This is a genomic window from Clostridium zhoujianii, assembly GCF_051590805.1.
In the GTDB taxonomy this organism is placed as follows: Bacteria; Bacillota; Clostridia; order Clostridiales; family Clostridiaceae; genus Clostridium.
The window spans coordinates 1,480,238-1,537,908 of sequence record NZ_JBPUTF010000001.1; the positions used below are offsets into that span (position 1 = coordinate 1,480,238).

53 protein-coding genes (2 of these 53 running past the window's edge) are annotated in these 57,671 nt (G+C 30.3%); 8 read left to right on the forward strand and 45 right to left on the reverse strand.

Annotation, left to right across the window (positions count from 1 at the left end):
* Positions 1-676, forward strand: partial view of a flavodoxin family protein gene (locus ACSYT2_RS06985; RefSeq protein WP_438384309.1) — the 3' end only. 710 nt of this gene lie to the left of the window's left edge; only the last 676 of its 1,386 coding nucleotides appear in the window; its start codon lies off the left edge, out of view; it ends in the stop codon at positions 674-676.
* A 108-nt stretch (positions 677-784) separates the two neighbouring features.
* Here ACSYT2_RS06985 and ACSYT2_RS06990 read toward each other — a convergent pair whose 3' ends face one another.
* The 4 genes from ACSYT2_RS06990 to ACSYT2_RS07005 all read right to left on the reverse strand — a co-directional run bounded on the left by ACSYT2_RS06990 (position 785) and on the right by ACSYT2_RS07005 (position 4,954).
* Positions 785-2,116 (reverse strand): metallophosphoesterase family protein, encoded by a 1,332-nt coding sequence (locus ACSYT2_RS06990; RefSeq protein ID WP_430856465.1) that lies wholly within the window; start codon positions 2,114-2,116, stop codon positions 785-787.
* Between the two features lie 205 nt (positions 2,117-2,321).
* A complete protein-coding gene (locus ACSYT2_RS06995; protein WP_430856466.1) occupies positions 2,322-2,981 on the reverse strand; it encodes a hypothetical protein in 660 nt (219 codons plus the stop codon).
* Between the two features lie 193 nt (positions 2,982-3,174).
* Positions 3,175-3,606, reverse strand: coding sequence for a hypothetical protein (locus ACSYT2_RS07000; RefSeq protein WP_438384310.1), 432 nt, complete (start codon positions 3,604-3,606; stop codon positions 3,175-3,177).
* A gap of 259 nt (positions 3,607-3,865) precedes the next feature.
* Positions 3,866-4,954, reverse strand: coding sequence for a ribose-phosphate pyrophosphokinase (locus ACSYT2_RS07005; RefSeq protein WP_430856469.1), 1,089 nt, complete (start codon positions 4,952-4,954; stop codon positions 3,866-3,868).
* Between the two features lie 434 nt (positions 4,955-5,388).
* Here ACSYT2_RS07005 and ACSYT2_RS07010 point away from each other — a divergent pair, with 434 nt between their 5' ends.
* Entirely contained in the window at positions 5,389-6,108 is a 720-nt protein-coding gene (locus ACSYT2_RS07010) for a DarT ssDNA thymidine ADP-ribosyltransferase family protein (RefSeq protein ID WP_438384311.1), read from the forward strand.
* A 131-nt stretch (positions 6,109-6,239) separates the two neighbouring features.
* On the opposite strand, the gene ACSYT2_RS07015 is transcribed toward ACSYT2_RS07010, so the two are convergent.
* From ACSYT2_RS07015 to ACSYT2_RS07110, 20 genes are all read right to left on the reverse strand, one after another.
* Entirely contained in the window at positions 6,240-6,926 is a 687-nt protein-coding gene (locus ACSYT2_RS07015) for a TVP38/TMEM64 family protein (RefSeq protein WP_430856471.1), read from the reverse strand.
* A gap of 220 nt (positions 6,927-7,146) precedes the next feature.
* The gene (gene gltS, locus ACSYT2_RS07020; RefSeq protein WP_430856472.1) at positions 7,147-8,343 is read right to left on the reverse strand and encodes a sodium/glutamate symporter; all 1,197 of its coding nucleotides are present in this window, start codon (positions 8,341-8,343) and stop codon (positions 7,147-7,149) included.
* Positions 8,344-8,603: 260 nt separating this feature from the next.
* Positions 8,604-10,385, reverse strand: coding sequence for an ABC transporter ATP-binding protein (locus tag ACSYT2_RS07025; RefSeq protein WP_430856473.1), 1,782 nt, complete (start codon positions 10,383-10,385; stop codon positions 8,604-8,606).
* Entirely contained in the window at positions 10,385-12,112 is a 1,728-nt protein-coding gene (locus ACSYT2_RS07030) for an ABC transporter ATP-binding protein (protein ID WP_430856474.1), read from the reverse strand. The genes ACSYT2_RS07025 and ACSYT2_RS07030 overlap by 1 nt, the downstream gene beginning before the upstream one ends.
* Positions 12,113-12,426: 314 nt before the next feature.
* Positions 12,427-14,709: a bifunctional glutamate--cysteine ligase GshA/glutathione synthetase GshB gene (gshAB, locus tag ACSYT2_RS07035; RefSeq protein ID WP_438384313.1), complete on the reverse strand. Its 2,283-nt coding sequence runs from the start codon at positions 14,707-14,709 to the stop codon at positions 12,427-12,429.
* Positions 14,699-16,021 (reverse strand): MATE family efflux transporter, encoded by a 1,323-nt coding sequence (locus tag ACSYT2_RS07040; RefSeq protein ID WP_430856476.1) that lies wholly within the window; start codon positions 16,019-16,021, stop codon positions 14,699-14,701. Before ACSYT2_RS07040 ends, gshAB begins: the two co-directional genes overlap by 11 nt.
* Positions 16,022-16,029: 8 nt before the next feature.
* Entirely contained in the window at positions 16,030-16,311 is a 282-nt protein-coding gene (locus tag ACSYT2_RS07045; protein WP_430856477.1) for an ArsR/SmtB family transcription factor, read from the reverse strand.
* A gap of 187 nt (positions 16,312-16,498) precedes the next feature.
* Positions 16,499-20,155, reverse strand: a complete 3,657-nt coding sequence (metH, locus tag ACSYT2_RS07050; protein WP_430856478.1) for a methionine synthase — start codon at positions 20,153-20,155, stop codon at positions 16,499-16,501.
* 150 nt (positions 20,156-20,305) lie between these two features.
* On the reverse strand, positions 20,306-22,000 hold the full coding sequence (locus ACSYT2_RS07055) for a sulfate adenylyltransferase subunit 1 (RefSeq protein WP_430856479.1): 1,695 nt from the start codon (positions 21,998-22,000) through the stop codon (positions 20,306-20,308).
* A gap of 18 nt (positions 22,001-22,018) precedes the next feature.
* Positions 22,019-22,819: a sulfate adenylyltransferase subunit CysD gene (gene cysD / locus ACSYT2_RS07060; protein ID WP_430856480.1), complete on the reverse strand. Its 801-nt coding sequence runs from the start codon at positions 22,817-22,819 to the stop codon at positions 22,019-22,021.
* A gap of 11 nt (positions 22,820-22,830) precedes the next feature.
* Positions 22,831-23,145 carry a 4Fe-4S dicluster domain-containing protein gene (locus ACSYT2_RS07065; protein WP_430856481.1) on the reverse strand — a complete coding sequence of 105 codons (315 nt, stop codon included), beginning with the start codon at positions 23,143-23,145 and terminating at the stop codon, positions 22,831-22,833.
* Positions 23,129-24,805 carry an adenylyl-sulfate reductase subunit alpha gene (locus tag ACSYT2_RS07070; RefSeq protein WP_438384316.1) on the reverse strand — a complete coding sequence of 559 codons (1,677 nt, stop codon included), beginning with the start codon at positions 24,803-24,805 and terminating at the stop codon, positions 23,129-23,131. The genes ACSYT2_RS07065 and ACSYT2_RS07070 overlap by 17 nt, the downstream gene beginning before the upstream one ends.
* 21 nt (positions 24,806-24,826) lie before the next feature.
* Positions 24,827-25,888 (reverse strand): sulfate/molybdate ABC transporter ATP-binding protein, encoded by a 1,062-nt coding sequence (locus tag ACSYT2_RS07075; RefSeq protein ID WP_430856483.1) that lies wholly within the window; start codon positions 25,886-25,888, stop codon positions 24,827-24,829.
* 1 nt (position 25,889) lies between these two features.
* The gene (gene cysW / locus ACSYT2_RS07080; RefSeq protein ID WP_430856484.1) at positions 25,890-26,729 is read right to left on the reverse strand and encodes a sulfate ABC transporter permease subunit CysW; all 840 of its coding nucleotides are present in this window, start codon (positions 26,727-26,729) and stop codon (positions 25,890-25,892) included.
* A 1-nt stretch (position 26,730) separates the two neighbouring features.
* Positions 26,731-27,555: a sulfate ABC transporter permease subunit CysT gene (gene cysT / locus ACSYT2_RS07085; RefSeq protein WP_430856700.1), complete on the reverse strand. Its 825-nt coding sequence runs from the start codon at positions 27,553-27,555 to the stop codon at positions 26,731-26,733.
* Positions 27,556-27,590: 35 nt separating this feature from the next.
* Positions 27,591-28,640: a sulfate ABC transporter substrate-binding protein gene (locus tag ACSYT2_RS07090; RefSeq protein ID WP_438384319.1), complete on the reverse strand. Its 1,050-nt coding sequence runs from the start codon at positions 28,638-28,640 to the stop codon at positions 27,591-27,593.
* Positions 28,641-28,956: 316 nt separating this feature from the next.
* Complete coding sequence (cysK, locus tag ACSYT2_RS07095) at positions 28,957-29,889, reverse strand: cysteine synthase A (RefSeq protein WP_430856486.1); 933 nt, start codon at positions 29,887-29,889, stop codon at positions 28,957-28,959.
* A gap of 167 nt (positions 29,890-30,056) precedes the next feature.
* Positions 30,057-30,215 carry a hypothetical protein gene (locus ACSYT2_RS07100; protein ID WP_438384321.1) on the reverse strand — a complete coding sequence of 53 codons (159 nt, stop codon included), beginning with the start codon at positions 30,213-30,215 and terminating at the stop codon, positions 30,057-30,059.
* 224 nt (positions 30,216-30,439) lie between these two features.
* The gene (locus tag ACSYT2_RS07105) at positions 30,440-30,592 is read right to left on the reverse strand and encodes a zinc-ribbon domain-containing protein (protein WP_430856488.1); all 153 of its coding nucleotides are present in this window, start codon (positions 30,590-30,592) and stop codon (positions 30,440-30,442) included.
* A gap of 149 nt (positions 30,593-30,741) precedes the next feature.
* Positions 30,742-31,233 (reverse strand): CarD family transcriptional regulator, encoded by a 492-nt coding sequence (locus tag ACSYT2_RS07110; protein WP_430856489.1) that lies wholly within the window; start codon positions 31,231-31,233, stop codon positions 30,742-30,744.
* A 219-nt stretch (positions 31,234-31,452) separates the two neighbouring features.
* On the opposite strand from ACSYT2_RS07110, the gene ACSYT2_RS07115 reads away from it, so the two are divergent.
* Positions 31,453-31,839 carry a hypothetical protein gene (locus ACSYT2_RS07115; RefSeq protein WP_430856490.1) on the forward strand — a complete coding sequence of 129 codons (387 nt, stop codon included), beginning with the start codon at positions 31,453-31,455 and terminating at the stop codon, positions 31,837-31,839.
* A 90-nt stretch (positions 31,840-31,929) separates the two neighbouring features.
* Here ACSYT2_RS07115 and ACSYT2_RS07120 read toward each other — a convergent pair whose 3' ends face one another.
* The 6 genes from ACSYT2_RS07120 to ACSYT2_RS07145 all read right to left on the reverse strand — a co-directional run bounded on the left by ACSYT2_RS07120 (position 31,930) and on the right by ACSYT2_RS07145 (position 36,352).
* Positions 31,930-32,322 carry a hypothetical protein gene (locus ACSYT2_RS07120; protein WP_438384325.1) on the reverse strand — a complete coding sequence of 131 codons (393 nt, stop codon included), beginning with the start codon at positions 32,320-32,322 and terminating at the stop codon, positions 31,930-31,932.
* Between the two features lie 243 nt (positions 32,323-32,565).
* Positions 32,566-33,642, reverse strand: a complete 1,077-nt coding sequence (gene mnmA / locus ACSYT2_RS07125) for a tRNA 2-thiouridine(34) synthase MnmA (protein ID WP_438384327.1) — start codon at positions 33,640-33,642, stop codon at positions 32,566-32,568.
* An 8-nt stretch (positions 33,643-33,650) separates the two neighbouring features.
* A complete protein-coding gene (gene nifU, locus ACSYT2_RS07130; RefSeq protein ID WP_430856493.1) occupies positions 33,651-34,088 on the reverse strand; it encodes a Fe-S cluster assembly scaffold protein NifU in 438 nt (145 codons plus the stop codon).
* 1 nt (position 34,089) lies between these two features.
* On the reverse strand, positions 34,090-35,271 hold the full coding sequence (nifS, locus tag ACSYT2_RS07135) for a cysteine desulfurase NifS (protein WP_430856494.1): 1,182 nt from the start codon (positions 35,269-35,271) through the stop codon (positions 34,090-34,092).
* Between the two features lie 12 nt (positions 35,272-35,283).
* Positions 35,284-35,727 (reverse strand): RrF2 family transcriptional regulator, encoded by a 444-nt coding sequence (locus ACSYT2_RS07140; RefSeq protein ID WP_430856495.1) that lies wholly within the window; start codon positions 35,725-35,727, stop codon positions 35,284-35,286.
* Positions 35,728-35,821: 94 nt separating this feature from the next.
* On the reverse strand, positions 35,822-36,352 hold the full coding sequence (locus tag ACSYT2_RS07145) for a GNAT family N-acetyltransferase (protein WP_430856496.1): 531 nt from the start codon (positions 36,350-36,352) through the stop codon (positions 35,822-35,824).
* A 142-nt stretch (positions 36,353-36,494) separates the two neighbouring features.
* On the opposite strand from ACSYT2_RS07145, the gene ACSYT2_RS07150 reads away from it, so the two are divergent.
* The gene (locus ACSYT2_RS07150) at positions 36,495-38,270 is read left to right on the forward strand and encodes a glycosyl hydrolase family 18 protein (RefSeq protein WP_438384329.1); all 1,776 of its coding nucleotides are present in this window, start codon (positions 36,495-36,497) and stop codon (positions 38,268-38,270) included.
* Between the two features lie 73 nt (positions 38,271-38,343).
* Here the strand turns inward: ACSYT2_RS07150 and ACSYT2_RS07155 are convergent, their stop codons facing one another.
* The 4 genes from ACSYT2_RS07155 to ACSYT2_RS07170 all read right to left on the reverse strand — a co-directional run bounded on the left by ACSYT2_RS07155 (position 38,344) and on the right by ACSYT2_RS07170 (position 42,363).
* Positions 38,344-39,609: a replication-associated recombination protein A gene (locus tag ACSYT2_RS07155; RefSeq protein WP_430856498.1), complete on the reverse strand. Its 1,266-nt coding sequence runs from the start codon at positions 39,607-39,609 to the stop codon at positions 38,344-38,346.
* An 84-nt stretch (positions 39,610-39,693) separates the two neighbouring features.
* Positions 39,694-40,488 (reverse strand): ABC transporter ATP-binding protein, encoded by a 795-nt coding sequence (locus tag ACSYT2_RS07160; RefSeq protein ID WP_430856499.1) that lies wholly within the window; start codon positions 40,486-40,488, stop codon positions 39,694-39,696.
* Positions 40,448-41,380 (reverse strand): ABC transporter permease, encoded by a 933-nt coding sequence (locus ACSYT2_RS07165; RefSeq protein WP_430856500.1) that lies wholly within the window; start codon positions 41,378-41,380, stop codon positions 40,448-40,450. The genes ACSYT2_RS07160 and ACSYT2_RS07165 overlap by 41 nt, the downstream gene beginning before the upstream one ends.
* Positions 41,380-42,363, reverse strand: a complete 984-nt coding sequence (locus tag ACSYT2_RS07170) for an ABC transporter substrate-binding protein (protein ID WP_430856501.1) — start codon at positions 42,361-42,363, stop codon at positions 41,380-41,382. Before ACSYT2_RS07170 ends, ACSYT2_RS07165 begins: the two co-directional genes overlap by 1 nt.
* Before the next feature lie 285 nt (positions 42,364-42,648).
* Here ACSYT2_RS07170 and ACSYT2_RS07175 point away from each other — a divergent pair, with 285 nt between their 5' ends.
* Positions 42,649-43,470 carry a mechanosensitive ion channel family protein gene (locus tag ACSYT2_RS07175; protein ID WP_430856701.1) on the forward strand — a complete coding sequence of 274 codons (822 nt, stop codon included), beginning with the start codon at positions 42,649-42,651 and terminating at the stop codon, positions 43,468-43,470.
* Between the two features lie 71 nt (positions 43,471-43,541).
* Here ACSYT2_RS07175 and ACSYT2_RS07180 read toward each other — a convergent pair whose 3' ends face one another.
* The 6 genes from ACSYT2_RS07180 to ACSYT2_RS07205 all read right to left on the reverse strand — a co-directional run bounded on the left by ACSYT2_RS07180 (position 43,542) and on the right by ACSYT2_RS07205 (position 49,244).
* Entirely contained in the window at positions 43,542-44,210 is a 669-nt protein-coding gene (locus tag ACSYT2_RS07180) for a M48 family metallopeptidase (RefSeq protein WP_438384332.1), read from the reverse strand.
* 37 nt (positions 44,211-44,247) lie between these two features.
* Positions 44,248-44,871 (reverse strand): superoxide dismutase, encoded by a 624-nt coding sequence (locus ACSYT2_RS07185; protein ID WP_430856503.1) that lies wholly within the window; start codon positions 44,869-44,871, stop codon positions 44,248-44,250.
* Positions 44,872-44,886: 15 nt separating this feature from the next.
* Positions 44,887-45,474, reverse strand: a complete 588-nt coding sequence (gene rbr / locus ACSYT2_RS07190) for a rubrerythrin (RefSeq protein ID WP_430856504.1) — start codon at positions 45,472-45,474, stop codon at positions 44,887-44,889.
* Positions 45,475-45,574: 100 nt separating this feature from the next.
* Positions 45,575-47,140: a MutS-related protein gene (locus ACSYT2_RS07195; protein ID WP_430856505.1), complete on the reverse strand. Its 1,566-nt coding sequence runs from the start codon at positions 47,138-47,140 to the stop codon at positions 45,575-45,577.
* 279 nt (positions 47,141-47,419) lie between these two features.
* The gene (locus ACSYT2_RS07200; RefSeq protein ID WP_430856506.1) at positions 47,420-48,094 is read right to left on the reverse strand and encodes a response regulator; all 675 of its coding nucleotides are present in this window, start codon (positions 48,092-48,094) and stop codon (positions 47,420-47,422) included.
* Entirely contained in the window at positions 48,087-49,244 is a 1,158-nt protein-coding gene (locus tag ACSYT2_RS07205) for a sensor histidine kinase (protein ID WP_438384335.1), read from the reverse strand. The genes ACSYT2_RS07200 and ACSYT2_RS07205 overlap by 8 nt, the downstream gene beginning before the upstream one ends.
* Before the next feature lie 325 nt (positions 49,245-49,569).
* Between ACSYT2_RS07205 and ACSYT2_RS07210 the strand changes: the two genes are divergently transcribed.
* Positions 49,570-51,768, forward strand: coding sequence for a vWA domain-containing protein (locus ACSYT2_RS07210; RefSeq protein WP_438384337.1), 2,199 nt, complete (start codon positions 49,570-49,572; stop codon positions 51,766-51,768).
* 139 nt (positions 51,769-51,907) lie between these two features.
* Here the strand turns inward: ACSYT2_RS07210 and ACSYT2_RS07215 are convergent, their stop codons facing one another.
* The 4 genes from ACSYT2_RS07215 to ACSYT2_RS07230 form a co-directional block, all read right to left on the reverse strand.
* Positions 51,908-52,960 carry a hypothetical protein gene (locus ACSYT2_RS07215; RefSeq protein ID WP_430856509.1) on the reverse strand — a complete coding sequence of 351 codons (1,053 nt, stop codon included), beginning with the start codon at positions 52,958-52,960 and terminating at the stop codon, positions 51,908-51,910.
* Positions 52,961-53,078: 118 nt separating this feature from the next.
* On the reverse strand, positions 53,079-53,276 hold the full coding sequence (locus tag ACSYT2_RS07220; protein WP_430856510.1) for a hypothetical protein: 198 nt from the start codon (positions 53,274-53,276) through the stop codon (positions 53,079-53,081).
* Positions 53,277-53,323: 47 nt separating this feature from the next.
* A complete protein-coding gene (locus ACSYT2_RS07225) occupies positions 53,324-54,580 on the reverse strand; it encodes a hypothetical protein (RefSeq protein WP_430856511.1) in 1,257 nt (418 codons plus the stop codon).
* 102 nt (positions 54,581-54,682) lie between these two features.
* Positions 54,683-55,324, reverse strand: coding sequence for a hypothetical protein (locus tag ACSYT2_RS07230; protein ID WP_438384339.1), 642 nt, complete (start codon positions 55,322-55,324; stop codon positions 54,683-54,685).
* A gap of 237 nt (positions 55,325-55,561) precedes the next feature.
* Between ACSYT2_RS07230 and ACSYT2_RS07235 the strand changes: the two genes are divergently transcribed.
* A complete protein-coding gene (locus ACSYT2_RS07235; RefSeq protein ID WP_438384340.1) occupies positions 55,562-56,113 on the forward strand; it encodes a hypothetical protein in 552 nt (183 codons plus the stop codon).
* A gap of 144 nt (positions 56,114-56,257) precedes the next feature.
* Entirely contained in the window at positions 56,258-56,560 is a 303-nt protein-coding gene (locus tag ACSYT2_RS07240; RefSeq protein WP_430856514.1) for a hypothetical protein, read from the forward strand.
* Between the two features lie 121 nt (positions 56,561-56,681).
* On the opposite strand, the gene tyrS is transcribed toward ACSYT2_RS07240, so the two are convergent.
* A protein-coding gene (gene tyrS / locus ACSYT2_RS07245; RefSeq protein ID WP_438385007.1) for a tyrosine--tRNA ligase crosses the window boundary here: on the reverse strand, positions 56,682-57,671 show its 3' portion. 219 nt of this gene lie beyond the right edge of the window; 990 of the gene's 1,209 nt are visible here — the last part of the coding sequence; the start codon falls outside the window, past its right edge; its stop codon occupies positions 56,682-56,684.

Genomic DNA, 57,671 nt, shown 5'->3' on the forward strand with positions numbered 1-57,671 from the left:
TTGCCTGGGTTGCATAAAGTGTGGGTATTCTTACAAGTGTGCCTACACAGATAAGGATAGTTATATTGACTTTGTTAATACTAAAGTTAGATCAGCTGACATTATTTTATTTGCTGGCGCTATTAATGATAGATATCTATCCTCTATGTGGAAAAAATTCTATGATAGACTTTTTTTCAATACACATACACCATCTATTTCAGGAAAACAAGTTGCTTGGATTATTTCAGGTCCCTTAAGTCAAATACCTAATATAAAAGAAATAATAGATGGATTAAATCAATGGCAAATTTCTAATCTTGTTGGCTTTCTAACTGATGAATATAATACTTGTGAAGAGATTGATGATAGAATTTATTGTTTGGCAAAATCTCTTGTTAACTTATCAAATAAAAATTATATTAAACCTATGACATATCTAGGTAAAGGGGGAATTAAAATTTTTAGAGATGATATTTATGCTGATTTAAGATTCCCTTTTGTTGCTGATCACAAAGCATTTAAGGATATGGGAATATATGACTTTCCCCATAAAAGATATCTATCAATAATACGTAATTCTATTCTAATATTCCTGAGCAAATTTCCAAAATTTAGAAACGAAATATATTCTAATCAAATTAAGGTTAGTATGATTAAACCCTTTAAGAAAATTCTAGAGAATCCAAAATTATGATTGCTAATAATGCTATTACTATTCATTATGGTTGCAAAATTTAGAATGGAATATTTATTTATATAATATAAAATTAAACTCCAATCTTAAGATGATTGGAGTTCTCATCTATTCACTAGTTTTTATAGTTGTAGAAATAGTATTCTTACTTGGCTTTCCATATGAATTATAAGCTGTAACTTCCACCCTATACTCAGTGTTGGACTCTAATCCATTAAATTCTTGTGTCAACTTTTTGGACATAGGTAAAAAATAAAATCCTGACCACACCTTATAACTTCTATAAATATTTCCAGTTGCTTTATTATAAAATTCATACTTATAAGAATGAACTATTTCATCCTGGTTATCCCCCTTAATATTCTTAACCTTAGCCTGATCTATTGTTAAAGAACAACTATTGTTATTGATACTATCAACTTTAATTCCTGAAGTTATTTTAAATAGTGGCTTAGGACTTGCTTCTACTCTATTATCTGTGTATTTGTAATCTTCTTTACCAAGTAAAGTATCTATTACCCAATCTTCACCGATATACTCTCCAGAAATAAGATCTAGCTTTCTAATCTTAACTTTTGTGCCATTAACATCTAATATCAACATCTGACTTGTATTTTCACCTTTAGGTGGGATTGTACCATAAATCATTCCTGGTTCTAGCTCAATATATGTATTAGATGATGTATTTATAGCAGTAAAGTCCTTCTGATAAATACTTCTAGGATCATTTAAAGGAAAATGTGAATGTCCTGAAAAGTGGATTACTTGGGGATAATTACTTAGTAAATCCTTTAAATCTGGCGTGTACCAATCTTTTGTTCCGTAAACAGTATCCTTTAATCCATGATGTGAAAATACAAATATTGGTCTTGTGGGATCTTCAGAGGTGGCTGAATCCAATTGTTCATTTAGCCACTTCTCATCTAAATTATATCTATCACCTCCGTAAACAGTTGTGGAAGAACGTGGACTTAATGTAATAAAATGATACCCATTAATAACTCTATTTGCTCTTGGACTATTTCCTGTTGCTTCTGTAAAACTTAAAGCTGTATTACCATCATGATTACCCATGGAAACTATTAAATTTGTCTCTTTCAATTTATTTTTCTGAACTATTGATTTAAAGATATTGTACTCACTTTGATCTCCATTGTCAGTAATATCACCTACTATTGAGATAGCATGGATTTTGGGATCAAGATCATAAATAGTCCTAAAAGCATTTTCTAATCTTCCATTTTCAGCAGCTCTTCCTGGCCCTACATGAGTATCACTTAAAACTGCAAACCTTAGATTAGGTACTTCCTTCAACTGTTCCCATTGGCTTCTATCTTTATTTATAAATCTTGATGTAATGCTTGAAACGGGCAATATTGGTAATACTATTGTTATTATAAATGCTATTGTTATTATTTTTACTAATACCTTCTCTTTCAATTTAATTCCCCTTTTCATCTTCTGCTTAAAATATTTCCCATTTAGTTTCTCCTAGAATTTTTTAACTATTCTAAATTTTAAAATATAAATTATTACTGTTTTAGAATTGCACTTATTATTAGTATATGGAACATATAATATTAATTTTAAAAAAATGCAGCCTTGTACTATTCACAAGACTGCATTTTTTTTAAATTAATAGAATTTATGGATGCAATATTTTATGCTTAATAAACCTAGCGTAATCTTTGGTGATGACCAAAAGATCAACTGCTCCACCGCATGTAGCAAGGCCTAAGCTAAATCGTTGACTCTTAATGGTTAAATCCACCATAAACTCTGCAAAATCTATACCATCCTTTAACTGCATAAAGTTCCAATCTATTTTCATGGGATTACTTGCTCCCATAAGACTTACCAAGGTGTCAGTTTCCCCATCCCATGCTGCTCCTGAAACAAGTTCACAGTTATTTATATTAGGCCTAATAATTTCATCATTTTTTGTATTATATACGTATTGTTCATCCTTATAGTAACCACAAACATGATATATTACACCATTACCATGCTTTTCTTTAGTATAGTTTACAAGCTTTACAACAATATCTCTTATGTTATCCTCTTCTTTAACCTCATCTATTTCAAAGCTCCTTATAAAGTCTCCTACTGATTTGCCAGCAATTTTTGCATCACCACAACAGGATATTCCAATTGTGTTATTTTTAATAAGAAATAACTTCTGGGAATTATCACTTAATGTAAGCCTATCCTTAGTTCCATCAGAACGATTAACTGTTCCTGTTAATCTGCTATCGGCTGCCATTGCAATACCCTCAGGTAAAAATACTGTTGATATGATTGACATTTTATCATCTCCTTTATGTCTATTTCTTCATTTCTTAATATTGTTCCTTATGTATCCTCTTTAGTTATTATACGATATCTATTTAAACTTTTACAAACCTTCTTCTTAATACTATGAATCATTATAATCCATGTATAGCACATATAAGTACTGAAAAAACCGGAAATACTATATAGTATTTCCGGCTTATATATTAAAGTCTACTCATTATTTCTCCAGATATTTCACTATCTACATCTTTTATAGCACTTAAATATAATAAACTACTTCCTTTATATTCTTGTATATCACCTAGTAAAAGAACCTCATAACAATTTCTCATAACGTTTATTAAACAATTATCAAAGTGGTCCTTATCACAATTTTTACATTGCTTTAATAAATCAGCAATGCCATCTATTAAATCATGGCTATCATATAACTTGCCATCAGCCATAGGAATATTTTTTTGCCCATCCATAACATATGTAACACTATCTTTAATACAAGATGTTACACAAGCTTTCGAATATCCTATTAAACAAGCTTTTCCTTTACAAGTTTTACATGAATCTGTTGTTAAGCAACATTTCCCTAAATTGTTTAGTAAACTATTATAGTTTACTTCAGTACTTAAAATCCCCATTTTAAATCTCCTCTTTGTTTAAGTATTAATCATAAAATTTACTATTGTTTAAATTAAAATGATTTTATAAAGTCAAAACATACTTAATTTCTCGTAAATATTATTATCTCATCCATTGGTTGTAATGTCAAATTATGAATTTTATTGTAATATATGCGTAGACAATTCATAGCACAATGTAAATATATTATATTGTATTTTAACAATAAAAAAGACCCTAAATAACTAGAACTAAATCTAATTATTTAGGGTCCCATTCTTATTTAAGTAAACTACGTATTACTTGTGTAGCGTCCATGTATTTAGCAATTGATTGTCCATGGTTTAATCTATTTACTATACTAGCTAAGAATTCTGACATATCAACAGCTTTAAACCATTTAGCTTCCTTTAACGCTTCAGGTACATATGTTAAGTTAGTTGAATAAACTTTTGAAATAACTCCATCTTCATGGAATTTATTGAACTTTTCTAACCCTTCTGTAAAGAATGCAAAGGTAGTTGCTACATAAACATTTCTTACGTTCCTCTTTTTAAGTTCTTGTGCAATATCAAGAACTGACTCACCAGAAGCGATCATATCATCAACAATAAGAACGTCTTTTCCAGCTACATCTCTTCCCATATACTCATGCTCTACAATAGGATTTTTTCCATTTACAATTAAAGAATGATCTCTTCTTTTATAGAATAGTCCAACATCTACCCCTAAAACACTTGAATAATAAATTGCTCTATCCATAGCACCAGTATCAGGGCTAATTACAAGTAATTTATCTTTATTTAATTCTAGGTTCTTTTCATTAGATATAAGAGATTTTACAATCTCATATGTAGGATAAATATTTTCAAATGAAAGTAAAGGAATTGCATTTTGAACATTAGGATCATGAACGTCAAAAGTAAGTATTTCATCTACTCCTAATCTTTCAAGTTCCTGTAATGCTAACGCACAATCTAAAGATTCTCTTCCCTTTCTTCTATGTTGTCTTGATTCATATAATAGTGGCATAATAACAGTTATTCTTGTTGCTTTACCTCTAATAGCTGAAACAGTTCTTTTTATATCTTGGAAGTGTTCATCTGGTCCTTTAACATTCTCAAAACCAAACATTTTATATTTACAACTATAGTTTCCAATATCACAAAGAATGTAGATATCCTTACCTCTCACAGTTTCAGGTATTTTAACTTTACCTTCACCGTTAGAGAATCTTACTTCATTCAGTGGTACTATATAAGATTCATTCGTACCTCTCTTATTTTGAATGTACTTGTCAACAGCATTACCTAATTCAATACTACTTTCTAATGCTATAATACCAAGATCATGATTTAATTCGCTCATTTATTTTACCCCTTCTTAACTATATATATTATCAATTAATGACTTAAACATATCTATTATATAACAAAAATCTCTACTTATAAATATATAATGACAATAAAAATTTTTATTGCCTATAAAATCTATCTCACTCTTAATTTTAAGTGAAATTTTTATTTTTATTTTATTTTTACCATTTTTAACTACATTAAAAGGATTGTTTTACATTTTATACAAACAAAACTTTTAAATAATCTTACTCTTTAATATTAAGTGTTTTTTGAAATATTTTTAACATCTACCATATTTCTGTTATAATATAACTATAAATTAAATAATTACCATTTAACATTAATTAATTTCTATTATTTCTAAAATCAAATTTTAATTAATATATATATATCAAGTAATTTAAATTGTTATAATTAAGAATTTTTATATAAGGATGTGATTTATTGAATTTAGATCAAATAAAACTAAACAAAATATCAGAAGATCTATCTAATTTAAGTGATCAACCTACTTTGCCATTAATATCAAAAGAGGAGTCTTTAGGAATTAAAGACTTTTGTAAATTTCATCATATTAATTCCCTTTTCCACTTTACTAGCATAAACAACTTGGAGTCAATTTTAACTTACGGACTACTTCCACTAAATTTACTAAAAGAAGGATCTATTAACTTTAGTTTAAATGATAGTAAACGATTTGATTCTATGTCTGATTCAGTATCTGCTTCGCTACAATTTCCATGCTATAAATCTTTAAATAGACTTAGAGAAGAAAACCCTAATAAAAAATGGGTTATACTACAGTTAAAATCTTCAATCCTCTGGGATTTAAATAGCTTCTTTTACCCAGATTCTGCTATTAACTTTTCAAATGATTCAAGGATCTTTAACAACTTAGATGCTCTTAAGAGATTATTTACGGATAATTTATTGATTGAACGTAAAAATTTAAATATTCCCCCAAATTATCCTACAAATCCAAGTTCAGAAATTCTAATCAAAAATAAAATTAGTATTAATTACATTGGGCGTGTCTGGTTTGATATAACTGATTATGATACTATGAACTTCTTTTATAATAAGTATAAGTCTAAGGTTGGGTTTGCCCTTTGTCATAAATATTTTAGTGATAGAAAAGACGGATTTTTCTGGAATGAACAGTAGTTTTATCAGCATTACTTAGTATCAATTTATGCTTGCTAAAAATAGAGAGGTTATAAACCTATTCTGTTCATACTTAAACTATTATGCACCTAAATAATAAAGAGCACCAATATAAAATAGGTGCTCTTTCATTATATTTTTGAAAGTGTTTTAAATATCTTTTCTTTAAAGATGACTCCAATAAGAATAATAATTAATGCAATAATGCTTATAATTATGGCTTTACCATGCTCACCACTAGCAATATTTGCTCCAAAGTATGAGGATATGGTTAACGCAGGAATTCGCCCAATCATAGAGTAAAATATAAACTCCCTAGCTGTTAAATTAGATAATCCACATATCATAACTAAAGAGTCCTTCGGTACTCCTGGAATTAGATATAACAATAATACTATTAGCTTATTTTTTTTATTATCTAATATTTTCTCGAGTCTATTATGTAGATCTTTAGAAACTAACTTTTCAACTAGATTTCTTCCATACATATGTGTGATTAAAAATAGAATATATGACCCTACTCCTATACCAAAAAATGATATTACCGTTCCAAAGAAAGTTCCAAATACATACCCGCCAGCAGCTTGTATAACCTCTCCTGGTATAAAAAAAACAACTACTTGAAGTATTTGAAGTATAAAGAATATTAACCAAGATAATACTCCGAATCCTTCTAAATAATTCTTTAATTTTTCACCATCAATCACTATTTTATAAAAGGTTACTAAACTATGCCTTGTAGAATATATTGTTAAAACTAAAATTAGAATTAAAATTAATCCAAGTACTATTCTATTCCTATTCTTAGACTTTATCATTTTCCCCTCCAATTATGCCTAATCTTTAAGTCTTTACATATTATATATTATATCATTTCATACTATTATATACGATTACATTTTTCAAATTTAAGATTATTTTCACTTATTTATATAATTCTATATAAATATCTAGGTACTGTTATTAACTAACTATAATAAGAATATAAAAAAGCTAACATTAAGTTAGCTTTTTTATAGGAAAATAATACTTATATTACTAGGTAAGTATATTGATAAATAACGTAATAACTGCTGAGTTAACAAAGTCAATAAATAAGCAACCAACAATTGGTACTACAAAATATGGTGTAGGCGCAAATCCAAACTTAGTTGTAAGTGCATCCATATTTGCTACTGCGTTAGGAGTAGCTCCCATACCAAATCCACAGTTTGCTGAAGCAAATACTGCTGCATCATAGTCCTTGCCCATTACTCTAAATGTTATAAAGTATGCAAATAATCCCATTAACAATGCTTGGGCTATCAACATCACAACCATAGGTAGAGCTAAATCAAATAGCTCCCATAACTTTAATCCCATAAGTGCCATTGATAGGAAGAAGGAAAGACTTATTCCACCGATTGTTTCAATTTCCTTATGTTCCATTTTAATTTTGCTAAAATCACATATGTTTCTAATAATTGCTGCTGCAATCATTGCACCTATATATGATGGAAATGTTAATCCTAGGTCTTGAATAACCCCTGAAATAATTGAACCAATCCCCATAGCAAGGAATATCCAAGATGCTGCATTCATAAGTTTTTTATGACATAATATTGCTTGATCATCCTCATAGAAATCACTTAATGGTAGTGAATGGTCTTTAGATTCTTTTGGTGTTTTAAGTTTGTGACGTTCTATTAAATTCTTAGCAACAAAACCACCTATAAAACTACCCATAACTAATCCAAAGGTTGCTGATGCAAAAGATACTGTTGTAGCACCAGCTACTCCTAATTCTTCAAGTAGTGGTCCAAAGGAACCAGCTGTTCCGTGACCACCAACCATAGGAATACTTCCAGTACTAAGTCCAAGTAAAGGATTAAGTCCAAATACAGTTGCAAGGGATGCTCCTAATATGTCCTGTAATACTACAAGAAGTGTAGCTAATATTAAGAATATAAACACCTTAACTCCACCCTTTTTAAGTACCTTTAAACTTGCTGTATACCCTACACTTGTAAAAAATGCTGTCATAAAAATATTTTGAAGAGTTATATCTAATGTAATTGTTACAAAGTTTGTCATTTTAAAAATCACCATTATTATTGCAAATAATAATCCTCCTATAACAGGAGCTGGAATGCAATACTTTGCTAATACTTTTATTTTTTTACGTAAAAATAGCCCTAAGTAAAATACTATAGTAGCTAATGCCATAGTTTGAAATATATCTAAATTAAATTCCATATATCATTAGTTCCTCCATCCTTTTTTCGTTATTTTTTTATTCTACAACATTTATCATATTTTTTAAATAGTTATAGTATTTTATTATAGATTTGAAAAAGATTGAAAGTAAAATTTTGAATATTCATTAATATAATTGGTATTCACCATTCAATTGCCTAATATTCATATATAAAATTTAAAATGAGTTGAAGATCATTCTCCAACTCATTTAATTAAATTATTCTAATATTTTTCAATCTCCTTCTTAGGAACACTATTTATGCTTCTTCCTTTTCAGCGAACTGGCTATTATACAGCTTTTCATAGAAACCACCTTGAGCCATTAGCTCTTCATGGTTCCCTTGTTCTATAATATTACCTTCCTTTATAACTAAAATTAAGTCAGCATTTCTAATAGTTGAAAGTCTATGTGCAATAACAAAGCTTGTTCTTCCCTGCATTATATTCTTCATAGCCTTTTGTAGTAATAGCTCTAGTCTTGTATCTACTGAACTTGTTGCCTCATCAAGGATAAGTATTGCGGGATCTGAGATAATAGCCCTTGCAATTGTTAATAACTGCTTTTCACCTTGAGATATATTTGATGCTTCTTCGTTTAAGAACATATTATATCCATCTGGTAAAGTCTTAATGAAGTGGTGTACATTAGCTACTTTTGCTGCCTCAACTATCTCTTCTTTAGTTGCTCCAAATCTACCATACTCAATATTTTCGTGAATTGTTCCATTAAAAAGCCAAGTATCTTGTAGAACCATACCAAATAACGAACGTAAATCTTCACGTTTCATATCTCTAGTGTCTACTCCATCTATCTTAATAGCCCCACCTTGAATTTCATAGAATCTCATAAGCAGATTTATTAGCGTAGTTTTACCAGCCCCAGTTGGTCCAACTATCGCTACCATCTGGCCGCTCTTAACTTCAGCACTTAAATCTTTGATTAGAGGTTTATCTTTATTATATCCAAACTTAACATGTTCAAAAGTAACATTCCCTTTTGGATTTTCAATTATTATTGTTTCCTCACCATCAGGAATTTCTTCCTCTTCATTTAAAATCTCAAATACACGTTCAACTGCTGCAAAAGCAGACTGAATTGCCGATGATAGTTGAGTTACTTGTGATAGTGGTTGATTTATTTGCCATATATAACGAATAAATGCTTGTAAATTACCTACAGTAATTCCTCCAGCAATTGCTGTTATTGCACCAACTACTCCAATTAAAGCTATACCTAAGTAACTTACTAAGGATATAAGTGGTGACATAATGCTTGATATAAATTGTGCCCTAAATCCTGTATTACGAAGTTCTTCATTTACTTCCATAAACTCCTTTATAGCATCATCTTGCTTACCATACAGTTTTATCTCGTTAAAACCAGTATACATTTCTTGAACCTTACCATTTAGTTTACCAAGTGCTTTTTGTTGCTTATAGAATAAGTTTTGTGACTTATTTACTATAAATTTAGTAATTAAAATACTTATTGGAATTATTAATAATGCCATTAATGCCATTTTAACATCAATTGTAAACATCATAGCTAATGCTAATGTTAATGATAATATTGAATTTACTACCTGAATAAAGCTTTGTTGTAGTGCATTTGAAATTGTATCAATATCATTTGTTATACGACTTAATACATCTCCATAGCTGTTACCATCAAAATAACTTATTGGTAGTCTTCTAATCTTATCTTGAACTTGTGCTCTAAGATCTCTCATAGTATTTTGAATAGCATTTGTTAATAGGAAACTTGCTATATAAGTTGATCCTGTGCTTGAAATGTATATAAATAAAAGTAATATAAGAATCTTGATAATATAACTAAAATTAACTGCTGATCCTGGAATCCCTTTAAATATATCTGCTGCATCTTTTGTAAGTTGAGTAATAATTAATCCCTCAGTTCTAGGTGCAATTGCATTAAATACTGCTGCTGAGATTATAAATAAAATTGCCCCTATAAAAGGAATTGAATAAGGTTTTACAAAAGGAGCAATCTTCTTGACTGTACTTTTAAATTTCTTCATTATGCCAATTCCTCCTCTGAAAGTTGTGATAATGCAATTTCATGATATATTTCACAGGACTTTAATAACTCTTTATGAGTACCAATTCCTACTACTTCTCCTTCATTTAAAACAATAATCTTATTTGCATCCATAATTGATCCTATTCTTTGAGCTACAATAAGCACAACTGAATCACCAGTTTCTTCTTTAAGTTTTGCCCTTAATGTTGCATCTGTCTTGAAGTCTAATGCTGAAAAACTATCATCAAAAATATATATTTCTGGCTTTCTAACTAAAGCTCTAGCAATAGATAATCTTTGCTTTTGTCCACCAGATACATTTGATCCACCTTCACTTATTGGCTCATCAAATTCCTTTGGCTTACTTTTAATAAAATCATAAGCTTGTGCTACCTTTGCCGAATTAATGACTTCACCAGTTTTTGCATTTTTCTTACCGAATCTTATATTTGTTCCTATACTTCCTGTAAATAATAAAGTTTTTTGGGGAATAAATCCTATCTTTTTGCGAAGGGATTTAAGATCATAATCCCTAACATCCACACCATCTATTTTAATGCTACCTTTTGTAACATCATAAAATCTTGGTATTAAATTAATAAGAGTACTCTTACCACTACCTGTACTCCCTATAAATGCAACAGTTTCACCACTTTTAGCTGTAAAGGAAATATCCTTTAGTACTGGCTCTTCACTATTTGGATAAGTAAATGTTACATTGTCAAATTCAACTAATCCTTTAATATCAGTTGTCTCTACTCCATTTTCAGGATTCTTAATTAATGGATCTGCATCAAGTAGCTCCTGTATTCTATTTGCAGATACTTGAGCTCTTGGGTACATAATAAATACCATTGAGAAAAGCATTATTGAGAACATAGCATGGAATAAATACTCAATAAAAGCTACTAGCTGTCCAATTTGTAAGTCACCAGTATTAATCATATTACTAGAAACCCAAAATATCGCTATTATTGCTAAGTTTAATAACAAGAAAAATGTAGGTTGTGATATAGCCATTAACTTATGAAGTTTTTTTGATACTGCGGCATAATCTTCATTAGTTTCCGCAAATCTTTCTTTTTCATGATTATCATTACCAAAAGCTCTGATTACCCTAATACCAGTAAGATTTTCCCTAGAAATCCTATTTAACTTATCTAATCTCTTTTGTTGCGTTTCTGACAAAGGAGCTGATATCTTTGCAATAACAATAACTCCAACAATTATAAATGGTACTGTTATCGCTAGAACTACTGATAATGATAAACTAGTTCTAAGTATCATAACTAAGCTAACACCAAACATAACAGGTGTTAAAAGAGCAGTTCTTAAAAGGGTATTAGTAAATTGAAGTAATTGGAATGCATCGTTTGTAGTTCTTGTAATCATTGAAGATACCCCAAACTTATCATACTCACTATGGGAATATTCTTGTGACTTTTTGAATATGTCATTTCTTATATCCCTAGTAATACTTGATGAAATTTTAGATGAACAATAACCTAGAAGGATAGTCCCTAAAACTCCTAGTATTGAAATGACTCCAATTATAAGCCCCATTTTCTTTATATAAGGTATATCATTATTAATTATACCTGTATCAATGACTTTTGCCATTACAGTAGGTATGCCAAGTTCTACTAGAGCAAAGCCAAAAACTGATATTACATTTAAAATAATAAGCAGTTTGTAATTTTTTAAATACTTTAATATTAATTTCATTGCTATATATTATCTCCTTTTATTATTATTATTTCTTTTTTACATAAAGTATATGTAATCCTTAACCAAGGCAAAATTTAGATATATTTCTGCTAAACCTACAAAAAAAGATGTAAGTAGATAAATTTCTACTTACACCCAATATATCTATTGGTTACCCGTACTCACATTATTCGACAAAATAATATATTAATTATTATACCACTTTTTATCTTTTTACTCAACTATTCTATCTTTCCTTAACAAAAGGTTTAATAATTTTATATTGTTAAAGTAGAAAAAACAGTGCACTTAAGCCCTGTTTTTTCAATATATTATATAAGTTCTAATAATTTTAGTATATGCCCCCCTATATTTCGCTCTTTTCCCTCATAAGGATACGAATGAATATGGATTGCCGGATTAAAATTAACCTCTATAATTCCAAAGCTTGTATCTTCATCTCTATAATCTTCTATCATCATATCTACACCGCATACTCTTGCACCCATAGCCTTTGCAGATTCTATTGCAACCCTTTTAAATTTCTCAGGTATAGAATCAGTAAAATCAATACTGTCCCCACCAGTACTTATATTAGAATTTTCCCTAAGATATACTACCTCATCTCTACTTGGAATATAGTCAAAGGTTTTATCCTGTTGCTTTAAAAATAGCTTAGCATTATCATCTAAAATAATCTTCTCTAATGGCGTTCTATATTTATATCCCCTTAATGGGTCTTGATTTTTAATTTCTACTAGTTCCCTTATAGTTTTAACCCCATCACCAATAACATTTGCAGGTACTCTATGAAGAATTCCTAGAACCTTGTCATCAACAACTAAAAATCTATATTCCCTTCCTTTAATAAATTCTTCTACCAATACTGTATTATCATGTTCAAAGGCAATATCTAAAGCTTTTAGTATATCCTCTTCATTGCCACCATCTTTAAATATGCTTATTCCAATACCAAAGTTTGTAGACTTAGGCTTCACCACTATAGGTTTATTTACATAAGTATGTGCCTCATCCTTTGCAACCTCTAATGAATTAAACTCATCTCCTTCTGGTACCTTGATACCATTTTCTTTAAGAACCCTTTTTGTAACAGATTTGTTTTCCATCATAAGAACTGTAACATAATTATCTTTCGAAGTTTTTGTTGCTTGCTTAACATACTCAACTTTTCCATTGTTAGATAGAGCAATAAAATTATCATGTCTATCAATAACTTCAACCTTAACACCTTTTTTTATTGCTTCCTTCATTAAAATTTGAGTAGAAAGTTCCATATCCTCGTAACCTTCCAACTTAAATCTATTATTATAAGCACTGATCTTATATTTCTTCGCTAGATTAATATGGCCATTAATATAACCTTCTTTTTTAACTTTTTCAGCTATTCTATAAGCATAAGTTAACTTTTGATCCTTAATCTTTTCAACCATTCTACTAATTATTTCATCTTTACCAAGGTTCAGAACCTTATTCATATTAATAATTTCATCAAAAATTTCTAGTGCCCATTCCTTCTTAGCTATCTCCTCACCATCTCTAATTAAAAAGATATCCCTTTGACCATGATTAGCAATTAAATTTTGATTAGTTAAACTATCTTCCTGCCAATATCTATAAGAACTTTCTTCCTTAATTAATAAAAATAAATTAAATAGCTGTAGAAACTCTATATCCTTTAATGCTATCCCCCCTTTTTCAAAAGGGTTAACATCAATACTTCTATACTCCAAATAACATATACCATCATTCTCTAAAGAATTAAAGAAATCCTTCGGATCTAGTGGCTTTAATCTTATTTGGCTATATAATTCTTTATGACTTTCAATAACACCATCATCAATATAGCTTTTCAAGCTTTTTATATGCTCATCAACACTATCATAACTCGGGAAAAGATCAACTTTATTCTTATAACCGCAAACTCCATTTCTATAGGATAAAGCTCCATCATTAGAAAAAGTGTTCTCAGCTATTTTACTTAATCCACACCTACATTCACTAATATAACTTTCATGCAAGGTTGCAGTACTTCCAAGTAAGTAAATGATAAGCCATCTATACCTAAGGTAATTCCTTGATACCTTTAAATATAAATCATTCTTAAAATCTTGGTAAGGGATACCACTACCTGCATGTAATTTTTTAATTAACCCTTCACAAAATGAAAAGTTAAAATGTATTCCTGATATTAATTGTTTTTTTCCTCCATATTTACTAAGGAGTTTTTCTCTATAAAGTCGACTTGCCTCATCTAGATCTGCTACAGGTATCTTACTATCATCAGGGGTAATACAGGGCATTGACTGAGGCCAAATGTACTCATCCCCTATTTCCACTGCTGCAATATCATAAAGGGCTTTAGTAAAATTATATACTTCCTTTACATTTTCAAAAGTTGGGGTTATAACTTCTAACTGACTTTCTGAAAAATCTGTAGTTATATAAGGGTTCTTTATTTTATCTCCAAGACTTTCTGGATGAGGTCTAAATGATAAATTCCCCTCTCCGTCAGTCCTTAATCCTTCTCTTTCAATTCCATAGTTACCTCTTAGTAATTCCCTAGGAGTAAACATATCTTTAATCTTATTTAACATTCCTATACTCCTTCCTAACATTAAATACGTATACTAAGTATACTACACTTCCTTTTAAAATACTTGACAAACTAATACTAATCCAAACACCATTTAATCCTAAAAATTTTATGAAAACTAAAGCCATAGGTATTCTAAGGACAGTAAAAATAATACTTACGGTTGCTGATATATTCGGTTTTCCAAGACCTGTGAAAAAGCCATTGGTCACAACTTCAATAGCACCGAATATTTGCGATACCGCAATAATTTTAAGATATGCTGAAGCAATTAAAATAGTTTCTTTATCCCTTACAAATAGTTCTATAAGTGGAATATTAAAAAATATAAATACTATTGCCATCACCAAATTATATCCTATGCCAATTTTAAGTGCTATATGATAACCCTTTTGTAATCGACTATACATGCCTGCTCCAAAATTTTGTCCTGTAAAACTTGCAACTGCGCCATTAAGGCCACCTATAACCATTAAAGTTATAGATTCAATTTGTAATCCAATTTTTTGTGCAGCAATTGCATCCGACCCAAATTGAGCTATTATTCTAGCAAGTATAATTCCCGTAATAGTAAATAATACTCTTTGGAATGACATTGGGAATCCAAGTTTAATTATTTCCTTAATTTTATCCCCATCTATTCCTAAAGTTTTATCAAATTTAAATGTCCCATGTGAATTTAATTTGAATATTATGAACATTACTATATTAGCAATCAAGGTCGCAATAGCAGCACCAATTACCCCTAATTTAAATATATAAATAAATATTGGATCTAGTACAATATTTATAATAATTCCTATACCGCTAATTTTCAATGCTGTTTTACTATTACCAAAACTACTAAGGATTCTAGTATATAAGAGATTGGCAAAAGTGAAATACATTGTTGGGCCACTAACAGCTAAATACATGTACGCATCTTTCTCAACCTTATAATTATTAAGGTTTAAAAATCCTATAAATTCCTTCCCAATAATAATTAATGAAGCTGCATATATAACTCCTATTACAGTATTTATAATAAGACCTGCATTAATATATTTTCTTACTTCTAAATTGTCTTTTTTTCCTACAGAATGGGCCACCTTTATCCCCGTTCCTGTTATAACTAGTGCATTGATTGAATATCCAAGGCCTATAAAAAAGCTTGAAGAACCGATACTAGCAACAGCATCACTTCCTAATCCTCCTACCCATAACATGTCAATAAGATTATAGGTAAATTGAAGTAGTGAGCTTCCTATAATCGGTAAGGCTAGTAATGTTAAAACTGAAATTACTTTTCCTTTTGTTAAATCTACTTTTTTCATTTATTCTCCTATGATTTCCTATTTAGTAATAAGTAATCCCTTATTTCTTCTATTTTTTCTCTATTTAAGCTATACTGCATCCATGCTCCTTGTTTTCTTCCTATAATAATTCCACTATCAGTTAATATCTTCATATGATAAGAAAGTGTTGGTTGGGTTATTTTAAAATTATCAAGGATATGGCAACCACAAAGTTCATCTGTTTCTATTAACATTTCTATAATCTTTAACCTATTCTCATCTCCTAAAGCTTTAAATATAAGTACATATTCAGCATGATTATTTTTCATAATAATTACCTCCTGCAATTATTCAAATATGACATAGATAATTATCTATATCAAACATTATACCACCATATAGATAATTGTCTATATGGTTTATGTAAATAATATAGATTATTCATAAATAATATTTATTATAAATAGAAAAAGGGCTAACTACTTACTTTGTAGTTAGCCCTTTTTTAAATCCTTATTAATTTCCTAAAATACTAGAAAGACCCTTTTTAAATTCATCTAATGACAATCCAGACCTTTCTGAATAGTCCTCTATCTGATCTTTATCAATAATATTTACATCAAAATATTTAGAATCTTCAGAAGCAAAATACAAACCACTTACTGAGGATACCGGATCCATCATAAAGCTTTCTGTTAATTTGACACCTGTAAGTTTTTCACCATTTAGTAAATCAAATAAAATTCTCATTTGACTTTGATCCCTAAGTGATGGATATCCAAAAGCAGGTCTTATACCTCTATAGTTCCCCTTAAAAAGTTCTTTCAATGTAAGGTTTTCCTTTGTATCATAACCCCAATAATTCTTTCTAAGATCTTCATGTAGTTTTTCAGCAAAAGCTTCTGCTAATCTATCACATACAAGCTTTATCATGATGGCATTATAATCGTCACCTTCTTCTCTAAGCTTTTGAGCATATTCCTCTGCTCCTATTCCAGCAGTTATTATAAATCCACCTAAATAATCTTTAATTCCTATTTCCTTTGGAGCAATAAAATCTGAAAGACATAAATATTGATTCTTCTTGCTTTCTCTTTGTTGCCTAAATAAATTAAAGGTTGCTGCTATACTACCATCTTCCTTATATAATTCAATATCATCACCTTTTGAATTAGCCTCAAATATTCCTAATACACCTTTGATTTCTATTATCTTTTTTTCTTCAAGGTAATCTAACATCTTATTAGCATCTTCAAATAGTTTTTTAGCTTCTTTCCCATATACCTCATCCTCTAATATCTCAGGATATAACTTTTTCATTTCCCATCCTATAAAGAAGAATGTCCAGTCTATATAGCCTCTAAGATCTGAAACAGTATAATTCATTATTTCCTTAATACCAATAAAACTAGGTTTTGATATATCCTTATTTTCCCAATCTATTTTAAATTTCTTTTCCCTTGCCTCTTCTAATGAAACTAGCTTTTTATCAATTACATTATAGTTTTTTCTTTGATTTTCATAATCCTCCCTAGTAGCTCTTATGAATTCCTCCTTATTTTCTCCAAGAAGGTTTTTACATATTTCTACTGTCTTTGAAGCATCATATCCATAAATAACAGGTCCACTGTAGTTAGGCTCAATCTTAAGAGCAGTATGCATCTTTGAAGTTGTAGCTCCACCAATAATCAAAGGTGTTTTCATCCCTCTCTTTTCCATTTCAGAGGCTACATGTGCCATTTCATCAAGGGAAGGTGTAATAAGTCCACTTAATCCAATAATGTCCACCTTTTCTCTAATTGCCCTATCTAAAATTTCTTCACAAGGAGTCATAACTCCAAGATCAATTATCTCAAAATTATTACATGCTAGAACAACACCAACAATATTTTTACCAATATCATGAACATCTCCTTTAACTGTTGCTAAAAGAATTTTTCCAGCCTTAGAGTTACCTCCTTCACCTTTATCTTTTTCTATATAAGGAAGTAAATATGCTACAGCTTTTTTCATAACCCTAGCTGACTTAACAACCTGAGGCAAGAACATCTTACCATCCCCAAACAAATCTCCAACCTTAGTCATCCCAGCCATTAATGGTCCTTCTATAATTTCTAATGCTTTTTGATACTTATTAACTGCTTCAGCTAAATCAACATCTAAGAATTCCGTAATACCTTTAACTAAGGAATGCTTTAATCTTCCCTCTAAGGAATTATCTCTCCAAGCATTCTTATTTAATTGAACTTTATCACTTCCTGCTTTGTAATCCTCTGCCTTATCAAGTAATCTTTCTGCTGCATCTTCACGCCTATTTAATACTACATCTTCAACTAATTCTAATAAATCTTTAGGAATATCATCATAAATTTGAATCATACCAGGATTTACTATTCCCATATCCATTCCTGCCTCTATAGCATAATATAAAAATACAGAATGCATAGCTTCTCTAATAGTATTATTTCCTCTAAATGAGAAGGAAAGATTTGAAACTCCTCCTGAAATTTTAGCATAAGGAAGATTGCCCTTTATCCACCTTACAGCATTTATGTAGTCAACAGCATAATTATTGTGCTCTTCCATACCAGTAGCAATAGCTAGTATATTAGGATCAAAAATTATATCCTGTGGTGGGAATTTTAACTTATCTACTAATAAATCATAGGCTCTCTTACAAATTTCTATTTTTCTTTCATAGGTATCTGCTTGTCCATTTTCATCAAAGGCCATTACAACCACTGCTGCCCCAAAATCCTTAACTATTGAAGCTTGGTGAATAAATTCTTCTTCACCATTCTTTAATGAAATAGAATTTACTATAGGCTTACCTTGAATACTTTTAAGTCCTGCCTCTATTACAGTCCATCTTGAAGAATCTATCATAATAGGTCTTGCTGAAATATCTGGTTCAGATGCTAAAAGCTTCAAGAAATATTCCATTTCTTCAGCACTTTCTAGTAATCCATCATCAAAGTTAACATCTATTATTTGAGCACCATTTTCTACCTGCTCCTTTGCTATAGATAAAGCCTCTTCATACTTCTTCTCTCTAATAAGTCTTGCAAACTTTGCAGAGCCAGCTACATTTGTTCTTTCTCCAATGTTTATAAAATTACTTTCTTTATTACTCTTAACAATTTCTAATCCACAATAAATACTTTCTTTTTTTATATCTGGTATTTCCCTAGGTTTTAATCCCTTAACTCTTTTTGCAATTTCTCTAATATGCTCTGGAGTAGTACCACAGCAACCTCCAACAATATTTACCTGTTTTTCATTGGCTAACTCTTCAATATAGCTTGCTGTTATATTTGGAATCTCATCATATTCACCTAGAATATTAGGAAGCCCTGCATTTGGATAAACAGATATAAACATGTCCTGACTTTTAGCTAATTCTTTGATAAAAGGTAGTAATTCTGCTCCTCCAAAGGAACAGTTTAAACCTATTGATATAACATTTTCATTTCTTATAGATTGTGCAAAGGCATCTAATTTTTGTCCTGAAAGTGTTCTACCTGATTTGTCCGTTAATGTTCCAGAAATCATTATAGGAAGATTTCTTCCCTTTTCTCTGTATACTTTATTGGCCGCTACTATAGCTGCCCTAGCATTTAAAGTGTCAAAAATAGTCTCTATTAATATACAATCAATTCCCCCATCCATTAAAGCAGATATTTGTTCACTATATGCGGATACAAGTTCATCAAAGCTTATGCTCCTAAAACCTGGATTTTCCACATCTGGTGATAATGAAGCTGTCTTATTTGTAGGACCAATTGCACCCGCAACAAACCTTGGTTTGTCTGGATTTTTTAAAGTAAACTCATCTGCAACTTTTCTTGCAAGGACTGCTGATTTATAGTTTAAATCATAAACTAAATCTATTAAATCATAATCCCCTTGAGATATGGATGTAGAACTAAAAGTATTAGTTTCTATTATATCTGAACCAGCTTCTAAAAAGCTTCTATGAATTTCCATAATAACTTCAGGTTTAGTTATAGAAAGTAAATCATTATTACCCTTTTGATCTCTGTTAAAGTCTTTAAGTAACTCTCCTCTATAATCCTCTTCACTTAATTTATAATTCTGTATATTAGTTCCCATAGCGCCATCAAGCACCATAATTTTTTCTTTTAATATATTAATTAAATTGCCCCTATTCATTGTCTTCCTCCTATTTTTACATTCCCCAATGTTTATTATATTTAGAATTATTATACAATGTTTGAATTTTATTAACAATATAAATATGAAATTGAAGGCCATAATAAGGAAAACTCTAACCTTTTAAGCTAGAGTTTTCTATACTATCTATTAACTTATCTTGTTAAATACAAGTTTTCTATATTCATCAAAAACAAACCATCTATTTGAAAAATCAGAATATGATTCCTCTTCTTTTACGTTACTATATTCATTTAATAAAACTGCTAAATCATCATTTGAATTTATACTAATTCCAAATCCTCTACCATTAATTACTGGATAACCTTCGTAATTATACTTAGAAATCTTCTCTATTACAGTTACCTTTCCATTTCTAACCCTAACAGCAACTCCATCTCTTAATACCAGTATATCCACATAACTTGGATAATTAAAACTTTCACCTTTTAGTGGTAATTCATCACCTATTCTATAGACATCGTTATAGTTATAAGTTTTCTCTACTGAATAGTTCTTAACATTGTAATAGAATTCGTCGAATATATCACCCCTGGCAACAATTTTACCTTCTTTAAAGAACGTAGGTTTAGCTATCTCGGATACCTCTTCATTTTCAATAATGATACCGCCACCAGCAACGTCGTATCCATCAACTATAACAAATCTACCAGTAATACTACTTTCACTAAATTCATCAAAAATCAGGCTGTCCTTTGTTTTAATTATAACTTCAGCAACATCATTTAAAGCTACTTTTTTACTTTCTTCATGACTCTCTAAACTTGAAGCATCCACAACTTTAATTATTTTTTCAATCTCGCCTTCAACTTCTTGTGTTGTTAGCTTTATCTTATACTTCTTATTTACTAATAAATCATTTCTACCCATCCAAAATAAATTTGCTCTAAAGGTATTTGAAACTATTGGTGGATTTTCAATTTTAGATATTACTTCTCCTCTTTTATTGAAGAATTCATCCTCTACCGTTATGCCAACAGAATTCCCAGCAATAACAGTATCTTTTTTATCTCTGCTTGCCCAATATTCTATCGATTTAACTTTAGTTTTTTTACCTTCAGGATAGATTATAATTTCATCCCCTATATTTATAGTACCACTTTCAATCCTACCAGCTATTATCCTTCTATGATCGAATTTATATACATCTTGTATTGGAAATCTAAGTGGCTTTTTTTCAATTCCTTTATCTTTTTCTATACTATCAATAGCCTTAATTATTGAATCCCCTTTAAACCAATCCATTTTATTTGACTTGTTTAAAATATTTTCACCATAAAAGGCTGAAACAGGTATATAGCTTAATGGGAATATATTTAGTTCCTTTAAGAAGTTCCCCATTTCCTTAGTAATATTATTAAAGCTTTTTTCTGAATAATCAATTAAATCCATTTTATTTACAATTACATATACTTTTTTAATACCTAATAAAGATAAAATATATGCATGTCTTTTAGACTGCTCTTGCACTCCTTCTTTTCCATCAATAACCAGCAATGCAGCTTCTGCATTAGCTGCACCTGAAATCATATTTTTAAGAAACTCCTTATGGCCAGGAGCGTCTATTATTACGTATTCTCTTTTGCTTGTATTAAATTGTATCTGCGTAGTATCAATTGTAATTCCTTGCTTTTGTTCTTCCTCAAAGGCATCCAAAAGATATGCATATTCGAAAGGCTTTCCTGTATCCCTTGCAATCTTACGGACCTTTTCTACAGTCCCTTCTGGTAATGAATTTGTATCAAAAAGTAACCTCCCAATTACAGTAGACTTACCATGATCCACATGTCCAACAACTACTATTTTAACTAGTTCCTTATCCATAATTATCCCCCCTTTATATTACATATAACCATCTTTTCTTAATTTTTGCATTGCATAAGAATCTTCTTGATCCTGTGCTCTTCCAGCACGTTCACTAGTTTCAGTATTCTTTAATTCTTCTATTATTTCATCTAAATTACTTGCACTTGATTCAATTTTGCCAGTACAAGGAGCACAGCCTAAACTTCTATATCTTTTTCCATCTTTTGCAAAGTATAAATCTATTATAGGAATTTCTTCTCTCTTTATATACTCCCAAATATCAACTTCATTCCAAGCTAATAATGGATGTATTCTAATATGATTTCCCTTTGGAAAGTCTGTTTTAAACTGATCCCAAAGTTCTGGTGGTTGGTTTGAATAGTCCCATGAATAATCCTTATTCCTTTCGCTAAACACCCTTTCCTTGGAACGTGATCCTTCCTCGTCTCGTCTAACTCCCACTATAAGTCCTTCAAAACCATATACACTAACTACTTGCTGTAACCCTTCAGTTTTAAGTGCATTACAGCAAGTAAGTCTTCCTTTGTCAGGACCCATTCCTTCATTGATTGCTTCCTTATTTGTATGAACAATAAGATCTAAATTTAATTCTTTTGCTACTCTATCTCTGTACTCAATCATTTCTGGTATTTTATATGTTGTATCCACATGAATAAATGGGAATGGACAAAATCCAAAGAATGCCTTCTTTGCAAGCCATAATAATACTGTTGAATCTTTACCAATTGACCAAAGCATACCCAATTTTCCTATTTTTTTATATGCTTCTCTTAAAATAAATATACTTTCTGCCTCTAATCTATCTAAATGATCCATAAAATCCTCCCCTAATATGCATTAGCATTATTTTTATCAATTTCTATATTACTTATTACACCTTGGTTATCTTCTATAATCCAATTAGTAATATTCCCCTCTTTAACTGTATAAGCAATGCTTCCTACCCCACCGATGTCAGCACCAAGATAATAGGATATTGCTTTATCGTTACATTCCTTAATACATGAAGTACATCCCCAGCAATCTTTAGGAAATTTGATAAATGATTTACCTTCTTCGTCCTTCTTAATTAATGAACCTGGACAAACTAATCTACACTTTCCACAACCAGTGCACCTATCCTTATTAATTTTGATGCTCATAGCTTACACCTCTTTCTACAAGATCCCTAAATATTATTTCAACCTGTCCGTTAATCAACTTTGAATTTACATATTTAAGCCATTTATCATCCTTATTAGGGTAATCTAAGTTTTCAGCAAAGGAATGCCATCTTGTTTCTTTTCTAGCTCTTAAATGTGCAATTAGAGTCTTGCACACAACAAGTCGTTCTTTTAATTCAAAAATCTGCATTAACTCATGCATATCTTTTCCTTTCAATCCTTCACTTAAAGTAGTTATTGAGTCTATTTTTTTCTCTGCTATATCAAGACTATTTAAATTAAATCCATAGTTTGTACTAATGCCACCAGCATATTCATCCATAACCTTTTGCATGGCTTCTTCTAATTCGTTTATAGAATATAAATTTTCCTCGTCGCTTAATATTGATTTTACTTCTTCAAACTTTTTCTTTAAGTCTTCATTACTAACTAATTTTAATTTCTTCTCCTTTATATATCTAATAGCTGATGTTCCAGCTATTTCTCCCTCCACCAAAGCTCCCGTTACATATTTCTGAGGACAACCGCCAGCAACATCACCTGCTGCAAATAACCCCTTAATTGTAGTTTCTCTATTTGTGTCTACCCAATAACCACTTGCTGTATGTCCTCCTACAATATACGGTTCAGTACCTTCTATTTCAGTATCTTCATTACTTGGTCCTTTACCCGATTGAACCCATTTTAAAGTTTGACTAGGTGCCATATTTAAATAAGCTTTCAATAAATCTCGTTCTTCCTCAATTGAAATTCCCGAGGTTCTAAGATAACAAGGACCTCTTCCTTCTAAATTCTCCATTACAGTTCCATAAAGTCTTTCTGAGGTGGTGAACCCATATTTACTTCCATATTCTTCACCAAGTCCATTAACTTGTTCTGCACCGATTCCTTGAGCTATTGTTCCTGTTGGCGCTATAGTATCTTTACATCGTAAAGCTATAAATCTCATTTCAAAGGTTGTCATTTCAGCACCTGCTCTAATTCCCATAGCAAAACCTGCACCTGTATTAAAAGGACTGTACCACATTTTATGTCTAGAAAAACCTGGATTGTTAGATTTATAAATACCAGAAGCTCCTCCTGTTGCACAGATCACTGCTTTTCCTTGAATTAGATAGAATACCTCTTTATTAACATCTAATCCATATGAACCTATAATCTCACCATTGCTTACTATATAATCAATAACATTAACGTGATTCATAACTTTTATATTTTTATATTTTCTTATTTCTTGTGCTAAAAGAGGTTTTATATTTTCCCCATTAATTTTTATATTTCTGTTACCTCTAGTTACATATTCACCATGTTCATCCTTAAGTATAACTAGTCCAATATCTTCGAGTTTTTTAGTAACATCATTTAATCTATTGGACATAGTTAATAATAAATCCTCTCTTACTATTCCATCTGCATCCTTTTTAGCATATTCTACGTAATCATCAGGTCTTTTACCTTTAACTATATAGGCATTTAGTGCATTAACACCTGCTGCAAGGCAACCACTTCTTTTAATATGTGCCTTTTCAAGGATTAGGACCCTTGTATCAGATTTTTCTGCTATAGTAATAGCTCCATAGCAACCAGCAGTACCTCCCCCAACTATTAAAACATCAGTATCAATTCTCTCAACTCTCACAATCTCTTTCCCTCCCTTTATCTAAATATAAATAGGCATTGGATCAACTTTTAAACCATTTTCAATCATCCTAGCATTTTTATCATCAAATATATAAAGTCTATGGATTAATACTATTACCTCATCCCCAACCTCCAATATTTCATCTTCTAAACTACGGTATCCTGTAATGAATATATTACCAATCTGTACTTTAATAAGTTCATTATTCCCTCTAAATGCTATAAATGTAATCACACCTTTTTCAGTAGCTGAAAAATTTACTATTTCCCCTTTATTTTTAGCAATCTGAACAAACTCTGGTCGTAGTACTGCTTTAGATCCAAGTATTTTTTCTCCAAAACCTTTTAATTCTGTATAGTCTTCAATTACTGTTGACTCACCAATAAACTGAGCTACAAAGGGAGTCTTTGGATTCTTATATATTTCAATAGGGCTACCCTTTTGTTCTACTCTACCTTTATTAGTAACTATTATCTCATCTGCAACTTCAACTGCCTCCTCTTGATCATGTGTAACAAAAATACTGGTTATCTTAAGTTTACTTATCATCTCTTTTAGCCATGTTCTAAGTTCTTTTCTAACCTTAGCATCAATAGCAGCAAAAGGTTCATCTAGTAATAGTAGCTTTGGATTTGGAGCTAGTGCCCTAGCAAATGCTACTCTTTGTTTTTGTCCACCTGAAAGCTGATGAGGATATCTCTTTTCTAAGCCTTTTAAACCAATAAGTTCTATTAGTTCATTTACCCTTTTATCTATCTCACTTCTATCCTTTTTCTGTACTCTCAGACCAAAGGCAATATTATCATATATAGTCATATGACGAAATAATGCGTAATTTTGAAATACAAAACCTATACCACGTTTTCCAGCAGGTATCTCATTAACTCTAATACCACCTATTTTAATTTCCCCATCGTCTGGAGTTTCAAGGCCTGCAATCATTCTTAATATAGTTGTTTTTCCGCTACCACTTGGTCCAAGAAGTCCTATTAATTTCCCTTCTTCTATTTCAAAGCTGACATTATCTGAAGCTCTAAAGTCCCCAAAGGATTTATTTAAGTTCTTAAGTTCAACCTGCATCTTATTCCTCCTTCTTACCTTTCCACTCAACAATATTTCTCAAAACCAAAATTACAACTGCCATAATTACAAGTATAGATGCTACCGCAAATGCTGCTGAAAACTGATATTCGTTATATAGTATTTCAACATGGAGTGGAAGAGTATTTGTCTTACCTCTTATGTGTCCTGATACAACAGATACTGCTCCAAACTCTCCCATTGCTCTTGCAGAGCAAAGAATCATACCATAGATAAGTCCCCACTTAATATTAGGAAGGGTTACCTTTCTAAATATAGTAAAACCTCTAGCCCCCATCATTGCAGCTGCCTCTTCTTCATCGCTTCCTTGAGCACTCATAAGAGGTATTAATTCCCTAGCTACAAAGGGGAATGTTACAAAAAGTGTTGCAAGTACAATACCCGGCATAGCAAAAACGATTTTCAAGTCATTAGTTACAAGAAAGTTTTCGAACAATCCCCCACGTCCAAAAGTTAATATAAATACCAAACCTGCAATTACTGGTGAAATCGCAAAGGGTAAATCAATTACTGTAGTTAATAAATTCTTCCCCTTAAAATTAAACTTAGTAATAGCCCAAGCTGCAAAAACTCCAAAAATAGTATTAAATATAGTAGCAATAACTGTTGCAACTACAGTAAACTCAATTGCTTTAAAAGTATCTTTATTTGTTACAGCTGCACTATATGCACTTAATCCCTTCTTTAAAGCTTCAACAATAATAAGTATTAATGGAAATCCTAGCATTAAGAGAATAAATGCTACACCCAGCCCGATTAATATCCATTTTACATATATGCTATCATTATCAGTTGCTAATCTTTTCTTAACTTCTAACACCCTACACCTCCATAAATTTATTAGATCTATTTTGGATTAAATTTAGAATGAATAACATAATGAATGATACCCCTAACATAACTATTGCGATTGCAGTTGCACCGCTGTAATCATATTGTTCTAGTTTACTCATTATTAGAAGTGGAGCTATTTCTGTTTTCATTGGCATATTTCCAGAAATAAACACAACACTACCATATTCCCCTATTCCTCTTGCAAAAGCTAATCCAAAACCAGTTAATAATGGAGATATAATAGCTGGTAATATAACCTTAATAAATATCTTAAACTTACCTGCTCCAAGAATTGTTGCTGCCTCTTCATATTGAAAGTCTAGCTCTTCTAATACAGGCTGGATCGTCCTTACAACAAAAGGTATTCCAATAAATATTAAAGCAATTATAATACCTACAGTAGAAAATGAAGATTTAATTCCTATTGAATAAAGTGTCTTACCAATCCAACCATTCTCTGAATACAAAGTTGTAAGAGCAATACCTGCAACTGCTGTTGGTAATGCAAAGGGTAAATCAATAAAACCGTCTAAAAATCTTTTAAAAGGAAAATCATATCTAACCAAAATCCAAGCCAGAAGTAGTCCAAAAATGCTATTTATAAATGCTGCTATTAAAGCACAGCCAAAACTCACCTTAAATCCTGCTATAACTCTTGGGTTTAATACTGTTTCTGCAAAAGTATCAAGTCCCATACCTGCACCTTTAATTACAAGAGCTGCAAGCGGTATAAGAACAATAAGACTTAAATAAGTAAAGGTAATACCTAGGCTTAATTTAAACCCTGGCAAAACTCTTTTCTTTTTTATAATCATCTCCCCATCTCCTTTATTTCTTGCTTAATATGTTATTTAGGAACATATATCTGATCAAATACTCCACCATCAGCAAAATGCTCTTTCTGTGCTTTAGTCCAACCACCAAAAACATCATTGATAGTTACTAGATTAATTGCAGGAAATTTATCCTTATACTTTTCTGCAACTTCAGGGTCTCTTGGCCTGTAATAGTTTTGAGCTGCAATCTCTTGTCCCTCTTTGCTATACAAATACTCTAAATAACCTTCTGCAACCTCTCTAGTTCCTTTTTTATCAACTACTTTATCCACAACTGCAACTGGTGGTTCAGCAAGAATACTTAAGGATGGAACAACTATATCAAATTTATCAGCACCTAATTCGTCAATAGATAAGAATGCTTCATTTTCCCAAGCAAGCAGTACATCTCCAATTCCTCTTTCTGCAAATGTTGTAGTTGCGCCTCTAGCACCTGAATCTAGTACCTCAACATTCTTATATAATTGTGCAACAAAATTCTTAGCAGCACTTTCATCTTTATTATTTTTGTCTAGTGCATATGCCCATGCAGCTAGGTAATTCCATCTAGCTCCACCAGATGTTTTAGGATTAGGTGTAATTATAGATACCCCTGGCTTAACTAGGTCACCCCAATCTTTTATATTCTTAGGATTACCCTTTCTAACAAGAAAAACAATTGTTGAAGTATATGGTGAACTATTATCATTAAGTCTACTCTGCCAAGCCTTATCTATTAACCCAGACTCACTAATAGCGTCAATGTCATATGCTAGAGCTAGTGTAGCTACGTCTGCTTCCAATCCTTCAATAACCGCACGTCCTTGTTTTCCAGAACCTCCATGGGATTGAAGTATAGATACATCTTGACCATTTTTTTCTTTCCAATATTTAATAAAACTCTCATTGTATTTCGTATATAGTTCCCTTGTAGGATCATAAGAAACATTTAAAAGTTCTACTGATTCTTTTTTTTCTCCATATTTTTCTGAGCCACATCCTACCAAACCAATAATTAACAAACTTGCCCCTAAAAATAAACTTGCCCCTAAAAATAAACTTAATAACCTAGTTTTTTTCAATTTATATCCCCCCAATTTATTTATTTACTTATTTTTGAGTAAAAAAATGCCGCCTCTGTATTTACAGAGGCGGCATTATATCTGCGGTTCCACTCTGAATATTATATCATAGGATCTAATAACATCTTATTTGCGCTATAACAGGCGCTCCTGCAAAAGTCTACTATTATTTCAACTCAGAGTTCCAGGATGCATTCTATTAACTTCCATTAAAGATTCTTCTCAGCCCCATTTGCGAATCCCTCTCTGGTAATTTTCATTAATATACTTCTTCCCTTCTTGACATTTACATATTTTCCTTCTATTCTCCAAACAATTAGTCCTCAAACAATGCTGTTGATATATAACGTTCTCCTGTATCAGGTAGTATTACAACTATTGTCTTTCCTACATTTTCAGGACGTTTTGCAATTTCTATAGCTGCATAAGTAGCTGCTCCAGATGATATACCAACTAATAACCCCTCTGTCTTAGATAATTCTTTACCTAAGGCAAATGCATCTTCATTGTCCACTTTAATTATTTCATCATATATTTTAGTATTAAGAGTATCTGGAACAAATCCTGCCCCTATACCTTGAATTTTATGTGGTCCAGCCCAGCCTTCTGATAAAATTGGTGATGCAGATGGCTCAACCCCTACTACCTTAAGATTTTGATTCTTAGACTTCAAGTACTCACCAGCACCTGATATAGTACCACCTGTTCCAATACCTGATACTAATATATCAACTTTTCCATCTGTATCTTCCCATATTTCAGGTCCAGTTGTTCTTTTATGAACTTCAGGATTTGCTGGATTAACAAATTGACCAAGTATAATGGAATTAGGAGTTTCATCAGCAAGTTCTTGTGCCTTTGCAATAGCACCCTTCATTCCTTTAGCACCTTCAGTTAGCACTATCTCTGCCCCATAAGCTTTGATTAAACTACGTCTTTCAATACTCATTGTTTCAGGCATAACAATTATTGTTTTATACCCTTTAGCTGCTGCAACTGATGCTATACCAATTCCAGTATTTCCACTAGTAGGTTCTATAATTACTGATCCTTCCTTTAAAGTTCCCTTTTCTTCTGCATCTATAATCATTGCATAAGCTATTCTATCCTTTACACTTCCAGCTGGATTAAAGCTTTCTAATTTAGCTAGCACTGTAGCTCCCAAATTATGTTTTTTACTATAATTTGATAATTCTAATAATGGAGTTCCTCCTATTAAATCTGTTAGGTTTTTATAAATTTTTGACATGTTATTTTCCCCCTTTATTTTACACTTATAATACTTATCTGCTTACTATGATTTTATAATATGATATTTTTGCCATTTTGTCAATAAAATAGCAAAAGAATTTTTTTTATATTTTTCTAAAAAATGGGCAAAAAAATAAGGTGAATTATTTAAAATTCACCTCAAATTTAATTCTTTTTTAAAAACAACTTATAATTCTCAATTCCATCTGGTCTTTTAGTTTTATCTAACCATCTCTCGTAGTCAATAAAGTTATTTTTTAGAACCTCAATATTTATATTTTTGTTACTTCTTTTTTTCTTATCTACATACATGTTAATTTTCATTAAATCTCCCATGCTTGTCACCTACTTATATAATTATTCTAAATTAAATTTATAGTGAAGTTGTATTTTGCCAGGATGACGAAACTTTTTATTATAGATATGATAATAAACGATATGTTCCTTGGATTATTTACTAAAAGGGACTTCCTATTAAATTTGTCTTAGTTTGAAAACACATAAAAAGAAGGCTATAATTTACTTATAGCCTTCTAAATAAAACAAAACTATCTTCTGTTTTGTTCTTTCTTAGCTCTTCTACAAGCTGCACATCTTGTAGGTTCATTTGTAAATCCTTTTTCTTGATAGAATTCTTGTTCTCCTACAGTAAATACGAATTCACTACCACAATCTCTGCATACTAAAGTCTTATCTGACATATAAATTTCCTCCTTTTAAAATAAAGATTAATATATTGTATAATCTTTCTCTAAAGGAGAAACTTATAAACCTATAAAAAATCTTTTTTTACTTACTTTATACAGTATAACATATACTGTATAACTTTGCAAGTACTTTGTAAAATCTTCTAAAAATTAATTGCTAAATTCAATAAATCTTCCGCTACTTCATTAGAAATATCCTTAGATTGGCTTATCTCTTCTATTACAACCTTCTTAGTACTGTCTAAAATTCTTTTTTCACTAGCTGTTAAATGATGATGTATTCTAACTTGTGTAAGATTACATATCACCTCTAAATAATCTACTAAAGATCCTGATTTTATTTTATCAGAATTCATAAGGATTCTATCTTTATAACTTGATTTCTTTAATTCTTCCATATCAGTTGTATAATCAGTTATATTCTTTAGCTTGTTATCTATAGTTTTACAATCACTAATTAATCTCATTCCAGATTGTTTCACTCGACTACAAGGTAATGTCAATTTCATAGTATCATTTAAAAGATGTATCTTATAATAATCCTGGATTTTACCATCAAACTCCCTTTCCTCTATAAGATCTACCACTCCGATACCTTGACTTGGATAAACAATTTTATCACCTATTTTAAACAAATAATTACCCCCTTATGCCTTACTATATAAGTATAACACATAACTAAATAATTGTAAATTTTTATTTTATCATAATTATTTATACTAGTCAATAATTAAAATGAAAGATTTTATATTTTTATATACAGTAATATAAGTTTTTTTAATTTTTTTATAATAACGAACTTCTTTTCATATATTGAACTATAATATATTAAAATAAGTATTAGGAGCTTTGATGTGCGTATTGATAGAAAAGGAGAAAAACATAATACATCTATATACGGAAGCAAACCTTTAGCTATATATCAGTTCCATGGTAATACTAAAAAGATTCCATTTATACCCTTTGTACTTGCCATTTCAAAGGTTGATGCTTTAGATGCACTAGATGAAATAGAGAGTGAATGTAAATATATTCAAGTTGTTGTATTAAATGATTTCATAATATTTGAAAACGAGCGTAATGAAAGTCTTTGGACTATAGAAAGTACTACAGAGGACTCTACAAATAATCTATCCAAAGGATTTATTGATTTTATTACTACAGAAAAGGATGGTCTTAATCTAAATTTTATAGAAGATCCTCAAAGAAGTATTATTATATTTAGAGATAGTAATTTTTAAATAAAGAAAACTATCATATATAGGGGCTTAAAACTACTTTAATAGTCTAAGCTTCCTGTATATAATAGTTTTTTATTTCTACCCTCATAATTAATTAGTTATAACTACCTCTTCATTGGCCTGAAAATCCACATTAACAGTACCACCTACCCCATTCTCTATATAACCAAGTATACATACTTCCATTTCTTCACCTGTAGCATTTCTATATTTCATATAGATTGAACTTTCAGATAATGTGCTGTCTAATTTAACTTTTGCTTTGCTTTTACCTTCTGGAAATAAATCACTTACTATTCCATATTCCTTGTCGCCACCTTTTTCATAAACACTAATACTATTATATTTTTCTAATGAGCTATTACTAATACTTACATTAAGAACATTTTTATCTTGTGTAAATATTCTAAAAATTAATAATAAACTGCTTATTAATAATATTCCTATTATTAGGATACCTGGTCTTACCTTATTATTCTTCATACCTATAAACACCCCCATAATTATACTTATACACCATTATTATAAAATATAAAAGGATTATTGTTACTTCAGTTGAAGCATTAAATTAATCTTAAGTTAATGAGATATTTATTGGTAAATCGTGATTTTTTTAAGCATTATCATAATTTATAATTTTCTTTTCTTAATTGCTCATTTATCTAACCAAAATAAATAAATCCGCTGTATTAATACAGCGGATTTTATCACTCTTTTATTTTGATATTATAATACTCTATCAGTAATTCCACCACCAACTACAATATTACCCTGGTAGAAAACAACAGATTGACCTTTAGTTATTGCTCTTTGTTTTTCCTTAAAAGATACTCTTGCTTTTCCATCCTTTTCCGGGTAAAGAATTGCTTCTGCTGGTTTAGCAAGGTATCTAACTTTTGCAGTAACAGTAATTTCTCTTTCCAGTTTATCAAAAGGAATGAAATTAACATCCTTAGCTAGTAAATCAGTCTTAAATATATCTTCCTCTGGTCCTAATACAACTTCTTTTGTTCTAGGATTTATATCAGTTACAAATACAGGTCTACCAAGGGCTATCCCTAATCCTTTTCTTTGACCTATTGTATAATAAACTATTCCTTTATGTTTCCCAAGAATATTACCATCTTTATCTACAAAATTCCCAGTCTTAACCTTACCTTTTTTCTCTTCTAATATAAATCTTCCATGGTCATTATCTGGAATAAAGCAAATTTCTTCACTATCCTTCTTATTATGTACTGCAAGACCTATCTCTTTAGCTATCTCTCTGATTTTATCCTTAGTATATTCACCACAAGGCATTAAAGTATGAGCCAATTGATCCTGTGTAAAATTATATAAAGCATATGTCTGATCTTTTCTATCATCATCAGATTTAACTAAAAGGAATCTCCCATCCTTCTCTTCAATTTTAGCATAGTGTCCTGTTGCAACATATTCTGCTCCAATACCTCTTGCTTTTTGAAGTAAAGCATCAAACTTTATGTGCTTGTTACATGCTATACATGGGTTTGGAGTCTTCCCATCCATATATTCATCAACAAAATAGTCTATGACTTTTTCTTTAAATATATCTTTGAAGTTCAAGACGTAGAAAGGTATCTCTAACTTGTCACAAACTCTTCTTGCATCCTCTACTGCTGATAATGAACAGCATCCGCCTTCTCTTTCAGCAAATTCATCATCATCTGGTGACATTCTTAAAGTTATACCTATAACATCATAACCCTGTTTTTTTAAAAGGTAAGCAGCAACGGAACTATCGACTCCGCCACTCATACCTACTACAACCTTTTTTTTCATCTTAACTCCTACTCTTCACCATGAATGTGATCGTGTAAATCATCTCCATGTTCTTCGAAGTCCCAAAGTTCAAGACCTGCATTCTTTCTGTAATCATTAATAGCCTTATGAATAGCTTCTTCTGCTAAAACTGAACAGTGCATTTTAACAGGTGGAAGACCATCTAGTGCTTCTGCAACAGCCTTGTTTGATAGTTCCCATGCTTCATCAATATGTTTACCCATGATAAGTTCAGTTGCCATTGAAGATGACGCTATAGCTGATCCACATCCAAATGTTTTAAATTTAACATCCTCTATTATTCCATTATCGTTAACCTTTAAGTAGATTTTCATTATATCTCCGCACTTAGCGTTTCCAACTTCACCTACACCATTTGCATTTTCAATCTCGCCAACATTTCTTGGATTTCTAAAATGGTCCATAACCTTATCTGTATATATCATATTATCTTTCTCCCTTCTTAACAAAGTCTTCCCATAAAGGAGACATATTTCTTAGTCTTTCAATTATTGGTGGAACTGTTTTAATTACATATTCAACATCTTCTTCTGTTGATCCATCACCGAGTGTTAATCTTAATGATCCATGAGCTTTTTCATGAGGAAGTCCTATAGCAAGTAATACATGAGAAGGATCTAATGAACCTGATGTACAAGCACTACCACTTGATGCACATACACCTTCAAAATCTAATGAAAGTAGTATTGATTCACCTTCAATAAATTCAAATCCAATATTTACGTTACCAGGTAATCTTTTATCACCCTTTGGTCCATTAAGCTTAGTATAAGGAACTGCTAATAATCCTTCGATTAATCTATCTCTTAATACTGTCATCTTCTTAGCATGTTCATCTAAGTTGTTGTGGGCTAATTCCATAGCTTTCCCAAGACCAACTATAGCTGCAATATTTTCAGTTCCACCTCTTCTAGCTCTTTCTTGACCCCCACCATGAATTAAGTTATGTATTCTAACACCTTTTCTGATGTATAATGCACCAATTCCCTTAGGCCCATATATCTTATGTCCTGCAAGTGAAAGTAAGTCTATATTCATATCTTTTACATCAACTTCTACATTACCAATTGCTTGAACTGCATCTGTGTGAAATAAAACTCCTCTTTCCTTACAAATAGCACCAATTTCTTTAACTGGTTGTATAGTTCCAATTTCATTATTTGCAAACATTATTGAAACTAATATAGTTTTATCAGTTATTGCATTCTTTAAATCTTCTAAATTAACAAATCCTTCTGAATCTACATCTAAGTAAGTAACTTCATAACCATTCTTTTCTAAGTACTCACAAGTATGTAATACTGCATGATGTTCTATCTTAGTTGTAATTATATGATTCCCTTTATTCTTATAGGCTGAGGCTATCCCTTTAATTGCCCAGTTATCTGACTCAGACCCACCCCCTGTAAAATAAACTTCGTTTATTTCACAATTTAGTGCTGTTGCAACTTTTTCTCTTGAAGAGTCGATAGCTCTCTTCGTAGTTCTAGATATTTCATAGAAAGAAGATGGGTTACCAAACTTTTCTGTAAAGTATGGCATCATTTCTTCCAAAACCTCTGGTTTAACGTAAGTTGTTGCAGCATAATCCATGTATACTGTCTTCATATCCATTCACCTCTATAATTTAAGTTTAATTTTATCGTTATTTCCCTTCATCGCTTCATAATCATTAACAATATCTTCTAAGGTTACCGATTCCATAACATGGTCGATACTATTTTTAATCTTTTCCCACAGTAATCTTGTAGCACAGCAATCAATTTTATCACAGGCTGCACCATCTATACAATCTGAAACCTCTATAGGTCCTTCTAGCACAAACATAATATCTGCTACAGTAATATCTTTCGGCTCTCTACTTAAAACATATCCTCCCTGGGCTCCCCTAATACTTGTAATTAGCTTTGCCTTTCTTAATGGTGAAAATAATTGTTCTAAATAATATTCAGATATATTTTGCCTTCCTGATATTGTCTTTATTGAAACAGGAGCATCTCCGTAATTTATAGCAAGCTCAACCATTGCTTTTACTCCATAACGCCCCTTCGTAGAAAGTTTCATTTAATCACCCCTTAATGTTGAGTGTTTTACTTGGTTTTCTTTTTATATCATAGCAAAGCACTCTGCTATTGTCAATAATACTTTTTCCTATAACTTAATATTTTTTATAGTATCTTTGCTCAATAGTTTCCTCCTTACCCACAAAGGATTTAGTGAACACTTTTTCCTCTCTAAAACCAAATTTTTCATAAAACTTTATAGCTCTTTCATTTCCATATAGTACCCAAACATAACAACCTTTATAACCCATATCCTTTAATATTTTTTCAGCAAAGGTTGCAAGTTTATACCCTTGCATTTTCCCCCAGTATTCTGGCAGTACATAAAAGGTTACTATTTCTGCCATACCTTCTCTTTTTATTTCTTCAGTAACTGTGGGTACAATACAATCTTGTTCCTTACCATAAGTAATACACCCTGTAACTTTCCCATCAACTGTATATAAAGAAACCATATATTCATTATCATTCAAAATTTGAATGAATTTAGGAACCCATAATCTATCATAAATTTTCTTTAAGTACTTTTCACTAATTAATCCTTTGTATCCTTCTTTCCATGATCTAGCATGAACTTCACTTATAGCTATGACATCAAATTTATTGGCCTTTCTTATATTTTCCATGAAAATCTCCTTTATACTTAACTAGGTACTATTTAAGTATAAAGGAGTAAAATCTTATTTTCTATATTATAATCATTTATCACCTTTACTTTGATTATGAGAACTTCTATAATTAATTGTAATAAATTGTAAGGAGGTCAGTATGAAAAAGAAAATCACTCTTGTATTATCAATTCTATTAGTAGTAACTGTTGGAGGTTTATTATCATATGAGCTCTTATCAAAACCTAATGATAATAAAAAAGATAGCACTCCTGCAAGTTCTAATAATATTAGCAAAACAAGTAATAATAAAAATATAATCATGTATTTTCCTAACTGGGGAGTTTATAGTAGCGAGCATCAAAATATGTCAGTTGCTGATATTCCCTGGGATAAGATTACAGTAATTAATCACGCATTCTTTACTGTATCTAGTAGCTTTAAATTAGAATCCACTGATAAAGATGCTGACTTCGAAAAATCCTTCCCTCATTCAGAAGGTTGGGATCAGAATCAGCTACGTGGTCATATGGGTGAATATAAATACTACAAAGATAAATATCCAAATGTAAAAGTATTATTATCTGTTGGTGGATGGACTAGAGGTGAAAACTTCCATGATATGGCTAAAACAAAAGAAAATAGACAAACCTTTATAAACAGCATAATAGAATTTTTGAATAAATATCCATTTATAGATGGCATTGATTTAGACTGGGAATATCCTGGAGAAAATAGAGAAAAAGACCCTAATGATGATTATGATAGAGGATGTCCTGGTGGACCTGAAGATAAAGAAAACTTTATCCTTCTCCTTAAGGAAATAAGAGATGGCTACAACAAAAATGACATGCAAGATAAATCTCTTACTATAGCAAATACAAGTAATTATGAAAAACTCAAATTACAGGAGCCTGACAAATACATAAAATATCTAGATTATATTAATGTAATGACTTATGATTTCCATGGTTCTTGGGAGAATACTACAAATCATCACTCTGCTATCTATAAAAATAATGAGGATCCAACTGATTATGATAAGTATACCTACTCTGCTGAGGATTCAATGAAAATGTATGTTAAAGAATATGGTATTCCTAGTGAAAAACTTAATGTAGGCTCACCATTTTACTCAAGAGGTTGGAGTGTAGTTGATGATAGTACTGGAAAGGATGGTTTATTCTCCACTGCAAAGAAAGGATATAAAGGTTCTTGGGATGGTCCTCAAAATCCTGGTGGGCAAATTCCTTGGTTCCAACTAAAAAATATGGAAAATAAGGATGGTTGGAAGAAATACTTTGATAATAAGTCAAAGGTTCCATATCTATACAATAAGGAGCTAAAAGCAATGCTTACCTATGAGGACGAAGATTCCCTAAAGGAAAGGTGCGACTTTGTATTAAAAAATGAATATGGTGGAATGATTATTTGGGAAATTTCTGGAGACGATAAGTCTTCTGGCTTTCCACTAACCTCGATAATTTGGGAGAAGTTTGGTAAACCTTCTGGTGCCTCAAAATCAAAGGATAGTAATGATTCAAAAAATAATTCTTCAAAAGAAAAAGAAGAAGCTACTTCAAATGATAAGGCTTCTAATGAAGATACCCATTCTAATGATAAAGTAACTTCTACTAGCGGATTAGATACGAAATTCGAAATAACCTCTGACTGGGGTTCAGGAGCTAATTGGTCTATGGTTATTACAAATAATACTGGTAATGATATTTCAGGATGGGAAGTTAGCTTCTCATTCCCTAAAAAAATTACTCAGTGTTGGGACGGAAGCTTTTCCAATTCAGGTGATACTTACAAAATCTCTAACCCAGCCTGGGGCGGTTCTTTAAAAAAAGGTGATTCTATTACAGTTGGCGGGGCTTGTGAAGGGGACTCTAAGGGTTTATCCATTAAAAATATTAGCACATCTATTAAATAATAAGTTTTTCAAAATATTATAAATAGAGGATGAAGTTTTCTTCATCCTCTATTTATGCAAAAAGCTATATTAATTATTTAATCTTTTTCCAATATTCCATAGATGCTCTCTCCATCTTATTATCACCGTATTCATAGTAACTTTTATCCTTTATATTATTTGGTAAGTACTGCTGTGGTATATAATGATTAGGGTAATTGTGAGGATACTTATAGTTAGTTCCTCTTCCAAGGGCTTTTGCCCCGTTATAATGAGCATCCTTTAGATGATTAGGTATATCATCAACTTTCATGTTCTCAAGATCAGCAAGTGCTCCATCAATTGCCATAATAACTGAATTTGATTTAGGTGCAGTTGCTAATAAAATCACTGCTTGCGCAAGGGGTATTCTTGCTTCTGGAAAACCAAGCTCCCTTGCTGAATCTACCAATGACTTAACTATAGGTGCAGCTTGAGGATAGGCTAAACCTATATCCTCTGAAGCTATAACTTGTAACCTTCTACAAATGGAAATCAAGTCTCCTGCTTTAACTAATCTAGCAAGATAGTGGATTGCTGCATCTGGATCACTGCCTCTTATAGACTTCTGAAAGGCACTAAGATAATCATAGTGACTATCACCATTTACATCATAGGCAACAACCTTTGTCTGACTACTATCTCTGGCTATTCCTAAATCTATGAGTACTACTCCATCTGAATTAGGATTAGTTGAATTAAGGGCTACTTCAAGTCCATTCATAGCTTTTCTAACATCTCCATTAGAAGCAGCCGCAAAATAATCTAAGGCTTCTTCCTTAACTTGTAAAGTAGTTTCATTATAATCCTTCATCTGTATATCAATGGCTCTCCTTAATGCTTTCTTAACATCTTCTTCATTTAAAGCTTTAAATTCAAAAATAGTAGATCTACTTAAAAGTGCCTTAAATACGTAATGATATGGATTTTCTGTTGTAGAAGCTATTAAGGTTATTCTTCCATCTTCTATGTATTCTAATAGAGATTGCTGTTGTTTCTTGTTAAAGTTTTGAATCTCATCTAAATATAAGAGAACCCCCTCTCTCCCCATAAAAGTATCTAAATCCTTACATATATCTTGAATATCTTTTAATGAAGCATTTGTTGCATTAAGTTTATAAAATTGCTTATTTGCCTTTTTTGCAATAATGTTTGCCACAGTAGTTTTACCTATACCTGGTGGTCCATAAAAAATCATGTTACTAATTGCACCACTTTTAACAATTCTGTTTAAAATCTTATTTGGACCTAAGATATGCTGTTGTCCGCAAACATCTTCTAATTCTACTGGTCTTATTTTATCTGCTAATGGTTTATACATAATTACCTCTACTTTAACATTTTATATATCTAATAATAACATGAAACAAAGAAAAAAAGGAAGCCTAGGCTTCCTTAGATATAATTAACCAAATAATGTTCTATCACTTAAATCTTCTTTAACATGAACCTTTTCAAATAGATCCATTAATTTGTCTGTAGTTAATTCTTCCTTTTCTATTCCTCTTACATCAATAACGACTTCACCTCTGTGCATCATAAAAAGTCTATTACCAGTTTCCATAGCATGTTTAAGATTATGAGTAACCATTAATGTAGTTATTCCTCTTTCCTTAACAATTTTCTTTGTAATTGCCATTATCTTTTCAGAAGTTTTAGGGTCTAAAGCTGCTGTATGTTCATCTAATAGTAGCAACTTTGGATTCGACATTACAGCCATTAAAAGTGTTAATGCTTGTCTTTGCCCTCCAGATAGTAACTCTACTTTATTGTAAAGTTTATCCTCAAGACCTAAATCTACCTCTTCAAGAAGTTTCTTATATTCTTCTATCCTCTTTTTATTAACACCGATTGTTAATCCATAAGTCTTTCCCTTATTGTCAGCAAGAGATAAGTTTTCTAATATAGTCATTTGTGGTGCTACACCAACTGATGGATTTTGAAAAACCCTTCCTATTGATTTAGACCTTGCAAACTCTGCTTTTTTAGATACATCATCACCGTCAATATGAATTGTTCCACTGTCTAATTCTATTGTACCCCCAATGATATTTAAAAGTGTGGACTTCCCAGCACCATTGGATCCTATTATTGTAATAAAATCACCCTTTTCTACCTCTAGTGATAAACCATTAAAAACCTTATTTTCATTTATAGTATTAGGATTGAATACTTTCGATAGCTGCTTGATCTTTAGCACTTTCTTCAGCACCACCCTTCCTGTTTATATTGTTGTCTTTCTTCTTAAATTTAAAGTTTTGAGAACTCAATGCTACAACTATAACTGTTGCCGTAAGTAAATTTAATAGATTTGGACTTAAGCCAAGTCTCAATGCAATTGATATAGCTCCATAATATACAACAGTTCCAATAATTGCTTGAGTTGTTGATTTTATAAATTTAATCTTGCTAAATATTGATGTTCCAATAATTACACAAGCAAGACCTTTAACAACAATTCCTGTACCCATACCAACGTCTGCAAAACCTTGATATTGGGCTGTAAGACCTCCTGCTAGGGCTACTAGTGAATTGCTTATCATTAGTCCTAAAATTTTAATATTATTTTTATTTACTCCTAATGAAGTAACAACCTGCTCGTTATCTCCTACTGCAAACAATAAGAAACCAATCTTTGTTTTCATAAACAAGTCTAATAATATTTTTAAAATTACTAGGATTAGTAACGTTAAAATTATCTTTCCTATATCTATACCAAATAACTGTATATTTAATTTAAATAGGTTATCTGTACTAAACAAGGGTGTATTGGATTTACCCATTATAGTTAAATTAACTGAATATAATCCAATCATTACAAGTATTCCAGACATTAAATTTGTAATCTTTAGCTTTACATGAAGGTATGCAGTAATAAATCCTGCAACTGCTCCACCTAGCATTGCAACAATAGTAGCTATAAAAGGATTAACCCCATTAACTAATAAAGTTGCTGCTATACAAGCTCCTAGTGGATAAGTACCATCCACTGAAAGGTCTGGAAAATCTAATATCTTATATGTGATATAAACTCCCATCGCTACTAAGCCAAATAGAGAAGCTTGCTCTAATACATTTACTATGATGTCCACTAATTAACGCCTCCAGTAACCTTCTTTGCAACCTTATCAATATCTTCTGGAATTGTTATATTAAGTTTCTTTGCCACGTCTGTATTAATTGTTATTGCAAGTTCTTTCATAGTTTCAATTTCAATATCCGATGGACTTTTACCTTCAAATATTTCTACAGCTTTATAAGCTGCCATTTTGCCTAGTTCAAAATAATCTAATCCTTTAGATACAAGTCCACCCTTCTCTACTACAGCAGGCTCTGCACCTAAAATTGGTTTATTATTCTTTAAACATATATTACCTACTAGTTCATAAGAAGCAGCAACATTATTATCTGTTGGAGCATATATCCCATCTACTGAAGCCATAGCATTTGTTAAATTTTGATTTATTTCATTAATATTAGCAACTCCAATTTCCTTTATCTCTAAGCCATGTTTTGGGGCTAATTCTTTTAGCTTATTAACTTGATTAACAGAATTTGTTTCAGAAGTTGTATAGATAACTCCTAATGTTTTAGCACTAGGTACTAACTTTTTAAATAAGTCTAACTGCTCGTCTATATTTACCATATCTGAAGTACCTGTTGTATTCCTCCCTGAACCTTTCCAATCATTAGCTAGTCCATCTGTAACAGGGTCTGTAACAGCTGTAAATACAATTGGTATATCCTTTGTTGAGTTATATGCAGCTTGTGCCGTTGGGGTTGCTATTGCAAATATTAAATCCTTTTTATCACTAACAAACTGTCCTGCTATTTGCTGAGCAACATCAATCTTGCCTTGAGCATTTTGTTGTTCTATAACTACCTTATCTTCATAGCCCTTTTCTTTTAAACCAGCTATAAAGCCTTCATTAGCGGCATCTAAAGCTCCATGTTGTATGAATTGTACAACTCCAATTTTTTTCTTCTCATCCTTCTTTTCAGCTCCACATCCTACAAGTACCGTTCCTACTAGAAGACCACATAGCATCAGAGCAACCTTCTTTTTCCCTACCATATTACCATCCTCCTATTTTGTTTTACCCATACTTTATTCCTATCTTTTACAACTTTCTACATTTAGAATATAATACCCACCAAAGGTTAATACTATATTTTTAATATTATATACTTAGTATTATTGTTAAAGTTATACTCATTTAATATATTCATTAATAATATGAAAATATTAATTATTATATTATCACATTCTATAAATAATGTAAATAATTCCATTATGATTTGTTATTGTGTAAGAAGTTATTTGCGATTATACTATTTATATAAAAAGATTTATGGAGGTATTAAAATGTCCTTAGAAGTATTTATTGAAAAACTTATTAGTTGGGCTACAACTAATGGTATAAGACTTGCCATTGGTGTTGTAGTTCTATTTATAGGTTGGAAAGTAATTAAAAAAATCGTAAAAAGATTAAGTAATATTTTAAACAAAAGGGGATTTGATTCAACACTTCATTCTTTCCTTGAGGCTTTTGTAGATATGTCACTTAAAATAATTTTAATTATTTGTGTTTTGAATTATGTAGGAATCGGCACATCAAGTCTAGCAGCACTTGTTGCATCAGCAGGTCTTGCAGTTGGTCTTGCCCTTCAAGGAAGTTTATCTAACTTTGCAGGCGGTGTAATTATACTAATGATGAGACCTTTCCAAGTTGGGGATTTTATCGAAGCTGCTGGATATAGCGGAACAGTTGAGAGAATAAAAATATTCTATACTCACTTAGCTACTCCTGATAATAAGGAAATCATGATTCCAAATGGTACTCTTGCAAATGGTAGTCTAATTAACTATTCTGCAAAGGATACTAGACGAGTAGATCTTACTTTCGGTGTAGGATATGATGCTGATATATTACATGTTAAAAGAACTTTATCAGAAATTGTTGAATCCTGTGAGTTTGCATTAAAAGATCCTGCTCCCTTTATAAGCTTAAGTGAGCATGGTGCTAGTTCAGTAAACTTCGTCGTTAGAGTTTGGTCTAAGACTGAAAACTACTGGAATGTTTACTTCTATCTTTTAGAACAAGCTAAACTTAGGTTTGATGAAGAAAAAATTAGCATTCCTTATCCTCAAATGGATATTCATATTAAAGAAGAAAAATAATATAGTCTAAATAAAATAAAGGAGCTAGTGAAATATCACTAACTCCTTTATTTTTAACTATCTAATAATTATTACTGTAAATTAAGAAGGTACCCCTTCTCCTTTAGCCAATTATGACTTTCTTTATAATTTGGCAGTACTCTTTCAACTTCTCTCCAGTATTCAGTAGAATGATTTTTATGAACCATATGACACATCTCATGAACAACTACATATTCTAATGCATCTTCTGTAGCCATAGAAAGTCTCCAATTAAATAATAATTTATTATCATAGGAACAACTTCCCCAGCGCCTTTTCTGTTCTTTTATTATTATTTCTTTTGGCCTTTCTATAAAGTAATGCTTATATTTTTGTACCTTATCTTTTATCGTTTTCTCAGTCATTTCTCTAAACCAAGATTCTAAAGCTTTAATAACATTATTTTCATCTCTAACATTAACTAAAAATACTCCTTCATGAAAAACGACAAAATCCACCTTAGAAAACCTCTGCACTAAAACCTTAACCTTATAAATCTGACCTAAGTACATTACCTCATCAACATTAAGCTTTTCTTTACTTTCAACTTCTTTAATTCTTTTTAATATCCAACTTTCCTTTGATTTTAGGACCTCCTCTATTTTACCTTTTGGTAATCCTATAGGTGCTACAACTTGTACCACTCCATCTAATTCAACTGAAATCGAAAGAGTTTTTCTTTTTTTATATTTTATTTGGTATTCAAATTCTTTAATCATAAGAATACTATAATTCATATAGATTACTTTAACAATACTAAAGGTTTATCATAAATTTTCTATAAAGTTTTTCTACTTCCCTCCAATTAATAATATTCCATATATTCTTAACGTAATCTACTCTTACATTCTTATATTTTAAATAATATGCATGTTCCCATACGTCTATTGTTAAAATTGGCTTATAACCAAGACTTAGTGGTGAATTTTGATTAGAAGTACTTATAATTTCTAGATTTCCATCTTTATTGATTACAAGCCACCCATAACCTGATCCAAATTGATTTACAGTAGTCTCAGTTAATTTAGCTTTTAAATCCTCTAAACTACCAAAAGTTTTATTGATTTTTTCTAATAAATCTCCTTCTGGAGCCTTTTTGGCTTGTGGATGTAAAATTGAGAAATATAAATTATGATTTGCAACTCCACCACCATTATTTACAACAGCAGCATGTATTGATTCTGGAATTGCTGCTACATCAGATAGAATATCATCAAGAGATTTTCCATTTGTAAAATCTTCATATCCTATTAAAACCCCATTCAATTTATCTACATATGTTTGAAGATGCTTTGTATAATGTATTTCTACCGTTTGTGCATCTATATAAGGCTCTAATTCATTAAAACTGTATGGTAGTTGAATTTTATCATATTTCATAATATCCCCTCCAATTTAATAAGTTTCGTGGAAAACCTCAAAGTATCCTTGTGGGTGTATACATGCTGGACATGCCAAAGGAGCTTCTTCACCTTCATAAATATATCCACAGTTGTTACATTTCCACAATACAACTTCATCTTTCTTGAATACTTTTCCATCTTCAATATTCTTTAGAAGTTTATTATATCTTCTTTCATGGAAGTTCTCTACTTCTGTAATTTTCTTATAAGCTTGTGCTATTTCTGGGAATCCTTCTTCTTCTGCAACCTTTGCAAATGTTGGATATAGGTCTGTCCATTCTTCATTTTCACCTGCTGCTGCTGCCTTTAGGTTCTTAGCAGTTTCCTGATGGAATGATACAGGGAATGATGCTTGGATTTCTATTGCTTCATCTACAAAGTCTTCTTTCAAGAATTTGTAAAATCTCTTAGCATGTTCTTTTTCTTGCTCAGCTGTTTCCATAAAGATATTACTTATTTGTACGTATCCTTCCTTTTTAGCCACACTTGAATAATAAGTATATCTTGTCCTAGCTTGACACTCCCCTGCAAATGATTTCATTAAATTTTCTGCTGTTTTAGTTCCTTTTAAACTTTTCATGTCTTACCTCCTAGAATTCATAATATTCTGTGTTTTCTATTAAATTATACTATATATTAGCAAAAAAAGAAACCCTATGCAGGTTTCTTTTATACATACTTTATATATACTTTTCCATATTTTCCGCTCTTTTGTAAGCATTCTTTATTATTTCCTTAGGATATCCAATATAATCAAGAAGCTTTATAGCATTCTTCGTTTTAGATATTCCTGCCTTTAGTTTATAGTCAAAACTTAATCCTTCTTTACTGTCTACATCTTCACTAAAATAATAAAAATTGTAGTTATCTTTAAGCATATCTGTAAGTTCTCTATCATGAGTAGCTACAATACAAAGAGCATCTCTTTTATTTATATAATTTAATATTTCTGCTGAAGAAGATATTCTTTCAACAGGATTAGTCCCCCTAAAAATCTCATCAATTGGACAGAATACAGCAACATCATTATCTAATGCCCTTATAATTCTTAATATAGCTTCAGCTTCAGCCATATAATAACTTTTACCATTGTTAATATCATCTTTAGGACTTATTGAAGATACTATATTTAAAAAACAAGCTTTATACTCTTTTGCTAGTACAAAATTAAAGGTTTGAGCTAGTAATATATTTGTACTAATCATCCTTAAGAAAGTTGATTTTCCTGACATATTTGTTCCAGTTAGCACTATACCATTGTTATTTATCTGAATTGAATTTGGTACTGGCTCCTTTAATAATGGATGTATTCCATCAATAATACTTAAAGTTGTACCTTCTATAAACTTAGGCGCAGAACATCTATCTTCATTACAAGAAATATAACTTGATACTCCAATGAGAGCATCTAATTCACCAACTAGATAATATAACTCTAGAACCTTACTAGCTTTTTCTTTCAAAGAACTACTTATATTATAATAAGCAGCTTCTTCTAATAAGAATGGAATTGATATTGCCTCAAACAACCCACCAAAAGCATTTATATACTTGATAACCCTAGTTCCACTGTCAAGTATCTTGATATCCTTAAGTAAATATTCTAATTTCCCTACATGTTCTGATATTCCTTCATCCTTTAATTTACATATTTTCTTTGCTGCATCAATAACATCTCTAAGGTATATGAGACCTGTTGCCCTTACAGTGGTTGCCTCATGCTGATTGAAATATATATTAATAAATATTACAACCATTAATATAATCATTAATCTAGGTTCTTTTAGGAATATTGCTATAACAATTAAAGCAATAGGAAGTATTTTACCTAAAAAAGAATATAAATAATATTTCTTTCTATTAACCGTAAGTAAATCCTCTATCATCTCTAATAACCTATTTTTCTTATCAAAGCCCATCTTAAAAAATATTTTTCTAAGTTCAGTTGTTAAATTCAAATCACTTTTAAATAAATTAATTAATTTCTCTCTTTTTTTAAGCTTTTCCTCATCCATAACTGGATTCCTAAGAAGTGTATATAATACAGCCTCACCAGCAGTTGAATATGTTCTATCTATTTTTGTAAATACCTCATTCATAGTAAGATCATCCCAAGTTTGATCATCTATTGTATATTTATTACTTTGAAATAGATCAAATAATCCTCTTATTTTACTAAAATTCCTCTTCTTATCCTGTGGATTTTTAAAATCCGCCCTTATTGAACTTTTTAGGTCTCCATACATCACTATACCTCCTTACTATATACCTAATCATACCATATTATGTATATATTATTATCTTAAAATTAATTAAAAACACAAAATAGCATAACTTATAAAAAGTCATGCTATTTATGAAACACTGCAAACCATAATTAAAAATTAATCTCGCTCCCGTTTTGGGGAAACTGGTATTTAATCCTGGGAGAATTAATACTGGAGCAAGAAATAAATTCTATAGGTTAATTATATACAAAATTCTACAAAATAATAAGATATCCAAAGTCCTTATGTTTTAGGACTTTAGTCCTGAACATGTAGTGAATCTTTATATTTATTCAAATAATACTCTTTAGCATTATTTTTGATTGCAAATATTGTAGCATGTACTCTATCATCTACATTTATCTTTCTAAAAATACTTGTAACATAATTCTTGATAGTTTTTTCAGATAGAAATAGCTTTTCTGCAATTTCTTTATTTTTAAGACCATCAGATATTTTAACTAGAATACTTAATTCCCTTCTAGTTAAACTATCTAACAACAAGTTTTTGCTTTCTTTTTTATCTTCTTGAATAAATTGATCTATCAAAGATTTATCTATGTACTTTCCTCCAGCATATACAGCTCTTATAGCATTTGTAATTTCATTTCCCGCTGATTCTTTTAAAACATAACCATCTGCACCTATATCCATGGTCTCTTTAATTTTCCTTCTTTGCTTTTCAACTGTAAGCATTATAATCTTAATTCTAGGCCAGTCCCTTTTAATGACTTTTAAAGTCTCTACTCCATCAAGCTTTTCCATATTTATATCTAAAAGCACTATATCAGGTGTCTTAACTTTTAATTCTTCTAATAACTCTTCGCCACTTTCTCCCTCTGCAATAATCTTTAAATCCTTTTCATAACTTAATATTCTACTTAACCCTTCTCTAATTAAAGCATGGTCATCAGCTATTGCTAAACTAATCATCGCACTTTTTCCTCCTACTTGTAGGCAACTTAATCTTATACCCTGTACCTAAATCTTTTACTGCATCTACTTTTATATCTCCACCAAGTTGATTAACTCTCTCAAAAATACCAAGAATTCCGTAGGAAGAATTGCTTTTCCTTGATTTTTCAATTACTTCATTAAGATCAAAACCTATCCCATCATCCTCAATAACTATGTAAATCCATTCCCTACCAATTTCTAACTTAATATTTCCCTCTCGTGCCTTTGAATGCTTCTTAATATTATTTAGTAATTCTTGTATTATTCTATATACACCTACTTCAATAATGTGTTCACTTTCTCTAGCAGATGACTGGAAGCTAACATCCAAGTCAATATTACTTTCTTCTAAAAATGTATCAACTAAATCTTGTACTGCTTCTGTTAAAGTAAGTCTTTCTAAAAAAGGTGGTCTTAAATCAAATATAATACCCCTTACCTCTTTTAATGCCTTTTTGACATCTCCCTTTAAATCGTCAAGTTCCTTAAGTCCTTTTACTAAATCATCATTAAGTAATGTTTTACAAAAATCAATTCTCATTATTGTACTTGCTAAATATTGTGCTGGCCCATCATGCACCTCTCTAGCAATCCTACTTCTTTCCTGTTCCTGTGCCTCAAGTATTTTTATGCCGGTATTCATTTTAGAATTTCCTTCAATATTTCCTAATCCATCTTCAACATCACCACTTAAATAATGTAAAGCAACATTAACTTGTTTAATAACTGAATCTGCTTCCTCTATATTCTTTAGATAATTTTTTAAGGATAATTCGAGCTTGTCTCTTTTCTTTCTTAGCTCTTTTTCTTCCTTTTGCATAGTAATAAATTTCACTCTTACTTCAAGAGCATCTTCATAGGTTTTTTGAATCATAGCATCATTATTTTTTAAATTCATCGATTCCTTTGCTAGACGTAACCTCATCTTTTTATCTAATTTCTCTAGTCTATCTACTTCATTAATGACATTTCCTATTTCTATGATAACCATTTCAAGCTCTTGTTTCTCACGTTCAAACTCATCTCTTAAGCTTTCTGATATCTTAAAGATTTTGTCTTTACCGTCATTAATTTCGCCTATTACTTTTTTTAGAACCATATTTACATCTCTTACGTCTTTGTCCATTTATACACCTAACTTCTTTACTATTAATCATTATCAACTAATATTTTTTATATACTTATACATTATAGCTTTTTTTATTACATTTTTAAAGTTAATAATTTAAATATATCCATTATTGGCATATTTAATAAACTATATTAATATTACTTATCACTAAACAGTTTTATAATTATAATATAGATTACTTAGTTTTAAATTCTTTAATTTTACTATTTTTATGCCTTAAATTAATAATATCAACCTTCCTATTCATTAATATAACCTTAAAATCATATATTCTTACATAGAACTATTACTATAGTTATCAATAATTTAGGAGATTTCAATGGAAAGGCTTAATAATGTTAGATTTACCTATAAAGGTTGCACAAACATTAACATTTCTGAAAATGAAAATAAACTATGCTACTTTTACTCACTAAAAACAACTAGAAGAATAAAAAAAACTGTTAATCATCATATACTTCTAATAGATGTATCTTGTAGTATGTACAATGAACTACCTAGACTAAAAGAAAAACTTAAAGAAACCTTAGATGTTTTATCTAATACAAAGAATAATTATATCTCAATAATAACCTTCTCAGGCCATAATGATTCCTTACGGATTATTAATGCAGTAAAATGTGATAAAACTTCCTATGCTATGGCACAGGTTTATAAGAAGGTGGAAGATGAAATATTCACAAAAGGTGTTACTATAATGTCTGAGCCCCTAGAAGATGCTATAGAAATAGTTAAATCTCTTACTGATATTTGCAATAAACACCATATTATATTATTTACTGATGGCTGTTTAGTTCCAATGGAATGGAGCTACAATGATGAAGAAGATAAGTGCTACAAAGTAGGATATTTATGCAAAAATAGTAACGTATATTTAAATACAGTAGGCTTTGGACAGTACTACGATAGAGAGTTCCTTGAAAATCTTATTAGCATACCTAATAACGGAAAATTTATTCATATAGATGATGTTTCAGATTATCAGGATACCGCATTAAAGATGATATCTACTATAAATAATACGGACTCAACTGATATAAAAATCAATAATGAAGATTTTTTTCTGGTAAATTCATCACAAAGAATTTCTACCACCCATACTATTAAGAATTTATCTAGTAGTACAGATAATTTAATTGTTACCTTTGATGATCCTCTAAACATTGAAAATATAGATATTAAAATCAATAATCGATGTCCTACTCAGTCAGTTATTGAGGACTTTTTGTATAGCCTATCATTAAACCACCTTTTAAATGGAGATATTGATAGTTGTGAAATAACTCTAAGCCAAACAGGTGATATTTATGTATATAAGCTCTTATCTAATTGTTATTCTTTTTTAGAAAAAGGAAAAGCAATTACTTACTTAAATAAAGTAATTACAGATAAGACAGAAAGGTTTAAAGAAGGTAAAGAAGAAATCAAAGTTCTACCAGCCACTAATGAACCTATCTGTCTTCTTGAGGTATTAAATGAAATACTAGCTGATGAAAATTCCAAACTTTTATGGGACTATAAATACCCATATAAAAGGATTGGTATAAAGAATATTTTGGATGAATATAGGTATAAATTTACATACGATAAAACTGGTTATGGTAATGTTATAGATATAAATATAGGCTCAAAAAAGCTTAACATTGGAGTCAAAGTTGAAATAAATGGTGAAGTTAATGACTTAGTAAGTAAGCTTAAATTAGATGCAAAGATGTATAAGGAGTATAACTTAATTGTTAATGGTAATATTAATACTTCTGAACTTCCTTGTATCCTCTCAAGAAAACTTAAAATAAAATATAAAAAAGAAGGCATATTAAAGAAGAGTATAAAGTGGAATGACAAAGTAATCTCTATTATGGACTTAACAAAGATTAAAACTACAAACAAGAGGTTGTTACGTTCACTCTCCTCTGAAACTATTGCTTCATATCTCTATGATATACAGGTATTAGGTTGTAAACAATGGGCATTAAATAAACATATCAAATCCCTTTTAATAAGTACAAATGGTGAAGATATTGATTTATCTAATATTTCTTCAGAAGAAAGAGATGCTAGAGTAACCTTTAAAGTTAACGATAAGGGTATATTTACACCAAAGTCTTTACTAAAGGATGATACTAGTCCTTATGAAATTTATCCAGCAAAGTTTATAGAATGGAAAATTGAGAAATTTCCAAAAAAGAAAGAAGAAGAAAGTGCCTATGAAAACTACGGTGAATTAATAACATCAGATAGTAAGAATAGCTATTCCTTATTATTATCTGAATTAAAAAAAGTTAAAGAAGAAAAATTAAAGAAGCAAAGGTTATTAAACTCAGTTAGGATATCTAGTGGTCTTATTGGAAAACCAGTAATTAAATGGGATAATGAATACGAGAAAGTAAAAAGAGAATATAATAAAACATTAGATAGAAATATGATTATTAATGATAGCGTAGTTATCTCAACTAAATCTATAGGAAATATTTCTATACGACAGGATTTATATACGGTCTTAACAAAGTCTAACTAAAATATAGAACTAGAATAGATCCTTTTACTTTAAACTCTATTCTAGTTCTATTTTTAATACACTTACTTCTATAATTTTATTTTGAAGCATACTTTTCTTAATAACCTACCTGATATCCAATGACAAGATAACCAAACCTTTATAAATCATCCCTATTATAATACCAAAAATTTAGAATATTATATAAGGAAGAAAGTATTGAAATAAAGTCACTATCATAAAATTTTATTGGAATGAACTTAACATCAGTTTCTACATGAGCTGATCTATTTCCAAATACTCTTGCACTGTGTAAATACTGTATTATCCATGGTGCCAATATCTCCTTACTTGAAATAACATTTAAAATTGAACTTAAATCATATTTTACTTTATTTATATTTATATTTTTTCTACTTGCTACTTCCTTAGCTACAATTTCAGATATTTTTCTAGAATTTATTGCAATGTTACTCATTGATAATGAATCAACTTCTTCTAATTCTCTATTTATAATCCTTAAAATATATTCAAGTTCACTAAATCTTTCAGAATCAAATATTTTATTAATTGTATCCTTTAAAGCTAGAATTAATGACTCTATTGCAACTATACTTCCCTGTTTATAGTATGTCCTACCTAGAGTTTTTTCAAAAGCTTTACTCCATTCATCCTCCTTCTCCTTTTCTAATATGTAAAAGTTAATTATATCTGTATTTTTACTTTCCTTTAAAAATTTTATTGCATATTTTAATTGTATTTTCACAGACTCAAAATAATCAATTGATGTATTACCTGCTATCATCGGCAGTGAAATACTATCAAAATCAATATCATTAAATTCAAGAGCCATTACCGAAGAAAAAATAGCTTTAATATGTCTATCATGAGCAGAAAGGCTATTTTGATTTTCACTTAATTTTGGTATCCTAACCATTAAAAATCCTTGCCAATCATCTTCATTCTTTTCTCTCCAATATTGAAGCTTAACTCCATTTATTTCTGAAGTCATGTTACCTCTTCCAGTTCCTCTAAGTTTATACCTTTTCTTTAAAGATTGATATACTTCTCCATCAATAGGTAGGTTTATATCATCATGTGTGGAAAATATAATTAGCTCTCCCTTTGTTTCTACTATATCCTCTCTTATTAAATTAATTGTTCTGTTTCCATATATAGTGTCTATATTGCAAGTATTTACTATTCGTCTCATTTTACTCCCCTAGTCTTGTTTTATTGTATTTTTATTATACTTTATATTAAATTCATTGACTATTCTTAATAATAAAATATCCCTAGATAATATTACCTATTACCTAGGGATATTTTCTTTACTCTTCATACAAGTTATCTTCAATAATCTTATTTGCAAGTATTCCAATATTAACTTCTTTTGTATCCATATAAACATCTATAATACGGTCAGCCAAAGTAACCTCAACATATTCAACCTTACTTCCATCTTCATCAGTATAATTAATAATATCATAAGTAATTATTTCTTCTTTAAGAGCCTTTTTACTAATCATATACTTCTCCTTCGTATTCTATTTTTAGTATTATACCATATTTCTTCTTATTCTTTAATCATTTCATCCATAATATGCATCAAGTCTTCATTGCTTTTTCCATTGATCCCAAGGAACTTATTTTTCATTGTTGACTGTATTTGTTCAGCATATGAAAGTGTAAATGGAAGGTAGCTCTCTATTTTCCTTATATAATTCTTTGAGAAATACTCTTTACTGAAAACTATAGAAAATAATATAAGCATTAAACAATTTTCTTTTATTAATTCTTTAATATCTTTTTCATTTTCTCCTTTATTAAAATTATAATTATCCAATAACTCAATTGTGAAATTAATCAATTTATTTGCTATTGCATCTAAAGGATATTTACCAGCTAGCTGTGAAAATATTGTAGTATGATTATTATTAATATCCTCCTTTACATCTTGAAGATCATCTGCTATTTGAAGTAAAGTGCCATATCCTATACAAAATTCTAACTCATCTTGAATTAAGTCCCCTCTTATTAGATACCCATCAACAATAACAGAAGCCCCGCCCTTATCAATAGAAATTTCAAGAATATCTCTTTCATATGGTATAGTTAATTCTTCTTGTTGATTTAAGCTTCTAATCTGACCTTTTTGAATTAAAAGTAAGCTTTCATAAACTTTAGGCGATATATTCCTGTCGAACTCATCTTCAATGATCTCCACCAAACTGAATATTTTTTTCTCCTTTATATTTATAGGAATGGCTTCCTCCCCTTTTAATCTCTTTGAGAATTTATTATTAAATTCCACTTTTTTTATTTTAGCAATACTAGGATTATCAAGAAAATTATCTGTATAAGGATAGAGCATACTATAGCCAAAAATTCCTTTAGAGAATTTCATATCTCCTCCAAATAAAGCTTGTAGAATATTAAATATCCAAAGATTTCGCATTGCTTGACCAATGTCCGCTAATGCTAGACTATTGTCAAAGGCCCTTGCATATCTAATAAACTCTTTTGTACTCTTAAAAAATCCTTCTTTTAAACTGCTATTCTTTACTCCAAGTTTAAATATCCCTTCCTTACCTATTACCTCATCTATATAAGAATATCCTTTTGCTCTCCATAACTTTATATCCTTTTCTTCTTTTGGAAAATCCTTAATGTGATTAATAATGGAATCTAAAATCATGTTAAATTCCTTCTCCCTTTTTTTCTTTTGAAGAAAATTCACTTTATCCATTTCTAAGTCAAATTTGCTACTAGTCTCCCACCACTTACTCTTAAACCCATTATTATAGTAATTTAAATCATTAACCTCTTCCATCCTTCCCCCTAATGAATATAATTTATCTACTTATTATATAATTCTAAATGAATTTTATTGCCATATTAAAACTCAGACTGCATAAATCTGTAGTATGAGTTTTTACTTTAACCTAAAGGTTCTTGGTGCTACTTTATTTATTATAACAAGGGCAATAGGTATAAATATAACTGTTACACCTATAATAATTAAAGTGAAAATAGTCGATGATGTGTTTATCTGGAAAGAACCGTATGCAATCATATATATAAAGAAATTTGTAATACTAAATAATGGACTTTTTACTGTAAGTTCTTCTGTATAAGGTTGTAATACATAGTACATAAACAAATAGTAAATTGAAAAAAATGCTGCTAGTGATACAATACATATCAATGTTGGTATTAATTTGACTACATCTTCAAAATCACCACAAATAAATACTATAATTTCAAGTGCTAAGGCTATTCCAAAGGCTGGAATAGAATTAATAAAGACAATCCTCTTTAACCTAGTTTTAAAGTTACTTAATATGGCATTACCTTCCCTATAATATCCATGTTTTAAGAAACTGTGATCACAATTAAAAAACATCGCTTTACATATTCGCTCAGTAGTTGACATCATATACATTATAAATATCATCATTGAAGTTGAATTTAGTATACCTTCTACTAACTTCTCCCTAATATCCTTTCCTGCAAAAACTATAAATAAAATGGTTGCAATAAATACTGATAAAACTAATATTAATCTTATCTCCAAAGCTCTTCTCTAAATTCTCTAATACTAATTTTATAAATCTCCCATTTTTACAATATTTACTAACTTATATATTATATCATATTACTTTTAATTTCATAATTTTACAATATAAATTTATTCTTAAGTTTAGTAACCAATTCACTCACCTTTAAAAGTAATTTCCTTTTTTAAATAAATAATATTTAATTTATCTCCACATACTATATATGTAGAACTTATACTAAGGAGGAATTTAAAATGAAACTTTCAAAATTATTAGCTGCAGTCCTTATTGGATCAACATTCTTAGTAGGATGTGGTTCAACGAAAGAAGAAACACCACCTGTTAATGAAGTTACTGATTCTGATGCTGTTACAGGACCTTCAAGGGTAACTGATGAATCACAATTAATTAAAGCATTAGGTAAAGATGGCACATGGATTGTATTACTACAAAATGATATATCTACTAGTAAAGATCTAGTAGTTGAAGGAGATCTTCAAAAGCCAAGTAATGAAGATAGTTCCGTCATGATAGCAGCTGGACGTAAACTAGCTCTTTATAATCAAAATGATAAAAAGGAAATTACAGCTAGATATACACTTACTGCACCTAAATTAACAGTTAAAAGTGAATCTACAACTATTAAAGGTGGAACTTTTAAAGGTGATATTTATGTAGAATCAAAGAATTTTACTCTAGTAGATGCTAAAGTTGAAGGTAATATCTATTTCTTAAATAAAGAAGCTAAAGATACATATAAACTTGAAGAAGGATCATCTGTTACAGGTGTAACTGAAATGAAATAATCAAATGAAAAGCTAGTCATAATGACTAGCTTTTCATTATAAAAATTAAAGTTCCCTTATAACATGTCCAAGCATTTAATCCTTAATATGTATTTATTAATTCTTTTTAAAGTGATATTATTTAATATTAAGGAGGTGTATTTAATGAAACTATCAAGTAATGATGAAGTTTTTGATGCAACTGATCTAAAAACTAAAAGTAATTTATATGAATTACTAGTAAATACTATATTTTCGCCTAAATTTATGATACATTTTAGTAACTTTACTTCTCTTGATGATTTACTTCGTTCAGGAAACTATACAATAAACTCTCTGAAAGACTTTGAAGAGATTAATCAAGAAGATTTTAATGATTATATTTCTAAAACAACTAAGTTTGGTTCTTGGAATCATATGCTACATACTGCAAAGTTAGCTTTAGTAAAATCTATACTTGATCTTTAAAATTTACCTTATCATTGTAATTAATTTTAACTTTACTATCATATAAATAAAATGCTAGGCATCAACATGGCTAGCATTTTAGATTAATTACCTTAACTATTTATCCAGTCTTTTTCTTTATTTAAATATACCCCTGAATTTTCAAAAATTTATTTTTACCTATTTGCACAATTAGCTCTTCATTTAGTTCAACCTTTGATAAGTCTTTTACTTTAATTGAATTTATCTTAACTCCCCCTTGTGAAGCTAATCTTCTTATTTCATTTTTACTATTACTTATTTTATTAGCTACTAATACCTCTACTATATCAAAATTCTTTTTCGAAACTCTAATAGTATTTATATCTTTGGGGATTTCTCCCTTTTGAAATATGCTTTTAAATCTTGCTTCTGACTTTTCTGATTCTTCTTTACCATGGTATAGAGTTACAATTTCTTTTGCAAGGTTCATCTTTATATCTCTTGGATTTACTTTACCGCCCTTAAGTTCATTTGCTATTTTTTCCACTTCATTTGGATGTATATCTGTAACTAAATTGTAATATTTAATTATAAGTTCATCAGGTATTGACATTGCTTTTTCATATATTATTGCTGGACTTTCATCTATGCCAATATAATTACCAAGACTTTTGCTCATTTTCTCTACTCCATCCACCCCTTCTAAAAGAGGCATGAATATTGTAGCCTGCGGTTCTTGACCTACTACCTTTTGTAACATCCTACCCATAAGAAGATTAAATCTCTGATCTGTTCCTCCAATCTCTATATCTGCTTTAATTTCAACTGAATCTTGTGCCTGCAATAATGGATAGAAAAATTCATGTATAGCTATTGGCATTTGATTTTCGTATCTTTTTTTAAAGTCTTCTCTTTCAAGCATTCTTGCAACTGTCATATTTGAGCATAATTCTATCATTTTTTCTAACTTCATCTCACCAAGCCATTCACTATTAAACCTTACCTCAGTTTTATTCTTATCTAATATTTTAAAAATTTGTGTTTCATATGTCTTCGCATTTTCTAATACCTTTTCTGTAGTCAGTGCTTTTCTTGCTGTAGACTTACCTGTTGGATCACCTATTTTCCCTGTAAAGTCTCCAATTATTAT

What these genes read in the sequence shown, in the direction of transcription:
- gltS (WP_430856472.1), bottom strand. Translation starts at nt 8,343, where the DNA reads ATGGAATTTAATTTAGATATATTTCAAACTATGGCATTAGCTACTATA.
- ACSYT2_RS07235 (WP_438384340.1), top strand. Translation starts at nt 55,562, where the DNA reads ATGAAACTTTCAAAATTATTAGCTGCAGTCCTTATTGGATCAACATTC.
- ACSYT2_RS06995 (WP_430856466.1), bottom strand. Translation starts at nt 2,981, where the DNA reads ATGTCAATCATATCAACAGTATTTTTACCTGAGGGTATTGCAATGGCA.
- ACSYT2_RS07075 (WP_430856483.1), bottom strand. Translation starts at nt 25,888, where the DNA reads ATGCAGGTTGAACTTAAGAACTTAAATAAATCCTTTGGGGACTTTAGA.
- ACSYT2_RS07155 (WP_430856498.1), bottom strand. Translation starts at nt 39,609, where the DNA reads ATGTATAAACCATTAGCAGATAAAATAAGACCAGTAGAATTAGAAGAT.
- nifS (WP_430856494.1), bottom strand. Translation starts at nt 35,271, where the DNA reads ATGAAGACAGTATACATGGATTATGCTGCAACAACTTACGTTAAACCA.
- ACSYT2_RS07000 (WP_438384310.1), bottom strand. Translation starts at nt 3,606, where the DNA reads ATGGGGATTTTAAGTACTGAAGTAAACTATAATAGTTTACTAAACAAT.
- mnmA (WP_438384327.1), bottom strand. Translation starts at nt 33,642, where the DNA reads ATGAAAAAAAAGGTTGTAGTAGGTATGAGTGGCGGAGTCGATAGTTCC.
- ACSYT2_RS07195 (WP_430856505.1), bottom strand. Translation starts at nt 47,140, where the DNA reads ATGTATGGAGACCTAAAAAGTTCAATAAGGGCGGATTTTAAAAATCCA.
- ACSYT2_RS07015 (WP_430856471.1), bottom strand. Translation starts at nt 6,926, where the DNA reads ATGATAAAGTCTAAGAATAGGAATAGAATAGTACTTGGATTAATTTTA.
- ACSYT2_RS07185 (WP_430856503.1), bottom strand. Translation starts at nt 44,871, where the DNA reads ATGAAATATGATAAAATTCAACTACCATACAGTTTTAATGAATTAGAG.
- ACSYT2_RS07145 (WP_430856496.1), bottom strand. Translation starts at nt 36,352, where the DNA reads ATGGAAAATATAAGAAAGGCCAATAAATTTGATGTCATAGCTATAAGT.
- ACSYT2_RS07210 (WP_438384337.1), top strand. Translation starts at nt 49,570, where the DNA reads ATGGAAAGGCTTAATAATGTTAGATTTACCTATAAAGGTTGCACAAAC.
- ACSYT2_RS07215 (WP_430856509.1), bottom strand. Translation starts at nt 52,960, where the DNA reads ATGAGACGAATAGTAAATACTTGCAATATAGACACTATATATGGAAAC.
- ACSYT2_RS07100 (WP_438384321.1), bottom strand. Translation starts at nt 30,215, where the DNA reads ATGAAAATTAACATGTATGTAGATAAGAAAAAAAGAAGTAACAAAAAT.
- ACSYT2_RS07040 (WP_430856476.1), bottom strand. Translation starts at nt 16,021, where the DNA reads ATGAAAAAAGTAGATTTAACAAAAGGAAAAGTAATTTCAGTTTTAACA.
- ACSYT2_RS07005 (WP_430856469.1), bottom strand. Translation starts at nt 4,954, where the DNA reads ATGAGCGAATTAAATCATGATCTTGGTATTATAGCATTAGAAAGTAGT.
- cysK (WP_430856486.1), bottom strand. Translation starts at nt 29,889, where the DNA reads ATGTCAAAAATTTATAAAAACCTAACAGATTTAATAGGAGGAACTCCA.
- metH (WP_430856478.1), bottom strand. Translation starts at nt 20,155, where the DNA reads ATGAATAGGGGCAATTTAATTAATATATTAAAAGAAAAAATTATGGTG.
- ACSYT2_RS07205 (WP_438384335.1), bottom strand. Translation starts at nt 49,244, where the DNA reads ATGGACAAAGACGTAAGAGATGTAAATATGGTTCTAAAAAAAGTAATA.
- ACSYT2_RS07220 (WP_430856510.1), bottom strand. Translation starts at nt 53,276, where the DNA reads ATGATTAGTAAAAAGGCTCTTAAAGAAGAAATAATTACTTATGATATT.
- ACSYT2_RS07120 (WP_438384325.1), bottom strand. Translation starts at nt 32,322, where the DNA reads ATGAAGAATAATAAGGTAAGACCAGGTATCCTAATAATAGGAATATTA.
- ACSYT2_RS07105 (WP_430856488.1), bottom strand. Translation starts at nt 30,592, where the DNA reads ATGTCAGATAAGACTTTAGTATGCAGAGATTGTGGTAGTGAATTCGTA.
- ACSYT2_RS07055 (WP_430856479.1), bottom strand. Translation starts at nt 22,000, where the DNA reads ATGGATAAGGAACTAGTTAAAATAGTAGTTGTTGGACATGTGGATCAT.
- ACSYT2_RS07045 (WP_430856477.1), bottom strand. Translation starts at nt 16,311, where the DNA reads ATGAAAAATAATCATGCTGAATATGTACTTATATTTAAAGCTTTAGGA.
- ACSYT2_RS07140 (WP_430856495.1), bottom strand. Translation starts at nt 35,727, where the DNA reads ATGAAACTTTCTACGAAGGGGCGTTATGGAGTAAAAGCAATGGTTGAG.
- cysD (WP_430856480.1), bottom strand. Translation starts at nt 22,819, where the DNA reads ATGGATCATTTAGATAGATTAGAGGCAGAAAGTATATTTATTTTAAGA.
- ACSYT2_RS07030 (WP_430856474.1), bottom strand. Translation starts at nt 12,112, where the DNA reads ATGAAATTAATATTAAAGTATTTAAAAAATTACAAACTGCTTATTATT.
- nifU (WP_430856493.1), bottom strand. Translation starts at nt 34,088, where the DNA reads ATGATATATACAGATAAGGTTATGGACCATTTTAGAAATCCAAGAAAT.
- ACSYT2_RS07150 (WP_438384329.1), top strand. Translation starts at nt 36,495, where the DNA reads ATGAAAAAGAAAATCACTCTTGTATTATCAATTCTATTAGTAGTAACT.
- ACSYT2_RS07225 (WP_430856511.1), bottom strand. Translation starts at nt 54,580, where the DNA reads ATGGAAGAGGTTAATGATTTAAATTACTATAATAATGGGTTTAAGAGT.
- gshAB (WP_438384313.1), bottom strand. Translation starts at nt 14,709, where the DNA reads ATGTTAAATAAGATTAAAGATATGTTTACTCCTAGGGAATTACTAAGA.
- ACSYT2_RS07065 (WP_430856481.1), bottom strand. Translation starts at nt 23,145, where the DNA reads ATGAGCATCAAAATTAATAAGGATAGGTGCACTGGTTGTGGAAAGTGT.
- ACSYT2_RS07170 (WP_430856501.1), bottom strand. Translation starts at nt 42,363, where the DNA reads ATGGTAGGGAAAAAGAAGGTTGCTCTGATGCTATGTGGTCTTCTAGTA.
- rbr (WP_430856504.1), bottom strand. Translation starts at nt 45,474, where the DNA reads ATGAAAAGTTTAAAAGGAACTAAAACAGCAGAAAATTTAATGAAATCA.
- ACSYT2_RS07240 (WP_430856514.1), top strand. Translation starts at nt 56,258, where the DNA reads ATGAAACTATCAAGTAATGATGAAGTTTTTGATGCAACTGATCTAAAA.
- ACSYT2_RS07200 (WP_430856506.1), bottom strand. Translation starts at nt 48,094, where the DNA reads ATGATTAGTTTAGCAATAGCTGATGACCATGCTTTAATTAGAGAAGGG.
- ACSYT2_RS07180 (WP_438384332.1), bottom strand. Translation starts at nt 44,210, where the DNA reads ATGATTAAAGAATTTGAATACCAAATAAAATATAAAAAAAGAAAAACT.
- ACSYT2_RS07025 (WP_430856473.1), bottom strand. Translation starts at nt 10,385, where the DNA reads ATGAAGAAATTTAAAAGTACAGTCAAGAAGATTGCTCCTTTTGTAAAA.